Raw genomic sequence first — 56259 nt, 5'->3', positions numbered from 1 at the left:
TGGTGGAGTCCCGGACGGCGGCAGCGTGCGACAGAGCACGGGCCGCCGCGGCACGAGTCGCAGGCGGCACGTCCCGCTCGCGGCACAGGTCGCGACAGCCCGGAGCTCTTCTACTGGTGGCCAGCACGAACGCCCTCCACACGACGGCACGGCGCGAAGCCCTGCCGTGGGATCGTCTCGATTCCTGACCGGACCGCTGCTCCGACGAACGCCGGCGCCCAGAAGGGGCGCCGCTGCAGACGTTAAGGAGACAGACCTCTTGGAAGGTCCTGAAATCACATTCGCCGAAGCCGTTCTCGACAACGGCTCGTACGGCACCCGCACCGTCCGCTTCGAGACCGGCCGCCTCGCGCAGCAGGCTCAGGGCGCCGTCGCCGCCTACCTCGACGAGGACACCATGCTCCTCTCGGCCACGTCGGCCTCGAAGAACCCGAAGGACAACTTCGACTTCTTCCCGCTGACCGTCGACGTCGAGGAGCGCTCCTACGCCGCCGGCAAGATCCCCGGCTCGTTCTTCCGCCGCGAGGGCCGCCCCTCCACCGAGGCGATCCTGGTCTGCCGTCTGATCGACCGGCCGCTGCGCCCCTCGTTCGTCGAGGGCCTGCGCAACGAGGTCCAGATCGTCATCACGGTCCTCAGCATCGCGCCGGACGAGTTCTACGACGCCCTCGCGATCAACGCCGCGAGCGCGTCCACGCAGATCTCCGGCCTGCCGTTCTCCGGCCCGGTCGCCGGCGTCCGCCTGGCGCTCATGTCCGACGGCTCCGGCAACGACCAGTGGGTCGCCTTCCCCAAGGCCTCCCAGCTGGAGAACGCCGTCTTCGACCTCACCGTCGCGGGCCGCGTCGTCACCAACGAGGACGGCTCCTCGGACGTCGCCATCATGATGGTCGAGGCCGAGGCCACGGAGTCCTCCTGGAACCTCATCAAGGCGGGTGCGACCAAGCCCAGCGAGGACGTCGTCGCCGAGGGCCTCGAGGCCGCCAAGCCCTTCCTCCGCGCACTCGTCGAGGCGCAGGCGAAGCTCGCCGCCGAGACCGCGAAGCCGGTCAAGGACTACCCGGTGTTCCTGCCCTACGCGCAGGAGACCTACGACAACGTCGCCGAGCTCAGCTACGACGAGCTCGTCCGCGTGTACCAGATCGCCGACAAGGTCGAGCGGCAGGACGCCGACGACGCCCTCAAGGCGCGCGTCAAGGAGCAGATCGCCGAGCGCATCGCCTCGGGCCAGCTCTCGGCCGAGGCCTACAACCAGGTCGGAGCGGCGTACAAGTCCGTCACGAAGGTGGTCGTCCGCGGCCGCATCCTCCGCGACGGCGTGCGCATCGACGGACGCGGCCTGGCCGACATCCGCCCGCTCGACGCCGAGGTGCAGGTCATCCCGCGCGTCCACGGCTCGGCCATCTTCCAGCGCGGCGAGACCCAGATCCTGGGCGTCACCACGCTGAACATGCTCAAGATGGAGCAGCAGATCGACTCGCTGTCGCCCGTCACCAAGAAGCGGTACCTGCACCACTACAACTTCCCGCCCTACTCGACCGGTGAGACCGGCCGCGTCGGATCGCCGAAGCGTCGCGAGATCGGGCACGGCTTCCTCGCCGAGCGCGCCCTCGTGCCGGTGCTGCCGAGCCGCGAGGAGTTCCCCTACGCGATCCGCCAGGTCTCCGAGGCGCTGAGCTCCAACGGCTCGACCTCGATGGGCTCGGTCTGCGCGTCGACCCTGTCGCTCCTCAACGCCGGAGTGCCGCTGCGCGCCCCGGTCGCGGGCATCGCGATGGGCCTCGTGTCCGACGTCGTCGACGGCCAGACCCGCTACGCGGCGCTGACCGACATCCTGGGCGCCGAGGACGCGCTCGGCGACATGGACTTCAAGGTCGCCGGAACCGCCGAGTTCGTCACGGCCATCCAGCTCGACACCAAGCTCGACGGCATCCCGTCGTCGGTGCTCGACGCCGCGCTCAAGCAGGCCAAGGACGCCCGCACCACGATCCTCGCGGTGCTCACGGCGGCCATCGACCAGCCCGACGAGATGGCCCCGACCGCGCCCCGCGTGATCTCGGTGCAGATCCCCGTCGACAAGATCGGCGAGCTGATCGGCCCCAAGGGCAAGACGATCAACGCGATCCAGGACGAGACCGGCGCCGACATCTCCATCGAGGAGGACGGCACCGTCTACATCGGAGCCGTCGACGGTCCGTCGGCCGAGGCCGCGCGTGCGCAGGTCAACGCCATCGCGAACCCGACCAACCCCGAGGTCGGCGAGCAGTTCCTCGGAACCGTCGTCAAGCTCGCGACCTTCGGCGCGTTCGTCTCGCTCCTCCCCGGCAAGGACGGACTGCTGCACATCAGCGAGGTCCGCAAGCTCGCCGGCGGCAAGCGCGTCGAGAACGTCGAGGACGTCCTCGGAGTCGGCCAGAAGCTGCTCGTCCAGATCACCAAGATCGACGACCGCGGCAAGCTGTCCCTCGCGCCCGTCGTGGCCGAGGAGGCCGAGGTCGAGGCTCCCGCCGAGAGCTGATCCCTCCTGCACGACCGTGACGCCCGTCCCACTCCGGTGGGGCGGGCGTCCGTCGTCGGCGGGGGCATGGGGTACGGTGGCGGGACCGCGCCGCACCGCCCCGACCGGAGGACTCCGTGACCGACCCGACGCCCCTGGCCACCGAGCCGGAGACGCTGCTCCTCTCACGCACCCTGGGTCGGACCGGCCTCCCCGTGCATCCGCTCGCCCTCGACGGCTCCGTCTTCGGCTGGGCCGCCGGGATCGACGACACCACCGAGGTGCTCGACGCTTTCGGCCGTCTCGGCGGCACCCTGATCTCGACCGCGGACCACTACGCGACCGGTCGGAGCGAGTACATGATCGGCCGCTGGCTCGAGCAGAGCGGGCTGCGCGAGCGGATGCTGGTCGCGACGAAGGTCGGCCGGCACCCGGACGCGCCGGGCCTCGCCCCGGAGGACGTCCGCATCGCGGTCGAGGGGAGCCTCGAGCGGCTCGGCACCCGGATCGACCTGCTCTCGTTCGACAGCGAGGACCCCGGGATCCCCATCGCCGACAGCCTGGCGGCGGTCGCGCCGTTCCTGGCGGACGGCTCGGTCGGCGCCCTGGGCGCCGCGCACTTCAGCGGAGCCGCGATCACGGCGCTGCACGAGACGGCGACCGCGTTCGCGCTGCCGTCGCTCTCGGCCGTCGTGTCGGAGTACAGCCTGATGGAGCGCCGGACCTACGAGACCGACGTCGCGCCCGAGGTGGTGCGGCTCGAGCTCGGCACCCTCGCGCGGCTGCCCCTGGCGAGCGGCTACCTCACCGGCGCCCTGCGCAGCCGCACGGACGAGCCGGAGTCGGCCCTGTTCGAGGCGGGCCTGGACTACGTCGGCCGCCACGGCTCCCGCGTGCTCGCTGCCCTCGACGAGATCGCCGGGGCCCACGGCACGGAGCCCGGCGTGGTCGCGCTCGCCTGGGTGCTCTCGCACCAGGAGGTCTCGGCGGCGATCGTCCGGGCCCGGAACGCCGCGGAGCTCGAGTCGCTGTTCGCGGCGGCCGCGCTCCCACTGACCCGGAGCGACATCGCCCAGCTGGACCGCGTCTCCGCCTGAGGCTCTCGCCGGCTGGTCCGCCGCCGTCGGGCGCCGCGCCCCGCGCCGGGCTCGGAGCGGGGCGCGGCGAGGTTCAGCGGCGCAGGATGCGCGCCTCCCACGGGCCGAGCGTCGACCCGGTCGCACCGGCGACGTTGCCGAGGACCGTCTCGGCAGCCGCCCACTCCTCGAGCAGCGGCACCTCGAGCGGCTCACCGGACACGTTCCCGACGACGAGCAGCTCGCCCGGTCCGGTGCGCGTGAAGGCGAAGAGCGCGGGGTGCTCGGGCTCCAGCAGCGCGAAGCGGCCCAGCTGCACCGTCTCGTCGGCGTGCCGCAGCGCGATCAGCGCCCGGTAGTACTCGAAGACCGACCGCTCGGCGGCCCGATCGGCGGCGACGTTCACCTCGGCGGCGTTGGGGTTGACCGCGATCCACGGCTCGCCGGTCGTGAAGCCGGCCTGGAGGCTGTCGTCCCACTGCACCGGCGTGCGGGCGTTGTCGCGGCTCTGCGCGCGCAGCCCGGCGAGCACGGTCGCCGGGTCCTCGCCGCGCTCGCCGACGGCCTCGGCCCAGTAGTTCAGGGACTCGACGTCGCGGAAGTCCTCGATGCCGGCGAACGGGACGTTCGTCATCCCGATCTCGTCGCCCTGGTAGATGTACGGCGTGCCGCGCTGGAGGTGGAGGAGCGTCGCCCAGAGGGTCGCGGACTCGTAGCGGTGCGCGCCGTCGTCCCCGAAGCGCGAGACGAGACGCGGCTGGTCGTGGTTGCCGAGGTACAGGCTGTTCCAGCCGCGCTCGGCCAGGCCGTCCTGCCAGCGCGCGAGGTTGGCCTTCAAGGCGACCAGGTCCAGCGGCACCGGGTGGAACTTGTCGACTCCGTGGTCGATGCCGACGTGCTCGAACTGGAAGACCATGTCGAGCTCACGCCGCTCGGGATCGGTCACGAGCACCGCCTCCTCGAGGGTGACCCCGGGCATCTCGCCGACGGTGAGGAAGGAGCCCTCGCGGTGCGCGAACACGGCCTCGTGCATCTCGCGGAGGTACTCGTGGAGCCGCGGACCCACCCCTCCGACGATGCCCGCGCCGCCCTGCTCGCCGTCGACGGCTCCGACGTCCTTCGAGACGAGGTTGATCACGTCCATCCGGAAGCCGTCCACTCCGCGGTCGAGCCAGCGGTTCATCATCGCGTGCACCGCGTGCCGCACCTCGGGGTTCTCCCAGTTGAGGTCCGGCTGCTGCACCGCGAAGAGGTGGAGGAAGTACTCGTCCGTCGCCGGGTCGAGCGTCCAGGCAGGGCCGGAGAAGTAGGAGCGCCAGCCGTTCGGCTCGGCGACGTCGAGGCCGGCGCCGGCGGCCGCCTCGAGCTCGCGGCCGGGCTCGGCCGAGCGGCGCCCGCGGCGCCACCAGTACCAGTCGCGCTTCGGGTCCTCCTGCGAGGAGCGGGACTCGACGAACCAGGCGTGCTCGTCGCTCGTGTGGTTGACCACGAGGTCCATCACGATGCGGATGCCGCGCTCGTGGGCCTCCGCGAGGAGCAGGTCGAACTCCTCCAGCGTCCCGAACCGCGGGTCGATGTCCTCGTAGTCCGAGATGTCGTAGCCGTTGTCGTGCTGCGGCGACGGGTAGACCGGCGAGAGCCAGATCACGTCGACCCCCAGGTCGGCGAGGTGGTCGAGCTTCGAGCGGATGCCGCCCAGGTCGCCGATGCCGTCGCCGTTCGAGTCCGCGAACGAGCGCGGGTAGATCTGGTAGACGACGGCGCTCGTCCACCAGGGCGCGGACGTCTCCCGCTCGGGGGAGTCGGAGGTCGGGGCGGCGGTCTCGGAGGGGGTCGGGGCGGCGGAGTCCATGGTCGCGAATCTAGCCCGGACGGCCGACACGGAGGGGCCCGCCGCACCGCTCGCCGGCGCGAGTCGACCCCGCCGGCGGCGCCCGTGTAACGATCTGGTGAACCGTGCGCGACCCGGCGGAGTGGCGGCTCCGGCGCTCGGATACTCTCTCCCCTGGCGGGACCCGAGCCGCCGCAGGGAGAGTGGTGGCGTGCCCAGGGACAGGACCGGCGTCGTCGTGCGGGCTCCCCGTCACAGTGCCGTCCCGCTCCCGCCCGCGGCGTCCCGCGCAGCCTCCTCGAGCGGCGTCCTCGCCGAGACCGGCCCCGTCGAGCCGACCGCCGTCGCACCCTCGCACCGCCGGCCGATGGGCGACTCCGGCCACGACCTCTTCCCCTTCGTGCTCGACGCGGCGGCCCTCGGCCGCGACGACGGTGCCGCGCTGCTCGAGCGCTACGCGGCGTGGGGCGGCAACGGCGTCGTCGTCACCGACTCGAGCGTCGCGGAGGGCGTCGGCGGCTGGCCCGCCGGACACCGCGACCGGGACCGCTTCCTCCTGATCGGCCGCTTCGCCGCTCCGGTCGGCGCCCCCGCGACGCCACGTGCGCTGGTGGACCGTGTCGAGGGGGCGCTGCGCCGCCTCCGCACCGATCGCCTCGATGTGCTGGCGGTCCGCCCCGACGGGGCCGGACGCCTCGACGAGCTCCTCAGCGCTGTCGACGTGCTGCTGGCGCGCGGGCTGGTGCGGTCGGTGGTCGCCTCCGGATTCTCCCCGGAGGAGCTGTTCGAGGCGCGCGTCCTGGCCGCCCACGGGCTGCCCCGCCTCGCCGGCGCGGAGGTCCGCTGGAACCTGCTCGAGCGGCCCGGCTCGGAGGGCGACCTCGGCCTCGTCGCCGCCGGCCAGGGACTCGCCCTGCTCGCGACCGTCCCCCTCGCCCACGGGTTCCTCCGCGGCGCCGAGCGCACCCGCCGCGAGCTCGGCCGCCTGCCCGACGGGGCACTCGCCGCCGCCCACCTCGGGCGCCGCGGACGCCGGGTCCTCGCCGTCCTCGACGCGATCGGCGCCGAGCTCTCGGCCGTTCCCGCCGCCGTCGCCCTGGCCTGGCTGCTCGGCCGGCCGCGCCTGACCGCCGCGACGGTCGCCCCGCGCTCGCCCGCCGACGTGGACGCGCTGGTGCGCGCGGTCTCGCTCGAGCTCGACCCCGGACACCTGGCCGCGCTGGAGCGCGCGCGCCGCTGACCGCGCCCGTCCGCGACGCCCCAGGCACCTCTCCCGCCACGGCGCGACAGCCCGGCTCGGGCCGCCGTCGCGGTGGCCTAGGGTGGGCACGATGAACCACGGAGTCGCACTGCCCCTCGACCAGCCGGAGACGTCAGTCCGGGCCGCAGGCGGATCCACGGTCCGCCGCTCCGTCCTCCCGAGCGGTGTCCGCATCCTCAGCGAATCGGTGCCCGGCGCCCGCAGCGCCACGATCGGCTTCTGGGTCGCCGCGGGTTCGCGCGACGAGCGGCCCGGCCGCCCCGCGACCGCGGGCGAGCCCGCCGTGCCCTCCAACGTCGGCTCGACGCACTTCCTCGAGCACCTGCTGTTCAAGGGCACGCAGAAGCGGTCCGCCCTCGACATCGCCGTGTCCTTCGACTCCGTGGGCGGGGAGCACAACGCTCTCACCGCCAAGGAGTACACCTGCTACTACGCCAAGATCCAGGACCGCGACCTCCCGATGGCGGTCGAGGTGATCGCCGACATGGTGACCTCGAGCCTGATCGATCCGGACGAGTTCGAGACCGAGCGCGGGGTCATCCTCGAGGAGCTGGCGATGGCGGACGACGATCCGGCCGACGTGGCGGGCGAGAAGCTGTTCGAGGCCGTGTTCGGCGACCACCCAATGGGCCGCCCGATCGGGGGCACCGCCGCGACCATCGGCGAGGCCACCCGGGACGCGGTCTGGGCGCACTACCGCGCCGCCTACCGCCCGCGAGACGTGGTGATCACCGTCGCCGGCGCCGTCGACCACGAGGCGCTCGTCGCGCTGCTCCAGCGGGTCCTCGTCGCCGACGGCTGGGACCTCGGCACGGCGGCCCCGCCCGTCGAGCGGCGCGTCGGCGGCCGTGCGTCCTACACCCGCGGCAGCGCCCTGTCGGTGGTGCACCGCCCCACCGAGCAGGCGAACCTGCTGGTCGGCTTCCCCGGTCTCGCCGCGGGCGACGAGCGGCGGATGACGATGGGCGTCCTCAACTCGATCCTCGGCGGCGGCATGTCCTCGCGGCTGTTCCAGGAGGTACGCGAGAAGCGCGGCCTGGCCTACTCCGTCTACTCCTTCGCCCCGTCCTACTCGGACGCGGGCCTCTTCGGGCTCTACGCCGCGTGCACCCCGGCGAAGGCGGGGACGGTCGCCGAGCTCCTGCTCACCGAGTTCCACCGCCTCGCCGAGGACGGCGTCACCGACGACGAGCTCGCCCGCGCCCGCGGCCAGCTCTCGGGAGCGGCGGCGCTCGCGCTGGAGGACTCCGACACCCGGATGTCGCGCCTCGGACGCGCCGAGCTGACCTTCGGCGAGTTCGTCGACCTCGACGAGAGCCTGCGCCGACTCGCCCTCGTCGGCGCGGAGGACGTCCAGGCACTCGCGGCAGACTTGGCCCGGGGGCCGTCGTCGATCTCGGCCGTCGGCGCGGTCGACGAGTCGGCCTTCGCCGGGATCGCCGGGATCGAGAGCGCCTCCGCGATCTGATCCGATCGTCGAACGCCCGCTGACCGCGCACCGCCGCGCCGCACCAGGGAGGACCCCGTGTCCCACTACATCTACCTCGTCCGCCACGGCGAGCAGCAGGACGCCGAGCACGGCATGCCGGACGGCCCGCTCTCGGCCCGTGGCGAGCGCCAGGCGAGGCTCATCGCCGAGCGGCTCGGCGGAGTCCCCTTCACCGGAGCGTGGCACTCGCCGCTGCGCCGGGCCGAGGAGACGGCCGCGCGCTTCCAGACGCTCCTGCCGAGCCTGCCGCTCCAGCCGTCCTCGCTGCTGTTCGACTGCATCCCCTCGGGGCCGACCCCGGACATGCCCAAGGCTTTCGAGCCCTTCTTCGGCAGCGTCACCGCGGCCGAGATCGAGGCGGGGCACGCGCAGATGCAGGACGCGGTGGCCGAGTTCCTGGCGCCGTCGCGCGAGGACCGCCACGACCTCCTCATCACCCACAACTTCGTGATCGGCTGGTTCGTCCGCCACGTGTTCGACGCTCCCGACTGGCGGTGGCTGGGCCTCAACCAGGCCAACTGCGGACTGACGATCATCCGCGTCCGCTCCCGCAAGCCGCCGGTGCTCGTCGTGCACAACGACCTCTCGCACCTGCCCGTGGAGCTGCGCACCGGCCTGCCCGAGGCCCAGCCGTACTGAGCCGCGGGCTACGCTGAGTCGGTGACTACCTCCGTCGCCGTGGTCGGCGCGTCCGGCCGACTCGGCTCGTTCACCTGCTCGCTCATCGAGGCGTCGAGCGAGTTCTCGCTCGTCGCGCGGCTCGGCTCGCGGAGCGATCCCGCCGAGATGCTCGCGGCCGACGTCGTCGTCGACATGACCGTGCCGGCCGTCAGCCAGCAGATCGTCGACTTCGCCGTGGCCAACGGGAGGAAGGTGCTCGTCGGCACCTCCGGCTGGACGGGCGACCGGATCGCGGCCCTCCGGCGCAGCGTCGCCGAGCAGCCCGAGGCCGGCGTCGTGATCATCCCCAACTTCTCGCTGGGCTCGGTGCTCGCGACCGCGCTGGCCACCGTGGCCGCGCGCTTCTTCGACGCCGCCGAGATCGTCGAGACCCACGGCGCCCGCAAGGTCGACTCGCCCTCCGGGACCGCGGTCCGCACGGCCGAGCTGCTGCTGCGCGCCCGGGCCGAGCTCGGTCCGGTGCAGGCTCCGCACACCGACCAGCGGGCCCGCGGCCAGCAGGTCGCGAGTGTCCCGGTCCACAGCCTCCGCCTGCCCGGAGTGGAGGCGCGCCAGGAGGTCGTCTTCGGCGGCACCGGCGAGACGGTCACCATCCGGCACGACACCACCTCGCAGGCGTCTTACGAGCAGGGCGTCCTGCGTGCTCTCGACGCGGTCCGGACGACCTCGGGCGTGGTAGTGGGCCTCGACGCGCTGATCGACCTGCGCGCCGCCTTCGACGCCGCGCCTCTCGCCGAGCGGCCGGTCGACGAGCAGCCCGTCGTCGACCGGGCTCCGTCCGGCCAGGCCGCCGCAGCGACGAGCACCCCGTGAGGACCCGCGTCGGCGTCGTCCTGATGGCGGTCCTGCTCGCCCTCTACCTGTTCGTCTGCCTGCAGTACTCCGTCGTCGCCTTCGCCGCGGCGACGGTGCCCGGCATCGTGATGGGCGTCGGCCTGCTGATCCTCGGCGCCGTCGGCGTCTGGGGGCTCGTGCGCGAGCTGCTGTTCGGGCTCCGCGCCGAGAAGCTGGCCCGTCGGCTGGAGGGCGAGAACGCGCTGCCGCAGGAGGTCCTCGACTCGCGGGCCAGCGGGCGTCCGCTCCGGGAGGAGGCGGACGCGCTGTTCCCGCGGTACGCGGAGGAGGTCGACAAGCAGCCCGGGAGCTGGCGCGCCTGGTACCGCCTCGGCCTCGCCTACGACGCCAGCGGCGACCGCAAGCGCGCCCGAGGCGCCATCCGCCGGGCCATCGCGCTGGAGCACGAGGCTCCGGCCTGACCGCTCGGCCGCGACCCGAGCGCGGCTCTCCGGGCGAGAACCGCTCGGGCGCCCGGGATCAGGCGAGCACCCAATCCAGCGCCGCGCCGACCGTGCGGTGGCGGAACTCGAAGCCGTCGTCGAGCAGCCGCTGGGGGACCAGGCGCTGGCTCGAGAGCAGGAGCTCGTGCCCGGCGTCGCGCAGCGCGAGCTCGATGATCTTCTCGGGGACGGCCAGCTTGAACGGGCGGTGCAGCTGCTCGGCGAGGGTGCGCATCACGTCGTTCGCGGTCGCCGGCACCGGTCCGGCGAGGTTCACCGGGCCCGAGAGCGAGGACGTGAGCAGGTGGCGGATCGCCGCGGCCTCGTCGTAGAGGCTGATCCAGGGCCAGGCCTGATTGCCGCTGCCGAGGGGTCCGCTGAGACCGAGCTTCGTCAGGGGCAGGAGCGGCTTGAGCGCGCCGCCGTCGCCGAGGACGAGCCCGGTGCGAGCGGTGACCACCCGCGTGGCCTCGGGCGCGAGGTGGGCGGCCTTCTCCCAGCGGTCGACGACATCGGCGAGGAATCCGTCGCCACGCGAGGACTGCTCGGTGAGCTCCTCGCCCGGGCGGTCTCCGTAGTAGCCGACCGCGGAGGCGTTGATCAGCGTCGTCGGCGGGGTCGAGGACATCCGCATCGCGTCGGTGAGGGTCTGCGTGGACTGGATCCGCGAGTCGAGGATCTCCCGCTTGTAGGACGCGGTCCACGGCAGGCGGCTGATCGAGGCGCCGGAGAGGTTGATCACGGCGTCGACGCGGTCGAGCACGCTGAAGTCGAGCATGTGCGAGGTGGGCGCCCAGTGGAACTCGTCCGGGCTCGACGGCGCGTGGCGCACCAGGCGCAGGATCTCGTGCCCCTCGGCGCGCAGCTGGCGGGTCAGCTCGGAGCCGATCATCCCGCTGGCGCCCGAGATCAGGACGCGGAGCCGGGGAGCGGACGCGTCCGGCCGGGCCGACGGCAGCTCGGACGGCGTCGACACGTGCTCGCCCGGCGTGCGCGCGGCGCGCCGCGGCGAGCCGGAGTCCGTGGTCCCGTCGTGGTCGGAGTGCCGTGCGGATGAGTCGCTCATGGTGCCTCCCGGAGCCGGTCGCGGGCCGCCCGCGAAGCGGACCCAGCCTAGAGCCTCACGCCCGGGAGCCGGCCGAGCGCCCGACCAGGCCGGCCCGCGCGAGCACGAGGTAGAGCTCGCAGCCCAGGCAGAGGCCGAACACGGCGTTGAGGAAGGCGGCGAGGAAGGCGACGGCCGCGGCGACCGGAACCGATCCCGGGACGCCGGCGACGTGCAGGAGGACGCCGGCGCCGGTCACCACCAGGCCGATCAGCTGGGCGAAGCGCGGCGGGCGGGCGTCCTCCCACTCGCGCGGCGGTGCCAGGTGCGGCCGGACCACCCGGCGGAACAGCACCGCCCAGGGGCCGGAGCCGACGCCGCGCGCGGCCGACCAGGCGAAGAGGGCGGCGAGCGCGAGCAGCAGGAGGAAGCCGGGCTGGGAGAGCCGGCCGTCGAGGTCGGCCCGGGCCGCGGCCGCGAGCCCGAGGCCCACGGCCGTGAGGAGGAGTGCGGCGGTGACTCCGGCGGCGACCCTCGGGCCGCGGGGATCGACGGTGCCGGACGGGGGAGTGGCGCCGGTGGTGGAGGGGGAGCGGGTGCTCATCATGTCTCCTGGAGTCGGTCGAGCTCGATGGTCAGGGCGGCCCGGGTCGGAGCGCCGCCGACGCGGCTGCGCGGCACTCCGTCTCGATCGAGCAGGAGGAGCGTGGGCGTCTGCCGGACGCGGAAGCGCGCCGCGAGGTCGGGGCGGTGCGTCAGATCGACGTCGAGGTGCGCCAGCCCGGGCCGCTGCTGGGCGAGCTCCCCGAGCATCCGTCGCACTGCAGGGCACCGCGTGCAGACGTCGGTCGAGAACTGCACGACTGTGGCCCGGGTCCCGAGCACTGCGCCGGGGACGAGCTCGCCGGGGTCGATCGCGGGGTCCTGGCGCGAGGGGGCGCTCGCGACGCGCCCGGAGCGGGCCCGATGGACAGCCCCGAGGACGACGCCCAGCACGACGAGGCCGAGCAGTGCGGCGAGGATCGTCACGGGCTCCATCCGGGAAGCGTAGGTCGGCGCGGGCGCTGCGCGGACGACTGTTTCGGGATGTGACGACGGCCGCGGTCGGAGCGTGGTCTAGGTTCGATCCGTGACCGAACAGAGCAGCCTCAGCGCAGACCCGAGTAGTCCCGTCTTCCGCAGCGATGTCGTCGTCGAGCTGGTCCGCGCGAGCGCCCACGACTCCGACGTGCTGTTCGCGGCCCGCGTCTCGACCCAGGGCGAGAAGACGCTCGCCGAGGCGCTCGACGGCGAGGAGTCCGACGCCGAGCTGCAGCGCAAGCGCGACCGCGGCCTGATCAACTACCTCATGCGCGACCGCCACGGCTCGCCGTTCGAGCACAACTCGATGACCTTCTACGTGCAGGCGCCGATCTTCGTCTTCCGCGAGTTCATGCGGCACCGCATCGCCTCCTACAACGAGGAGTCGGGTCGCTACCGCGAGCTCCGTCCGGTCTTCTACGTGCCCGGCCCCCGGCGCAACCTCGTGCAGGTAGGCAAGCCCGGCGCCTACTCCTTCGAGCCCGGCACCGCGGAGCAGGCCGAGCTCGTCGCCGAGGAGACGCGCCGCGTCAGCACGCAGGCCTACGAGTCGTACCGGCGGATGCTCGGCGAGGGCGTCGCCCGCGAGGTCGCCCGGATCGTCCTTCCGCTGAACATCTACTCGTCGATGTACGTCACGCTCAACGCCCGCTCGCTGATGAACTTCCTCTCCCTGCGCACCAAGCGCGAGGACTCGACGTTCCCCTCCTTCCCGCAGCGCGAGATCGAGATGGCGGCCGAGCAGATGGAGACGCACTTCCAGGAGCTGATGCCCCTCACGGCCGCCGCCTTCACAGCGAACGGCCGCGTCGCCCCGTAGCCCGCCGCCCGGCGAGGACGAGCGGGCCGTCCCGCCCGATCGCCTGCTGCCGTCCGCGCGGGCGGCTCCGGGAAGCTCCTCCCGGCGGCGCGGCGGCGACCCGCTACCCTGGCAGCGTGTCAACTCCGGAGAATCCCTTCGGCCAGGTCCTGGTCGCCCTGGTCACCCCGTTCACCGCCGACGGCGAGGTCGACTGGCCCGGTGTCGAGAAGCACATCGACGACTGCATCGCAGCGGGCGCGGACGGCATCGTGGTCACCGGGACCACGGGTGAGACCAGCACCCTGACCGACCCGGAGAAGATCCGCCTCGTCGAGGTCGGCCGCTCGGTCGCCGGGGGCCGCGCGAAGATCATCACGGGAGGCGGCTCGAACGAGACCGCCCACGCCATGCAGCTCGCGCGTCAGAGCGAGAAGGCCGGCGCCGACGGCAACATGATCGTCACCCCGTACTACAACAAGCCCACGCAGGCGGGCGTGCTCACCCACTTCCGGATGATCGCGGATGCGACGGACCTGCCGGTCATCCTTTACGACATCCCCGGCCGCACCGGCGTGCCGATCCGCTACGAGACGATCCTGCGGGCGGCCAAGCACCCGAACATCCTGGCCGTGAAGGACGCGAAGGGCGATCTCTCCGAGGTCAGCCGCGTGCTCAACCAGACCGACCTGATGTACTTCTGCGGCGACGACGCGAACGTGCTCCCCGAGCTCGCCATCGGCGCCACGGGGCTCATCGGCGTCACCGCGAACATCGCCGCCGCGCCGTACCGCACGATCGTCGACGCGGTGAACGCGGGCGACCTCCACGCGGCCACCCGCGCGCACCAGCAGCTCGAGCCGCTCGTGCGCGCCGTGATGACGCACGTCCCCGGGACCGTCGCCGCGAAGTACATCCTGCACGGCCTCGGCCGCATCTCCTCGCCGCGCGTGCGGCTGCCCCTGGTCGGCCCGGAGGAGTCGGAGGCGGCGCTCATCGAGGACGAGCTCGGCCTGGTCCGCGACATCCCGGGCGTCGACTTCCGCAACTTCCGGCCCGACCGCAACGCCGCGGCCGGCGGCGCCCTCCCGAAGGTCGCCGGCACCACCCGCTGAGCCCGAGCGGCACGTCCCGAGAAAGCACCGCTGGAGAAGGAGGGCGCATGCCCGGTCCCGTGATCATCCCCGCCCCGCTCGCTCCGGGAACGCTCCGGATCATCCCCCTCGGCGGCCTCGGCGAGATCGGCCGCAACATGACCGTCTTCGAGATCGACGGCAGGCTCCTGGTCGTCGACTGCGGCGTGCTCTTCCCGGAGGAGGACCAGCCGGGCGTCGACCTGATCCTCCCGGACTTCACGCCCATCCGGGACAGGCTCGACGACATCGTCGGAGTGGTCCTCACCCACGGCCACGAGGACCACATCGGCGCCGTCCCCTACCTGCTCCGCCTGAAGCGCGACATCCCGCTGATCGGCTCCACCCTCACGCTCGCCCTCGTCGAGGCGAAGCTCAAGGAGCACCGGATCACGCCGTACACGCTCACGGTGAAGGAGGGCGACGTCGAGAACCTCGGGCCCTTCGAGCTCGAGTTCGTCGCCGTGAACCACTCGATCCCGGACGCGCTGGCCGTGTCGATCGTCACCGACGCGGGCTCGGTGCTGCACACCGGCGACTTCAAGATGGACCAGCTGCCGCTCGACGGCCGGATCACCGACCTGCGCGCCTTCGCCCGCCTCGGCGAGGAGGGAGTCGACCTGTTCATGGTCGACTCCACCAACGCCGACGTCCCCGGCTTCACGCCGAGCGAGCGCGACATCGGCCCGGTCATCGAGAGCGTCATGGCCAGGGCGACCCGCCGCGTCATCGTCGCGAGCTTCTCCAGCCACGTGCACCGGGTGCAGCAGGTGCTCGACGCGGCCCACGCCACGGGCCGCCGCGTGGCGCTGCTCGGCCGCTCCATGGTCCGCAACATGCGCATCGCCGCGGATCTCGGCTACCTGCACGTCCCTCCGGGAGTCCTGGTCGACATGAAGAAGTCGGGCGACGTCCCCGAGGACAGGATCGTCTACATGTCCACCGGGTCGCAGGGCGAGCCGATGGCCGTCCTCAGCCGGATGGCCAACCTCGATCACCAGATCGAGCCGGGGGAGGGCGACACCGTGATCCTCGCCTCCAGTCTCATCCCCGGCAACGAGAACGCGGTGTACCGGGTCATCAACGGGCTCACGCGGCTCGGAGCGACCGTCGTGCACAAGGGCAACGCGAAGGTGCACGTGTCCGGGCACGCCGCGGCCGGCGAGCTCCTCTACTGCTACAACATCCTCAAGCCGCTGAACGTGATGCCGGTGCACGGCGAGTACCGGCACCTGGTCGCGAACGCGCAGCTCGCGCGTGAGACCGGGATCGCGGAGGAGAACACGATCATCGCCGAGGACGGCACCGTGATCGACCTGCTCGACGGCAGGGCGACCGTCGTCGGACGGCTCGATCTGGGGTTCGTCTACGTCGACGGATCGTCGGTGGGCGAGATCACCGACGCCGACCTCAAGGACCGGCGGATCCTCGGCGAGGAGGGCTTCATCTCGATCATCGTGGTGGTCGAGGCGGGCACGGGGCGGATCGTCGTCGGCCCCGAGATCCACGCGAAGGGCTTCGCGGAGGACGACAGCGTCTTCGACGAGGTCAAGCCGCGGATCGCGGCCGCGCTCGAGGAGGCGGTGCGGAACGGGGCGAGCGATCAGCACGCGCTCTCGCAGGCCGTCCGTCGCGTCGTCGGCCGCTGGGTCAACACCTCCTACCGCCGCCGGCCCATGATCGTGCCGCTCGTCATCGAGGCCTGAGCCTCCCGGCCGGCGGCGGATCGGCGCCTGCCGTCGCGGCGCGGGTCACCGGCCCTGACGGGGGCGGCAGGTACGGTGGCCTCATGGCGACCAGTACCAAGACGACCTCGCGCGGGCGCGGCAGCGCGACTCCGCGCTCCGGCGCGCCGCGATCCGGCCGGGGCTCGGGCAAGGCGGCCGCCGAGACGAAGACGGTGGCCTTCGAGTCCGCCCCGCGCACCAACCCCGCCGTGCGGCTCTGGATGGCGCTGGCCCACCTCGCGGGCGGCGCAGCGCGCGCCCTCGGTCCCGAGCGGCTGGCGAAGGAGGAGCGCCGCGACGGCGTCCCCTTCCTGCTGCTGCTGCTGGCCGTCGCGGGCGCGGTCGTCGAGTGGTTCCTCGCGACCGACCCGGTCGCCCTGGTGCTCGACGCGTGGAGCTTCGGCGGCTTCTTCGGCCGGGTCGCCTACGTGCTGCCGGTCGTCCTTCTCCTCTTCTCCCTCTGGCTCTTCCGGCACCCCCGGTCCGTCGACGACAACGGGCGGATCGGCGTGGGCGTCATCACGCTGCTCGTCGCCTCCGCCGGCATCTGCCACGCGCACCTCGGCCTGCCGCAGCCCGGCCAGGGAATCGAGACCATGGCGGCAGCGGGAGGCGTCCTCGGCTGGCTGGTAGGCGCTCCGCTCGCGGCGATCGCCACCGTCCCCGGCGCGACCGTGCTGCTGTCGCTCGTGATCCTGCTGTCGCTGTTCATCATCACCAAGACGCCGCCGAACCGCATCGGCGCGCGCTCGCGGGAGCTCTACGGCTACCTCTTCGGCGCCCCCGTTCTCGACGACGAGGAGCGCGCCCGCCTCAAGGCCGAGCGGGCCGCCGCCAAGGCCGCGGCGAAGGCGGAGGCCGAGCAGGAGGAGGACGCGCAGCAGGACGGCGGAGAGCTGCCCTGGTGGCGGCGCACCGAGTCCGGGCGCGAGGACGAGCCGACCGTGCAGACCGAGCTCCCGATCGACTCCTTCACCGAGGTGCTCGAGGGCACCGCGCCCGCCCGCGGCCGCGCGAAGGGCTTCGACACCGCGCTCGAGGAGCGCGACGACGAGGCCCACCCGCCGACCCGCTCCTACGCCACCGAGGTGCTGGCGGAGGCCGAGACCGCCGAGGCCGCGCTCGCCCGCTTCGAGCAGACGGGCGCTCCCCGCGGCGCGACCGGAGTGGTCGACGACGACGCGACCGAGGTCATCCGGCTCGACCGCCTCGACGTGGCGCCCGCCGTCCCGATCCCGCCCGTCATCGAGACCGGCCCGATCGCGCCCCTCGCCGAGGAGGATCCGACTACCGGCTTCGACTCCTCGTTCGAGGACGACGCGCCGTACCGCCTCCCCTCGGCGGCCGCCCTCTCGACGGGCACGCCCTCCAAGGCGCGCTCGGCGGCCAACGACGAGATGGTCCGCGCCATCACCGAGGTGCTGCAGCAGTTCAACGTGGACGCGACGGTCACCGGCTTCTCCCGCGGCCCGACCGTCACCCGCTACGAGATCGAGCTCGGCCCCGGCGTCAAGGTCGAGCGCGTCACCGCGCTCAGCAAGAACCTCTCCTACGCCGTCGCCAGCAACGAGGTCCGGATCCTCTCCCCGATCCCGGGCAAGAGCGCGATCGGCGTCGAGATCCCCAACACGGACCGCGAGATCGTCTCGCTGGGCGACGTCCTCCGCTCGCCGGCCTCGACGACGTCCACGCACCCGATGACCATCGGCGTCGGCAAGGACGTCGAGGGCGGCTACGTCGTGGCGAACCTCGCCAAGATGCCGCACCTCCTGGTCGCCGGCTCCACCGGCTCCGGCAAGTCCAGCTTCGTCAACTCGATGATCACGAGCCTGCTCATGCGCGCGCGTCCGCAGGACGTGCGCATGGTCCTGATCGACCCCAAGCGCGTGGAGCTCACCATCTACGGCGGAGTGCCGCACCTGATCACTCCGATCATCACGAACCCCAAGAAGGCCGCCGAGGCGCTGCAGTGGGTCGTGAAGGAGATGGACATGCGCTACGACGACCTCGCGTCGTTCGGGTTCCGCCACATCGACGACTTCAACGCGGCCGTCCGCGCGGTCGAGATCAAGCTCCCCGCGGGCAGCAGCCGCGTCCTCAAGCCGTACCCGTACCTCCTCGTGGTGGTCGACGAGCTCGCCGACCTGATGATGGTCGCCCCGCGCGACGTCGAGGACTCGATCGTGCGCATCACCCAGCTCGCGCGCGCCTCGGGCATCCACCTCGTGCTGGCCACGCAGCGGCCGAGCGTCGACGTGGTGACCGGCCTCATCAAGGCGAACGTGCCCAGCCGCCTCGCCTTCGCGGTGACCAGCGTGACGGACTCGCGGGTCATCCTCGACCAGCCGGGAGCCGACAAGCTCATCGGGCAGGGCGACGGCCTCTTCCTCCCCATGGGCACCAACAAGCCGATGCGCGTCCAGGGCGCCTGGGTCCGCGAGGACGAGATCGCGAAGGTCGTCGAGCACGTCACCCGTCAGGCGCAGCCCGAGTACCGCCAGGACATCACCGTGCAGGCGCAGCGCAAGGAGATCGACTCCGACATCGGGGACGACCTCGAGCTGCTGGTCGCGGCGGCCGAGCTCGTCGTCAGCACGCAGTTCGGCTCGACCTCGATGCTGCAGCGCAAGCTCCGCGTCGGCTTCGCCAAGGCCGGCCGGCTGATGGACCTGCTCGAGTCGCGCGAGGTCGTCGGCCCCTCCGAGGGGTCGAAGGCTCGCGACGTGCTGGTCACCGCCGAGCAGCTGCCGGGCGTCCTCGCGCGGATGCGCGGCGAGGACCCGGGCGAGGGGCCGGCCGCGCCGTCCTCGGTCGCCCCGGACCCGTACGCGGATCCGCTGGCCGAGCCGACCGGGCCCGCCGCCACCGACTACCACGACGACGACGAGGGGTCCGGCGAGGACGCCTGGACGCTGACGGGACGCGAGTGACCGTCCCGGTCGCCCGCACTGCGAGGAACGGCGGAGCACGATGACGAACCCCACCGCACCGGCTCCGGCCGCGTCGGGCAACTGGAACCTGCCGAACGCGATCACGGTCCTCCGGATCCTGCTGGCGCCCGTCTTCTTCTGGCTCCTGCTGGCCGACGGGGGGCAGGACGGCGGGATCCGGATCGCCGCGGCGCTCCTCTTCATCGTCGCGATCGCCACGGACGGCATCGACGGGCACATCGCCCGGAGCCGGGGCCTCGTGACCGATCTCGGCAAGCTCCTGGATCCGATCGCCGACAAGGTGCTGACCGGTGCGGCGCTCGTCGGGCTCTCGATCCTCGCGGAGCTGCCGTGGTGGGTGACGATCGTCATCCTGGTGCGCGAGATCGGCATCACCGTCTTCCGGATGGCCGTGCTCTCGGACCGGGTGATCCCGGCGTCACGGGGCGGCAAGCTCAAGACGATCGTGCAGTCGATCGCGATCTCCCTCGCTCTGCTGCCGCTCTGGGCCGTCCTCGGCGAGTGGGTCCACTGGCTGAACGGGATCACGATGACGGCCGCGGTGGTGCTCACGGTCGCCACCGGGATCGACTACCTCGCCGACGCCGCCCGCCAGAGCCGGGCCGCCCGGTCGACGCGGTGACGGCCGCGCAGCTGATCGCCGAGCTCCGGCGGCGGGGTGTCGACCTCGCCGTCGCGGAGTCGCTCACCGGCGGCGCGCTCAGCTCCGCCCTCGTGGAGGTGCCCGGCGCCTCCGCCGTGTACCGCGGGGGAGTGGTGAGCTATGCCACCGACCTCAAGGACCGGCTCCTCGGGGTCGACGCGCGCGTCCTCGGCGAGCGGGGTCCCGTCGATCCCGGGGTTGCCGTGCAGATGGCGCGCGGAGCGTCCTCGCGGCTCGCAGCCGACGGGCGTCCGACGCTCGGCCTGGCGACGACGGGGGTCGCCGGTCCGGATCCGCAGGGGGATGCGGCCGTCGGCACCGTCTTCGTGGCGGCCGTCCTCGGCGAAGACGAGCTGGTCCGCGAGCACCGGTTCGACGGCGACCGCGCCGCGATCCGCGCCGCCTCGGTCGACGCGGCCCTCGCCCTCGGTGCGGAGCTGATCTCCCGCGGCGCATGAGGCGGATACCCAGCGAGGGCCCTCCGGGAATCGGAATGCGCCGCATTGCGGCCCGGTTACAACTGGTGTCGCTCACACGCAAAGTCCAGTCATCCGGTATTAGAGTCGACACCATACGAACCGGGTAGTGAACAGCTATCCGGTTCTCTCGTCCCAGCCCCCCGATCATCCGCTCCGGAATCTCCGGCGCTCGTGTTCGCGGTGCAGGTGCACGACATGCGGTTGACGTGGAGAAGGAGGGTCCAGTGGTTCTAGTTCGTCAGGAGATCGGCGATGTCCTCAGGGACTTTCGCCTGCAGAAAGGTCGTACGCTCCGTCAGGTGGCGAGCAAGGCGAGCGTTGCGCTCGGCTACCTGAGCGAGGTCGAACGCGGTCAGAAGGAGGCCTCCTCGGAGATCCTCGCCTCTGTCGCCGACGCCCTCGACACCCCCATCTCGGTGATCATGCGCGAGGTCGGCGATCGTCTCGCCGTCATCGAGGGCATCGACACCATCCCCGACACCATCCCGGCCGACATGGTCGCCGGCTTCGACGCGGACCTCGTCACGCAGTAGTCGGATTCCGTCCCCTCCACTCACCGCACCCGTTCCACGCGAAGGGCGCCCAGGCTCCGGCCGGGCGCCCTTCGGCGTTCCCGGGGAGTGCGGCCTCCGGGCAGCGGCTACCGTGGACGCATGCGCTTGAGCGAGTTCCGGCAGCTGGTGGACGACGAGTTCGGCGGCGCGTACGCCCGTGTCCTGGTCTCGGACCTCGTGCTGACCGAGCTCGGGGGCCGCACCGCCGAGCGCGCCCTCGCGGACGGAGCGGAGCCGCGCGAGGTCTGGCTCGCCCTCTGCCGCGCCAACGACGTCCCGGAGGCCCGCTGGCACGGCGTGGATGCGCGGAAGCGCCACCGCTGAAGCTCCCGTCGCCGAAGCCGTGTTCGACACGCCGAAGGCTCTTGCTCGAATCCGTGTTCGAACGGGTCTAGGCTCCTTCACAGAAGCAGGATCGGCCCCGTCTCCACGGAGTCGCTCTCGCTCGGCCCCGATGTCGGTGGTCGGGCGTACCGTCGGAGACACCTGAACGGACCTGCTTCACCGCCTTGTCGCAGCCGGCCGGCACTGTCACTCCGACAGCCGCCGGCATGTCGCGACAGCCTGTAGGCGACACCACCACGAACACGAGAGCGAGACGGCCATGCCCAGTTCCTCCGACCGCGAGAAGTCCCTCGAGACCGCACTCGCCCAGATCGACCGCCAGTTCGGCAAGGGCGCCGTCATGCGCCTCGGAAGCGACGACCGCGCTCCCGTCGAGGTGATCCAGACCGGTTCGATCGCGCTCGACGTCGCGCTCGGGATCGGCGGGCTCCCGCGTGGCCGCATCGTCGAGATCTACGGCCCCGAGTCCTCCGGAAAGACCACCCTCACGTTGCACGCGATCGCGAACGCGCAGCGCAACGGCGGCATCGCCGCCTTCATCGACGCGGAGCACGCGCTCGACCCCGAGTACGCCAAGAAGCTCGGCGTCGACATCGACTCCCTCCTCGTGTCGCAGCCCGACACCGGAGAGCAGGCGCTCGAGATCGCCGACATGCTCGTGCGCTCGGGCTCGATCGACCTCATCGTGATCGACTCCGTCGCGGCCCTCGTGCCGCGTGCCGAGATCGAGGGCGAGATGGGCGACTCCCACGTCGGCCTGCAGGCGCGCCTCATGTCCCAGGCGCTGCGCAAGCTGACCGGCGGACTGAACACCACGAACACCACGATGATCTTCATCAACCAGCTGCGCGAGAAGATCGGCGTCTTCTTCGGAAGCCCCGAGACCACGGCGGGCGGCAAGGCGCTCAAGTTCTACGCGTCGGTCCGCCTCGACATCCGCCGCATCGAGACGCTGAAGGACGGCACCGACGCGGTCGGCAACCGCACCCGCGTCAAGGTCGTGAAGAACAAGATGGCCCCGCCCTTCAAGCAGGCCGAGTTCGACATCCTCTACGGCGTCGGCATCTCCCGCGAGGGCAGCCTGATCGACTTCGGTGTCGAGCACGAGATCGTCCGCAAGTCGGGCGCCTGGTACACCTACGACGGCGACCAGCTCGGCCAGGGCAAGGAGAAGGCGCGCCAGTTCCTCATCGACAACCCCGATGTGGCCGCCGAGATCGAGAAGCGCATCCTGGTCAAGCTCGGCGTGATCGTCGACCCGAACGCGGCCGTCGAGGCCGCGCCGGTCGCGATCGAGACCAAGCAGCCCGTGCGCAAGGGCGCCTAGCCCGTGGCGGAGAAGGCCGCGGAGGGGGCGAAGGGCCGCCCCGTGGCCTTCCTGCCCTGGGTCGACCGGGGTGCGGCGGGCGACGAGGGCTGGGCTCCGGCGGCGCCGGACGCCGACGGGGCCGGGTCGCTTCCGGATCCGTCCGGAGCCGGAACGCCGCGTACCAGTGCTCCCGGGGCGGCCGCAGGCGAGTTGGAAGGCTCCGCCGTCGGGGGCGCCGCGTCTCCGGCCTCCGAGCGGATCGCCGAGCTCTCGGCTCATGTCGCCCGGCGCGCGCCGGCGTTCGTCGAGAACGCGGACGACGACGACGCGATCGAGATCCCGGAGGAGATCGATCCCGAGCAGGTCGCGGATCGGATCGTACGGGGGCTCTCCCGCAAGAGCCTCTCGGTCGCCGAGGTCGAGGCGCGCCTCTACACGGAGGGCGTCGCCGAGAAGGACGCCCTCGAGATCCTCGAGCGCTTCACGCGCTTCGGCTACCTCGACGACCTCCGCATGGCGGAGCAGCTGGTCGTCTCGCTCCGTGACCGCAAGAAGCTCGGCCGCTCCTCCATCCAGCAGGAGCTGCGCGCGCGGAAGATCGACCCCGAGGCGATCGCGTCAGCGCTCGACGAGCTGGACGGCGACGACGAGTACCGCACGGCGCTCGAGCTCGCGCGCAAGCGCCTGCCGAGCCTGCGCTCTCTCTCCGACGAGGTCGCCGAGCGCCGGCTCACGGGATTCCTCGCGCGCCGCGGCTACGCCGGCGGACTCGTGCAGCGCGTCGTCCGCGAGACGATCCGCAAGCCGGGGTCGAGCGTCCGCTTCCGCTGACACGGCGGGCCGGGAGCGGTCCGACCGGAGCGTAGAATCCCACACCATGAGCACGCTCGGTACCGCCCCGTCGCCCGTCGCCGAGACCCGGCCGAGGACCTACGAGGTCCGTACGTTCGGGTGCCAGATGAACGTGCACGACTCCGAGCGGCTGAGCGGTTCGCTCGAGGCGGCGGGCTACGTGTCCGCCGATGGAGCCGAGGCCGACGTCGTCGTGATCAACACCTGCGCGGTGCGCGAGAACGCCGACAACAAGCTCTACGGCAACCTCGGCCACCTCGCGTCGGTGAAGCGCCGACACGAGGGGATGCAGATCGCGGTCGGCGGCTGTCTCGCGCAGAAGGACAAGAACGTCATCCTCGACCGTGCCCCGTGGGTCGACGTGGTCTTCGGCACGCACAACATGGGCGCCCTCCCGAGCCTGCTCGAGCGCGCCCGCCACAACGACGAGGCGCAGCTCGAGATCCTCGAATCGCTCGATGTCTTCCCCTCCACGCTCCCCACGAAGCGCGACTCGACCTACAGCGGCTGGGTCTCGATCTCGGTCGGCTGCAACAACACCTGCACCTTCTGCATCGTCCCCTCGCTCCGAGGCAAGGAGAAGGACCGGCGCCCCGGCGACGTGCTCGCCGAGATCCAGGCGCTCGTGGACGACGGCGCGATCGAGGTCACCCTTCTCGGCCAGAACGTGAACTCCTACGGCGTCGAGTTCGGCGATCGCCAGGCGTTCTCGAAGCTGCTCCGCGCGGCGGGCACCATCGACGGGCTCGAGCGGATCCGCTTCACGAGCCCCCATCCCGCGGCCTTCACCGACGACGTGATCGACGCCATGGCCGAGACGCCGGCGGTGATGCCGCAGCTGCACATGCCGCTCCAGTCCGGCTCCGACCGCGTCCTCAAAGCGATGCGCCGCTCCTACCGCTCCGAGAAGTTCCTCGGGATCCTCGACCGGGTGCGTGATCGCATCCCGCACGCGGCAATCAGCACCGACATCATCGTGGGCTTCCCCGGCGAGACGGAGGCCGACTTCCAGGAGACCCTGCGGGTGGTCGAGGCGGCCCGCTTCGCCTCCGCCTTCACCTTCCAGTACTCCGTCCGGCCCGGCACCCCGGCCGCGACGCTGCCCGACCAGATCCCCAAGGCGGTCGTCCAGGAGCGTTACGAGCGGCTCGTCGCCCTGCAGGACGCGATCAGCGAGCACGAGAACTGCACCGTCGTCGGCCGAGAGGTCGAGGTCCTCGTCGCGACCGGCGAGGGCCGCCGCGACACGGAGACGCACCGGCTGAGCGGACGCGCCGAGGACAGCCGTCTGGTGCACTTCGACGTGCCCGAGGGCTCCGAGCAGCCGCGTCCCGGAGACGTGGTCTCCGTCCGGGTCACCCGTGCCGCCCCCTTCTACCTCCTGGCGGATTCGCCCGACGGCGCGCCGCTCCGCATCCGCCGCACCCGCGCGGGCGACGCCTGGGACCGGGCGCAGACCGAGTCCTGCGGAGTTCCGGCCGCCCCGGGCGCGAGCGGGGCGCCCCGGGTCTCGCTGGGCCTGCCGTCGCTGCGCGTGCGCGACGCCGGCACGCTGACGACGCCGATCTACGACGCCCTCGATGGCGAGCGCTGAGACCGGAGCCCCCGATACCGCGCCGGAGCTGATCGCGGTCGTCGGCGCGACCGGCACGGGCAAGTCCGACCTCTCGCTCGATCTCGCCGAGGCGATCCGGCAGGACGGCGGCGCCGCTGAGATCGTGAACGCCGACGCGATGCAGCTCTACCGCGGGATGGACATCGGCACCGCGAAGCTGCCCGCCGACGAGCGTCGGGGCGTCCCGCACCACCTGCTCGACGTCCTCGACGTGACGGAGGAGGCGTCGGTCGCCCGCTATCAGAGCGAGGCGCGGCGCGTGATCGAGAGCGTGCTGGCGCGCGGGGCGACGCCGATCCTCGTCGGGGGCTCCGGTCTGTACGTCTCCAGCGTCGTCTTCGAGTTCTCGTTCGCGGGCGCCGACCCGGCCGTCCGGCGCCGGCTCGAGGAGACCGCCGAGCGGGAGGGCCTGGGCGCCCTCGTCGAGCGGTTGCGCCGGATCGACGCCGGAGTGGCCGAGCGGATCGGTCCGCACAACGCCCGGCGCATCGTCCGCGCGCTCGAGATCGCGGAGCTCACCGGCGGGAGCACGCACAGCGCGCTGATGTCCGACGAGCCGGTTCCGTGGCGCCCCGCCTCCCTCCTGTTCCTCGAGGCTCCGCGGGAGGAGCTGGTGCAGCGCCTCGACCGGCGGGTGGAGCGGATGTGGGCGGCGGGAATGCTCGACGAGGTCGAGCGGCTCGTCCCCCTCGGCCTGGAGCTCGGAGTCACCGCGGGGCGGGCCATCGGGTACGCCCAGGCGCTCGCCCAGCGTGCCGGCGTCCTCCGCGAGGACGAGGCGATCGCGGCGACGCAGGCGCTCACGCGCCGCTACGCACGCCGGCAGAACAGCTGGTTCCGGCGCTACGCCGGCGCCCACCGGCTCCCGTACGACGCGCCGGACCTGGTGTCGCGGGCGCACGCCGCCGCCCAGGCCGCCTCTCCCGCTCCTCGCTAGGCTGTGCGCCATGACGATCGAGCTGCACTTCACCAAGGGCCAGGGCACCGGCAACGACTTCGTGCTCTTCAGCGACCCGGACGGTGAGGTCGACCTCTCGCCCGCGCAGATCGCGATGATCTGCGACCGCCACTTCGGCGTCGGCGCCGACGGCGTCATCCGTGCCGTCCGCTCCCGCGCGATCCCGGAGGGTGCCGCGGCCCTGGCCGAGGAGAGCGAGGCGGAGTGGTTCATGGACTACCGCAACGCCGACGGCTCGATCGCCGAGATGTGCGGCAACGGCATCCGCGTCTACGCCGCGTTCCTGCTCGCGGGCGGCCTGGCGACGCTCGAGCCCGGCGACACCCTCCCGATCGGCACCCGCGCCGGCGTCCGCGACGTGACCCGCAGTGGTGCCGGGTTCCAGGTCGACCTCGGCCGCTGGGAGCTGGCGGGCGGCGAGCCCCTGGTGCGGGCGAAGGAGCTCAAGGTCGCGCGCCCCGGTCTGGGGATCGACCTCGGCAATCCGCACGTGGTCGTCGCCCTCAGCAACGACGAGGAGCTCGACTCCGCCGACCTCTCCTACATCCCGCAGCTCGACCCGGAGCCCGAGGACGGCGCGAACGTCGAGTTCGTGGTACCCGGCGAGCCCCTGGTCCACGACGGCATCGGGCGGATCCGGATGCGCGTGCACGAGCGCGGCAGCGGCGAGACCCTGAGCTGCGGCACGGGTGCCGCAGCGGCGGCACTGGCGGTGCGCTACTGGGCGGGAGCCCGCGCTCCGCAGGCCTGGCGCGTGGAGGTCCCGGGCGGCACGCTCGGCGTGACGATGTTCGCGGCGGAGGAGGGCGAGCACGTCGGGCTCTCCGGCCCGGCCGACCTCGTCTTCACCGGGACGATCCGGATCGACTGAGGACCCGGTCAGGCCAGGCGGGTCGCCCGGAGCACGCGGAAGCCCTTCGCCGAGGAGACGCGCTCCACGTCGAGCCGCCCGGCGAACGCGGCGCCCAGCCAGGTCTGGAGCGAGTCTGAGCCGAGGTTGCGCTGCACGACGAGCCAGGCGTCCGCGCCCTCCTCGAGCCGCGGCAGCCAGCGCTCGAGCAGGAGGTGCAGCTCCTCCTTGCCGATGCGGATCGGCGGGTTCGACCACACCGTGCGGAAGCGGACGTCGTCGGGAACATCCTCGGGCAGCACGGCGTTGACATTGAGGACGCCGAGTTCCTCGCAGTTGCGACGGACCAGCTCGAGCGCCCGCTGGTTGACGTCGACCGCCCACACCCGGGCGTCGGGGGAGGCGAGGGCGAGCGCGAGGGCGATCGGGCCCCAGCCGCAGCCGAGGTCCAGCAGGTCCCCGTCAGCGGGGGCGTCTGGCACCGCGTCCAGCAGGACGCGTGTGCCGAGATCGACGTGACCGGGGCTGAACATCCCTCCTGCCGTCGTGACCTCGAGGTCGCGGCCGGCCAGGCGGGCCTGGATCCTGCGGGGCCGGAGGACGCCGTCGGGAGTACTCGAGAAGTAGTGCTCGGCGGCCATGAGAAGTGAACCTATCAAGACCTGAGGAGTTAGTGTTATCCGGATGACGGAAGACCTGAACGAGACCGACACGACCGAGGCCGTGGACGTCGTCTCGAGGGTCCTGGCGAACGCGCAGTCGCGTTCGGCAGGGTACTCGCGCTTCGTCGCGGGTGGAGCCCAGGCGCTGCAGAGCGCCGGCCACGAGGGCGAGAACAGCGACGGCGAGCAGTTCGACCGCGACGACCGGCAGGCGCTGCGACGCGTCGCCGGCCTCTCGACCGAGCTCGAGGACGTGACGGAGGTCGAGTACCGCCAGCTGCGCCTGGAGAACGTCGTGCTCATCGGCGTGTACTCGCAGAACTCTCTGGAGGACGCGGAGAACTCGCTGCACGAGCTCGCAGCGCTCGCGGAGACGGCGGGAGCGACGGTCCTCGACGGCCTGCTCCAGCGCCGCCCGCACCCCGATCCGAGCACCTACCTCGGCAAGGGCAAGGCCCAGGAGCTCGCGGGGCTCGTCGCGGCCCTCGGTGCGGACACGGTCGTCGCCGACACCGAGCTCGCACCGAGCCAGCGCCGCGCGCTGGAGGACGTGGTGAAGGTCAAGGTGATCGACCGCACCGCGGTGATCCTCGACATCTTCAGCCAGCACGCGAAGAGCCGCGAGGGCAAGGCGCAGGTCGAGCTCGCGCAGCTCGAGTACCTGCTCCCGCGACTGCGCGGCTGGGGCGAGTCGATGTCCCGCCAGGCCGGCGGTCAGGTGGGCGCGGGAGCCGGAATGGGCTCGCGCGGTCCGGGTGAGACGAAGATCGAGCTCGATCGTCGCCGCATCCACACCCGCATGGCGCGCCTGCGCAAGCAGATCACGGCGATGAAGCCCGCCCGCGAGGCCAAGCGCGCGAACCGCAAGCGCAACGCCGTCCCCTCGGTGGCGATCGCGGGGTACACGAACGCCGGCAAGTCGAGCCTGCTGAACCGGATGACGCACGCGGGCGTCCTCGTCGAGAACTCACTCTTCGCGACCCTCGACGCCACCGTCCGCAAGGCCCAGACGAAGGACGGGCGCCTCTACACGCTCGCCGACACGGTCGGCTTCGTGCGAGCGCTTCCGCACCAGCTCGTCGAGGCCTTCCGGTCGACGCTCGAGGAGGTCGCGGACTCCGATGTGATCGTCCACGTCGTGGACGCCTCCCACCCCGATCCGGCCGGGCAGATCGCCACCGTGCGCGACGTGATCGGCGAGGTGGGCGCCCGCAGCATCCCCGAGATCATCGCCTTCAACAAGGCCGATCTGGTGGACGAGGGCACGCGGCTGGTGCTGCGCGGTCTCGCTCCCGACGCGGTCTTCGTGTCGGCGCGCAGCGGCGAGGGCATCGACGAGCTGGAGGCGCGGATCGCCGAGATCCTGCCCGAGCCGGACGTCGAGATCGATCTGCTCGTGCCGTACGACCGGGGCGACGTGATCTCGCATCTGCACCGCAGCGGCCGGATCCTGTCGACGCAGTACGTCGAGGGCGGCACCCACGTGGTCGCCCTCGTGCACGCCGACCTGGCGGGCTCGCTCACCGACTTCGCGGTTCCGCGCGCGGCCGTCCAGGCCTGATCGCCACCACCCGAGCGCCTGTCTCCCCGTCCGGGCGGCGGGCGCTCGGCGCATCCGGGAGGGGGAGCGGCGTCCCGCATCATCGACCCGCTCCGGAGGTCGGAGGGTTCGGCGATCTCGTGTCGGCAGCTCTCCTCCGCCTTCCCGTGACCGCGACGGAGGGGCGCGCGCCCCGATCGCCCGTGCCCGTCGAATGCAGGAGGGGCCCGACCGGCTGCACGCCGGTCGGGCCCCTCCTGCACGCCCGGTGTCAGACCGAGCGGAGGACCGCCACGATCTTCCCGAGCACCTCTGCCTCGTCGCCGAGGATCGGCTCGAAGTTGGAGTTGCGGGGCAGCAGCCAGGTGTGGCCGTCGCGCTGGCGCAGCACCTTGACGGTGGCCTCGCCGTCGAGCATGGCCGCCACGATCTCGCCGTTCTCGGCGGTGCGCTGCGAGCGGACCACGACCCAGTCGCCGTCGCAGATCGCGGCGTCGATCATCGACTCGCCGACGACCTTGAGCATGAAGAGCTCGCCCTTGCCGACGAGCTGCCGGGGAAGCGGGAACACCTCGTCGATCTGCTGGTCGGCCATGATCGGCACGCCCGCCGCGATCCGGCCGACGAGGGGGACCATCGCCGCGTCGCCGACCGTCGCGGTCGACTCGAACGACCCGTCGTCCTCCGTCGAGCTGGGGACGTCGATGAGGATCTCGAGGGCGCGGGGCCGGTTCGGGTCACGGCGCAGGTAGCCGCTGAGCTCGAGCTGGTTGAGCTGGTGGGTGACGCTCGACAGCGAGGCGAGGCCGACCGCGTCGCCGATCTCGCGCATGCTCGGCGGGTAGCCGCGGCTCGACACCGAGCGCTGGATCGCGTCGAGGATCGCGAGCTGCTTGGCGCTCAGGCTCTTCCGGCGGCGGCCTGCGGCCGCCTTCGTCTTGGCGGCCGGGGTCCCGGCCCTCTGCGCGTCGCTCACGATGCTCCCTCTTCCCGGTGCGCACGCCGCGTGCGCGCCCGCCCGGTCGCGACCCGACAAGGAATGTCGGTGGTCGCTGCTCTACTACGACCAGGCTCTCGAAACTGTATCCGCCGGAACTCACGACCCGGAACATTCGTTCGAGTGTGTCGCGCGCGTGTCCGCCCGCGGATCAGCCGGACGGTCCCTTGACCGCTCCGTCGTTCGAAGATATGTTCGGTACAGGCGTTCGGGGCGGCCCTCCCGGCCGAGGGCCTCCCCGAATCCCTGTTGAAAGGAGCGATCCCATGACCGCACAGCTCACCTCCCGCCCGCTCCAGCGCTCGTCCGCGGCTCGGCCCGTCGAGGTACTGCCGTCCGCTCCCGAGCCGATGAACGCGTTCGGCGAAGCGCGGATCGTTCGCACCCGTCTGCGCCTCACGCGCCGCGGCCGCGCCGTGGTGGCCGCTCTGGGGGCCCTGCCGATCGTGGCGGGCGCCTTCGCCTTCGGGCTCAACGGCGGTGGAGCGGTCGCGTCGAGCGACGCCGCTGCGGTCGAGTTCCAGTACGTCACCGTTCACGCGGGCGAGTCGCTCTGGTCGCTCGCCGAGGAGCTCGCCCCGCAGGCGGACCCGCGCGACGTGGTCGACGACATCCTCTCCCTCAACCAGCTCTCGAGCGCGGGCGTCGAGCCCGGGCAGCGCCTCGCGGTCCCGGCCGAGTACGACACCGCTCGCTGAGCCGGGCTGCCCGGACGTCCGCGCCGGGTGCTTCGCTACCATTCCCTGGTGACGACTCTCGATGACCTACCCCTCCGCGACGACCTCCGAGGCAGGCACCCGTACGGTGCACCCCAGGCGGTCGTGCCCGTCGCCCTCAACGTCAACGAGAACACCCACCCGGTCCCGGACGACGTGATCGCCGACATCGTCGGGCGGGTCACGGAGGCGCTGCGCACCGTCAACCGGTACCCCGACCGCGAGTTCCGAGAGCTGCGCGACTCCCTCGCCGGCTACCTCGGTCACGGGCTCACCGCGGACGGCGTGTGGGCTGCGAACGGATCGAACGAGGTGCTCCAGCACGTCCTTCAGGCGTTCGGCGGTCCCGGGCGCTCGCTGCTGGGGTTCGCGCCCACCTATTCGATGTACTCGATCCTCGCGTCGGGGAGCGGAACGGAGTGGATCCCCGCTCCGCGCGAGGCGGAGTTCGAGATCGGAGCCGAGTACGCCGCGGAGCAGGTGCGCCGGGCCCGGCCCGACATCGTCTTCCTCTGCGCTCCGAACAACCCGACCGGGACGCCGCTCGACCTCGCCGTGATCGAGGCTGTCTACGACGCGACCGACGGCATCGTCGTCGTCGACGAGGCGTACGCCGAGTTCGCCGGCAGGGGCGCGCCCACCGCGCTGAGCCTCCTCCCCGGGCGACCGCGCCTGCTCGTGTCCCGCACCATGAGCAAGGCCTTCGCCTTCGCCGGTGTCCGCCTGGGCTACCTCGCCGCCGACCCCGCGGTGATCGACGCGCTCCGCCTCGTCCGCCTCCCGTACCACCTGTCGGCCCTCACCCAGGCCGCCGCGACCGCCGCCCTCGCTCACGCCGACGAGATGCTCGCCATGGTCGGCGAGATCATCGTGCAGCGCGACCGGATGATCGACGGACTGCGCGCCCTCGGCTACCGCCCGTACACGACCGGCAGCAACTTCGTCCTCTTCGGCGGCGTCGCGGATCCGGCCGCGATGTTCGAGGGCCTGCTCGCCCACGGCGTCCTCATCCGCGACGTCGGCATCCCGAACCACCTCCGTGTCAGCGCCGGCACCGAGGAGGAGACGACCGCGTTCCTCGAGGCGCTCGCCTCCCTCCCCGCACCGTCGGCCGACGCCACGGTGGCGCTCTCGCGCGAGTGAGCTCCGCCCGGGGGCGGCGACGCGGCGCGAATAGACTGGGAGGCATGACCTCCCCGAGCGCCGCACCCGGGCGCACCGCCTCCCTCAGCCGTGCCACCAGCGAGTCGAGCATCGAGCTCTCCCTCGACCTCGACGGCACGGGCGTCGCCGATCTCGAGACCGGCGTGCCCTTCTTCGACCACCTGCTGACGGCGTTCGCGAAGCACTCGCTCACGGACCTGCACGTCCGGGCCCGCGGCGACATCGAGATCGACATCCACCACACCGCGGAGGACATCGGCATCGTGCTCGGCACGGCCATCCGTCAGGCGCTCGGCGACAAGGCCGGGATCTCCCGCTTCGGCGACGCGCTCGTCCCCCTCGACGAGGCGCTCGTGCAGGCCGTCGTCGACATCTCGGGGCGCCCCTACCTCGTGCACACCGGCGAGCCGGAGGGCTTCGCGCTGCACCTGATCGGCGGCCACTTCACCGGGTCGATGGTGCGCCACGTCTTCGAGGCGATCGCGTTCAACGCCGGCCTCACCGTGCACGTCACGGTGCTCGGCGGCAGGGACCCGCACCACATCGCCGAAGCGGAGTTCAAGGCGTTCGCCCGCGCCTTCCGTCAGGCCAAGGCCCTCGACCCGCTCGTCCCCGGCGTGCCGTCGACGAAGGGCGCGCTGTGAGCTCGGCCCGCCCCTCCGTCGTGGTCTACGACTACGGCTCGGGGAACGTGCACTCCGCCGTCAAGGCGCTCGAGCTCGCCGGGGCCGACGTCGAGCTGACGGGGGACCGGCAGCGGGCGCTGGAGGCGGACGGCCTCCTCGTGCCCGGCGTCGGCGCCTTCGACGCCGTGATGTCGGCGCTGACCCGCGCCCGCGGCGGCGAGATCATCGAGAAGCGCCTCGCCGGCGGGCGCCCCGTCCTGGGCATCTGCGTCGGGATGCAGGTGCTCTTCGAGCGCGGCGTCGAGCGCGGGGTCGAGAGCGAGGGCCTGGGCGAGTGGCCGGGGACGGTGGACCTCCTCCCGGCCGAGGTCGTCCCGCACATGGGCTGGAACACCGTCTCCGCTCCCGAGGGCTCGGTGCTCTTCGACGGCATCGCCGAGGAGCGCTTCTACTTCGTGCACTCCTACGGCGCCCGCGAGTGGTCGCTCGATGTCATGCCCCCCTTCCCGCGTCCCGCGGTCACCTGGGCCGATCACGGAGGCCCCTTCATCGCCGCGGTCGAGAACGGGCCGCTCTCGGCCACGCAGTTCCACCCCGAGAAGTCGGGGGCCGCCGGGCTCCGGCTGCTGGCCAATTGGCTGGGCACCCTCCGCACGAACTAGGATCGGCCGGTGGTCGGCGCCTCCAGGGGCCGGCACCGGCTCCGAGACTGAGGATGACGATGAGCGAGTTCACCAAGGCCCCGGGCCTGGTCCTCCTGCCTGCGATCGACGTGGCGGGCGGCAGGGCCGTGCGGCTCACGCAGGGCGAGGCCGGGACCGAGACCAACTACGGCGACCCGATCGACGCCGCGGGCGACTGGGCCGACCAGGGCGCGGAGTGGATCCACCTCGTCGACCTCGACGCCGCCTTCGGCCGCGGCGACAACCACGGCATCATGAAGAAGGTCATCCGGCAGGTGAAGGGCGTCAACGTCGAGCTCTCCGGCGGGATCCGCGACGACCGCAGCCTCGAGTCCGCGCTGAGCGCCGGCGCGAAGCGCATCAACCTCGGCACCGCGGCGCTCGAGAACCCCGAGTGGGCCGCGAGCGTCATCGCGCAGTACGGCGACCAGATCGCCGTCGGGCTCGACGTCCGGGGCACCACGCTCGCCGCGCGCGGCTGGACCAAGGAGGGCGGCGACCTCTGGCAGGTCCTCGACCGCCTGGAGGAGGCCGGCTGCACCCGCTACGTCGTCACCGACGTCACGAAGGACGGCACGCTCAAGGGCCCGAACCTCGAGCTCCTCGAGCAGGTCATGGCCCGCACCCACCGCCCCGTGATCGCCTCGGGCGGCATCTCGAACCTCGACGACATCGCCGCTCTGCGCGACCTCGTGCCCCAGGGGCTCGAGGGCGCGATCGTCGGCAAGGCGCTGTACGCGGGCGCGTTCACGCTCGCGGAGGCCCTGGATGTCGCATCCGAGTGAGCCCCGCCCGCTCCCGGCGCATCTGACCGACTCGGCCGGCACCCCCTGGGCGGGCCGGCACTTCGAGCCGAGCGCAGCACCGGAGGACGACGGAAGCGCCCCTGAGCCGCTGGTCGCAGCGCTCGAGTCCTTCGCCCGCGGCACTCGCGGCCCGGAGGCCGTGGTCGACGCGATACGCACGTCCCGCCTGCTCATCCCGCTGGTCGCCCGCCTCGGCGAGGAGGCCGAGGGAGTCGGGGGACTCCGGGCGGACAAGACGCAGGAGCTCGCGATCGTCACGGTCGCCGGACCCGACGGCCGCACGGTGCTCCCCGTCTTCAGCGGCGTCGAGAGCATGCGCCGGTGGGACCCGGCCGCCCGTCCCGTCCCTGTCGACGGGCGCCGCGCGGCCCTGGCGGCCGTCGCGGAGGGCACCGAGGTGATGGTCCTCGATCCCGCGTCCGAGCGGGAGTTCGCGGTCCGGCGCCCGGCCCTCTGGGCGATCGCGGAGGGCGGCGCCTGGCGGCCGGCCCCCGCCGATGCGGAGGTGCTCCTGGCTCTGCGCGCGGCTGCGGAGGGGGAACGGGCGGTCGCCTCGCTCGAGGTGCGCGCGGGAGACCCGGAGCAGCGCCTCGCGGGCCCCGAGCTCGTGGTGGTCCTGAGCCTGCGCCCGGGGCTCGATCAGGACGCGCTCGGCGCCCTCGTCGCGCGCCTGGGGGAGCGGTGGGCGGCCGACGAGACCGTCGCGCGACGCGTCGACTCGATGACGCTGCAGCTCGCCGCCGCCCGCTGACTCCCGATCAGGTGACCGGGCCGGTCCACTTCTCGCCCGGGCCCTTGCCGATCGGGTCGGCGATCGGGGACGCCTCACGGAACGCGAGCTGGAGGGTGCGGAGGCCGTCGCGCAGGCTCCGGGCGTGCATGTCGCTGATGTCGGGCGCCCCGGCCGTGACCAGGCCCGCGAGCGCGTTGATGAGCTTGCGCGCCTCGTCGAGGTCGACCTGCGCTCCGGGCTCGTCGGCGAGCCCGCACTTGACGGCGGCCGCGCTCATCAGGTGCACGGCGGCGGTGGTGATGATCTCCACCGCCGGGACCTCCGCGATGTCGCGCGCGGCCTCCACGTCGGAGGCTCCGCCGTCCTCGCCGAATCGTCGCGTGTAGTCGTCGTCGTACTGGGCCATGGGTCCTTCGTTCGTCGTCCGTGGTGGAGGGGCGCGGCCGCCGGAGCAGAGGATCGAGGGGCGGCCGGATCCGGTCTGTCGGGCGGGCCGCCGGTCTGCTATGGTTGTCCGGGCTCCGAGGCATGTCCTCGGTTCGAAAGTGGAGATTCTCCCACCCGCGCTTGACCGCTTCACAAGGTTACCGGGTCAGAAGCACTCCGCCCCCGAGGGTCGTCAGACCACCGGAGGCAGGGCTGCGGCTCTCGAGGTCCGCCTCGGGAACCGCGTCACAGGGTGCGAGCGCCGTGCTGCAGGCACGACGTGGACGGGACGATCACCTCTCTCGGGTGCGCTGGAGAAGACTCCGGCAGCGCAGCTGCACTCACCGAGATCAGAGGAGAAACGCAATCAGCGATCCCCGTACCAACGACCGTATCCGCGTCCCCGAGGTCCGCCTCGTGGGTCCCGCAGGAGAACAGGTCGGCGTCGTCAAGATCGAGGTCGCCCTGCGACTCGCGCAGGACGCAGACCTGGACCTGGTCGAGGTCGCCCCCAACTCCAAGCCGCCCGTGGCCAAGATCATGGACTACGGGAAGTTCAAGTACGAGCAGGCTCAGAAGCTCAAGGAAGCCCGTCGCAACCAGGCGAACACGATCCTCAAGGAGGTCCGTTTCCGCCTGAAGATCGACAAGCACGACTACGAGACCAAGCGCAAGCGCGCCGAGGGCTTCCTGAAGGCCGGCGACAAGGTCAAGGCGATGATCCTCTTCCGCGGTCGCGAGCAGTCGCGTCCCGAGATGGGCGTCCGCCTACTCCAGCGCTTCGCGGAGGACGTGGCCGAGTTCGGCCAGGTCGAGTCCACCCCGACCATCGACGGTCGCAACATGGTGATGGTCATCGGCCCGCTGAAGAACAAGTCCGAGGCGAAGGCCGAGGCCAATGCGGTCCGCGCCGCTCGTCGCGAGGCCAACACCCCCGAGGACACGGCCGAGGCCGAGTCCGTCTAGTACTTCGCCGCCCCGGCCTCGGGGCCGGTGGACGCCCCGCTCGCGGGGCACCGGTTTCGCCCCGCCGAGCGCGGAGTGACGTTCACAAGGAGAGAACATGCCCAAGATGAAGACCCACTCGGGTGCCAAGAAGCGCTTCAAGGTGACCGGCTCCGGCAAGGTCATGAAGCAGCAGGCCGGCATGCGTCACAACCTGGAATCCAAGTCCAGCGTTCGCACGCGCCGCCTCAACCAGGACCAGGTCCTCGCCCCGCAGGACGCCAAGGTCGCCAAGAAGCTTCTCGGTCTGTAGCCCACCGCCGGCGCAGCCCGCTGCGCCGCGTGGTCGCTACTCAGCCGACACGGATCGATAGGAAGAAACAGCAATGGCAAGAGTGAAGAGGGCCGTCAACGCCCACAAGAAGCGTCGCGTCATCCTCGAGCGCGCCTCGGGCTACCGCGGCCAGCGGTCGCGCCTCTACCGCAAGGCGAAGGAGCAGGTCACCCACTCCCTCGTCTACTCGTACCGCGACCGCCGCGCCAAGAAGGGCGAGTTCCGTCGTCTCTGGATCCAGCGCATCAACGCCGCGTCCCGCGCGAACGGTCTGACCTACAACCGCTTCATCCAGGGCCTCGCCCTGGCCGGCGTCCAGGTCGACCGCCGCATCCTCGCGGACCTCGCGATCACCGAGCCGGCCACGTTCGCCTCGCTCGTCGCGACCGCGAAGAGCGCGCTGCCCGCCGACACCTCGGCGCCCAAGGCCGCAGCGTAGTCAGCACGGCTTCCCGGAGGGGGTCGCGACCGAGAGGTCGCGGCCCCCTCCGTCGTCGGCGGGCCCTCCCGCGCCGTGTCTGCGGGGGCGGCGATCACCGCGCCGATAGGCTCGCCGCATGCTCGACAACCCCCGCTCTCCCCGTGTCCGCTCCGTGGCGAAGCTCACCCGCCGCCCGGCCCGGCTCGAGACGGGGCTCTTCCTCCTCGAGGGCCCGCAGGCTCTCTCCGAGGCGCTGCAGTACCGCCCGGAGCTGATCGTCGAGTCGTTCGCGACTCCGACCGCTCTGGAGCGGCACCCCGAGATCGTCGCCGCCGCCGCCGAGGCGGAGGTGGAGATCGAGTACGTGACCGAGGACGTCCTCGACGCGATGGCCGACACCGTCACTCCGCAGGGCTTCGTCGCGGTCTGCCGTCAGTTCCCCACGTCGCTCAAGGACGTCGTCGCCTCCGAGCCGCGCCTCGTGGCGGTGCTCGAGGAGGTCCGCGATCCGGGCAATCTCGGCACGATCATCCGTGCCGCCGACGCCGCCGGCGCTGACGCGGTCGTGCTGTCCGGCCGCTCGGTCGACCTCTACAATCCCAAGGTCGTGCGCTCCACGACCGGCTCGCTCTTCCACCTCCCGGTCGCGGTCGGCGCCGACCTCGCCGACGTGCTGGGCCGGCTCCGCGGCGTGGGACTGCGCTCCGTCGCGGCCGACGTGAAGGGGGAGGACCTGCTTGACGTCCGCGCACGCGGGGACCTCGCCCAGCCGACCGTCTGGGTCTTCGGCAACGAGGCGCGCGGCCTCGAGGACGAGTCGCTCGCCCTCGTCGACGGCGTGGTCGCGGTGCCCATCTACGGGGCGGCGGAGTCGCTCAACCTCGCGACCGCGGCCTCCGTCTGCCTGTACGAGAGCGCCTTCGCGCTGCGTTCCTGAGAGGAACCGGGCCGAGGGTGCCGCGAACCTGGAGAACAGGGTGCGTTGTTACCCTTCGGTTAAGAATTCCCTCATGATTTGACCGGCCCATCCCCGTGTGCTTCTCTGACGGCATGGTCACAGCCCCGCAAGACGAGCGCGCCGCCGCTCCCGCCGGTGAACCCCTCGTCGTCCTCTCCGGGGTGCAGAAGCACTACGGCGACTTCCAGGCTCTGAAGGACATCGATCTGACGGTGCACCGGGGCGAGGTCGTCGTGGTCCTCGGTCCCTCCGGATCCGGCAAGTCGACGCTCTGCCGCACGGTCAACCGGCTCGAGACGATCTCGGGCGGCACCATCACCATCGACGGGCAGAAGCTCCCGGAGGAGGGCAAGGGCCTCGCCGCGCTCCGCGCCGACGTCGGGATGGTCTTCCAGTCGTTCAACCTCTTCGCGCACAAGACGATCCTCGAGAACGTCACCCTCGGCCCGATCAAGGTCCGCGGGCTCTCCCGCAAGGACGCGGAGGCGCAGGCTACGGCGCTGCTCGACCGGGTCGGCGTCGGCCACCAGGCCGCCAAGACCCCGGCCCAGCTCTCCGGCGGGCAGCAGCAGCGCGTCGCGATCGCGCGGGCGCTGGCGATGAAGCCCAAGGTAATGCTCTTCGACGAGCCGACCTCGGCGCTCGATCCCGAGATGATCAACGAGGTCCTGGACGTGATGGTCGGGCTCGCCAAGGACGGGATGACGATGATCGTCGTCACCCACGAGATGGGATTCGCCCGGAAGGCCGCCGACCGCGTCGTGTTCATGGCCGACGGCGAGATCCTCGAGGACACCGACCCGGAGTCGTTCTTCACCGCGCCCCGCACCGACCGGGCCAAGGACTTCCTCTCCAAGCTCATCACGCACTAGAAGCGCGATCAGCAGCCACCAGGCAGGTCGGACCCGTGACCCGGGAGCCGACCCGACATCGCCCGCTCCGGCGGGCCGAACCCCAGGAAGGACGATCATGCGCACCAGGCTCATGTTCATGACCGCGGGACTCGCAGCAGCGACCCTCGCCCTCGCAGGCTGCTCCGGCGACTCCGGAACCGCCGGCGGCGGCGCCGGTGGAGGCTCCGAGGGAGGGACCTCCGCGTACGAGGTCGCCTCCGACGTCACTCTCGAGGGCAGCCCGACCTTCGACGCGATGACCGCGGACGGCAAGGTCGTCATCGGCGTCAAGGAGGACCAGCCCGGGCTGGGCTACCTCGACGCGGCGACCGGCGAGCGCTCCGGCTTCGACATCGAGATCGCGAAGTGGACCGCGGCCTCGCTCGGCTTCGCGGCCGACGCCATCGAGTTCAAGGCGATCCCGTCGGCCAACCGCGAGGCGTCGATCGTGAACGGCGACATCGACTACTACGTCGGCACCTACTCGATCACCGACAAGCGCAAGGAGCAGGTCGGCTTCGCCGGACCCTACTTCGAGACCGGCCAGCAGCTGCTCGTCGCGGCCGACAACGACACGATCACCGGACCGGACGACCTCACCGCCGACACCACCGTGTGCTCGGCCACCGGCTCCACCCCGATCCAGAACATCCGCACCAACTACCCCGAGGTGAAGACCGAGGAGTTCGACACGTACTCGCAGTGCGTGGACGCCCTCTCCGACGGCACCGTCGACGCCGTCACCACCGACGGCGCGATCCTGATCGGCTACGCCGCTCAGAAGCCCGACGAGCTCAAGGTCGTCGGAGAGCCCTTCAGCACCGAGCTCTACGGCATCGGCCTGCCGAAGGACGACGACGCCCTGCGCCACTTCGTCAACGGCATGCTGACCGACGGCGGCGAGACCTGGAGCGCCATCTACGACGAGACGCTCGGCCAGTCCGGCACGACCGTCACCCAGCCGGCGGTGAACGACTACTAGGAGGCGCCCCGGGCGGCCCGACCGCCGCCCGGGGGTCCCCTCTCCTCGACCACCACCACCGCTCCGACAGAAGGGCCAGCCGCATGGATGTCCTGTTGAACAACCTCGACGTCTACGTCCCGGCCTTCGGCAACACCCTGATCCTCTTCAGCGTCTCGCTCGTGTTCGCCCTGCTGATCGGCACGGTGGTCGGCGCGATGCGCGTCTCGCCCGTCCCGATCGCCCGCGCGGTCGGCACGGTGTACGTGAACACCATCCGGAACACCCCGCTCACGCTGGTGATGTTCTTCTTCGCCTTCGGCTACCCCAAGCTCGACCTGCCGCAGGTGGACTACACGAACCTGGCGATCTGCGCCCTCAGCCTCTACACCGCGACCTACGTCGCGGAGGTGCTGCGGTCGGGCATCAACACCGTGCCGATCGGCCAGGCCGAGGCGGCCCGCGCGATCGGCCTCGACTTCGGCCTCACGATGACGCAGGTCGTCCTGCCCCAGGCCTTCCGCTCCGTGATCCCGCCGCTCATGAGCGTCCTGATCGCGCTGCTGAAGAACACCACCGTCGCCGCCGGCTTCTCGGTCGCGGAGGCGGGCACCATCGTCCGCGTGCTCAACGAGCGCGGCGAGAACAGCCTCATCGTCGTCCTCTGGGTGGCCCTGGTCTTCGTGGTCCTGGTCACCCTGCTCTCGCTCGTCCAACGTCAGCTCGAGAAGAAGTGGAGGGTCGCCCGATGAGCTCCGTCCTCTTCGACAACCCCGGCCCCCGGGCCGTCGTGCGCAACCGCGTCATCGGGGTCGTCGTCGTCCTGCTGATCGCGGCCTTCCTCGGCTTCGTGGTCTGGCGCTTCGCGGAGTCCGGCCAGTTCGACGCCTCCAAGTGGCGCGCGTTCGGCTACCCGCTGGTCTGGCAGAGCATCGGCGGCGCCCTCGGCCGCACGCTCGCGGCCTTCGCCACGGCGGGCGTCGCCAGCCTCGTCCTCGGCCTCCTCCTGGCGATCGGCCGGCTCTCGGACCGGCGCTGGATCAACGTCCCCGTCACGCTCTTCATCGAGCTGTTCCGGGCGATCCCCGTCCTGATCCTGATGATGCTGATGTACTACGGCCTGCCGTTCGCGGGCCTCAAGCTCAGCCCCTACCTCGCCGTCGTCATCGCCCTGACCCTCTACAACGGCTCCGTCTTCTCCGAGATCTTCCGCGCCGGCATCGAAGCCCTCCCGCGAGGACAGAAGGAGGCGGGCTACGCGATCGGCCTGCGCAAGTCCGGCGTGATGCGGCTCATCCTGTTCCCCCAGGCGATCCGCTCGATGCTGCCCGTGATCATCGCCCAGCTCGTCGTCGCCCTCAAGGACACGGCGCTCGGCTCGATCATCACCTACAACGAGCTGCTGTACTACGCGCGCTACCTGGGCAACCAGTCGAGCCTCGACAGCCCGATCATCCCGGCGGCGATCGTCATCGGAGCGATCTACATCGGCATCTGCCTCCTCCTCTCGGGGCTGGCGAAGTGGATCGAGATCCGCACCAAGAGCGGCGGACGCGGCGGCCGCACCATCGGCGGCCACCCCGCAGCCCGCGCGCAGACGGACACGCAGCTGATCGCTGTGCAGGACTGAATTGTGAGGATCGCCCGAGGGCGATCCTCACCGCGGTCGGCTTCCTGACGGGGTCGGGTTCCGCAGAGCGTCCTGCGTCCGGCTACGGAGAATCGCTGACACGCGATTCTCCTGTTCGCCTCGAGGGTCCGGCGATCGCTCAGAGCATCGAGCGGTGGTGCTCCGCTCCGGCGTCGTCGACGCGGAGGCGGTGGTGATCGGGGAGTCGCGATCGGTCCGGGCGTCTTCCCGTCCGGCGGCGCCCAGCTTCCTGCCGGTCGAGCAGCCTCCGACCCCGGCGTAGCGAGAACCCGCCCCTGCTGGTCGAGCAACGCCGGTGGCGGGGCTTCGAGAGCCGTCGGCGCAGACGGGGGCCTGGCCGCGGGCGAGCGCGACGAGCACCGCGCGCGGGCGGCGGGAGGGGGCGGAGGCCCTCGCCTACACTGGGGGATCGTGTCAGACAGCAACCCGATCACCGACGAGGCCGTCTTCGCGGCGGTCGCCGACGCCCTCGCCGCCATCGGCGCGGCGGGCGACTCCGCCGCTCTGAAGTCCGCCCGAGCCGCCCACCTCGGCGAGGGGTCCGCCCTCGCCCGCCTCAACGCGCAGATGCGCTCCGTCCCGCCTGAGCACAAGGCGGCGTCCGGCAAGCTCGTCGGCGGTGCCCGCAAGCAGGTGGGCGACGCCTACGCCGCCCGCGAGGCCGAGCTCGTCGAGGCCGAGGACGCGGCCGCGCTCGAGGCCGAGCGCGTGGACGTCACCGCCGGTGCCAGCTTCGTGCGCCGCGGCGCCCGCCACCCCCTCTCTCTGCTCCAGGAGTCGATCGCCGACGTGTTCGTCGGGATGGGCTGGGAGATCGCGGAGGGGCCGGAGCTCGAGAACGAGTGGTTCAACTTCGACGCCCTGAACTTCGACGAGGACCACCCGGCCCGCGCCATGCAGGACACCTTCTTCGTCGACCCCGTCGACTCGCACCTGGTGCTGCGAACGCACACCTCGCCGGTGCAGATCCGCTCGATGCTCGAGCGCCCGCTGCCGCTGTACGTGATCGCTCCGGGCCGGGTGTACCGCACCGACGAGCTCGACGCGACGCACACGCCCGTGTTCACGCAGTTCGAGGGCCTCGCCGTCGACCGCGGCCTGACCATGGCGCACCTGCGCGGCACCCTCGAGCACGTCGCGCGGATCCTCTTCGGCGACGACGCGCGCATCCGCCTGCGGCCGAACTACTTCCCCTTCACCGAGCCCAGCGCCGAGCTGGACGTCTGGCACCCGACCTTCGTCGGTGGTGCCCGCTGGATCGAGTGGGGCGGCTGCGGCATGGTCAATCCGAACGTGCTGCGCGCGGCCGGGATCGACCCGGAGGAGTACTCCGGGTTCGCCTTCGGCATGGGGATCGAGCGGACCCTGATGTTCCGCAACGACGTGAAGGACATGCGCGACATGGTCGAGGGCGACGTCCGCTTCAGCGAGCAGTACGGGATGGTGATCTGATGCGCATCCCGCTGAGCTGGCTGGGGGAGTACGTGGACCTCGAGCAGGACGTCACGACGGAGTCCGTGCACGCGGCCCTGGTGTCGGTCGGCCTGGAGGAGGAGGACGTCCACCGGTTCGAGGTGACCGGGCCCGTCGTCGTCGGCGAGGTGCTCGACCTCGCTCCGGAGCCGCAGAAGAACGGCAAGACCATCAACTGGTGCCACGTCCGCGTGGCCCCGGAGGGCGGGCGGGCCGCCGACGGCGGAGAGGACGTCCGCGGCATCGTCTGCGGAGCCCACAACTTCGCGGCCGGCGACAAGGTCGTCGTGTCCCTGCCGGGTGCGGTCCTGCCCGGGCCGTTCCCGATCTCCGCGCGGAAGACCTACGGGCACGTGTCCGACGGGATGATCGCCTCGAGCCGCGAGCTCGGCCTCGGGGACGACCACGAGGGCATCCTCCGCCTCGCCTCGCTCGGGCTCGACCCGGAGCCGGGCACGGACGCCGTCGCGCTCCTCGGTCTCGACGACGCCGCGGTCGAGGTCAACGTGACGCCCGACCGCGGCTACGCCTTCTCGATCCGCGGCATCGCCCGCGAGTACGCCCACGCCACCGGAGCCGCCTTCCGCGACCCCGCTCGGGCGCTCCCTCCGCACGAGCGCACGGAGACGGCCCCCGTCTTCCCCGTGTCCGTGGCCGACGAGGCGCCGATCCGCGGCCGTGTCGGCGCCTCCGTGTTCGTCACGCGCGTCGTCCGGGGCGTCGACGTCTCACGACCGACGCCGCCGTGGATGCTCGCGCGACTGCGACTGGCCGGCGTCCGCTCGATCTCGCTCGTCGTGGACATCACCAACTACGTGATGTTCGAGCTGGGCCAGCCGTTGCACGGCTACGATCTGGCGACCCTGCAGGGCGGCATCGTGGTGCGCCGCGCCGCACCGGGGGAGACCCTCGAGACGCTCGACGGCCAGACCCGGCGCCTGCACGCGGAGGACCTCGTCATCGCCGACGACGGCGGGGCGATCGGCCTCGCCGGAGTGATGGGGGGCGCGCGCACCGAGATCTCGGACGCCACGTCCGACGTCCTGCTCGAGGCGGCGAACTTCGACCCGGTCTCGATCGCCCGGACGGCTCGCCGGCACAAGCTGCCGAGCGAGGCGTCGCGGCGCTTCGAGCGCGGCGTCGACCCCGAGGTGGCCTCGGTCGCCGCGGCCCGCGCGGTGCAGCTGCTGGTGGAGCTCGCCGGCGGCACGGCGGACGAGCTCGGCTCGGTCCTGGCCGACCCGCGCACGGCGGAGCCGGTCGAGCTGCCGGACGGCTACGTCGCAGGCCTCATCGGGGTGGAGTACACCCCGGCGGAGATCCGCGGCGCGCTCGTCGAGATCGGCGCTTCCGTCGAGGCCGGCGGAGCGGGCCTGCTGGTGACTCCGCCGAGCTGGCGCCCGGACCTCGTCGACCGCGCCTCGCTCGCGGAGGAGGTCGCCCGCATCACCGGGTACGACCGCATCCCGGCGATCCTGCCCGTCGCGCCTCCCGGCCGCGGTCTGACCCCGGGCCAGAGGCTGCGCCGCACCCTCGCCCAGGCGCTCGCCGCCGCGGGTCTGACCGAGGTGCTCTCGTACCCGTTCCTCTCGCGCTCGATCAACGACCGGCTCGGCTCGGTCGACGGGGAGCCGCAGGAGCAGATCACGCTCGCGAACCCGCTCGACGCGACCGCGGGCCAGCTGCGGATCTCGCTGCTGCCGGGTCTCGTGCAGGTCGCGGCCCGCAACCGCTCGCGCGGCCTGACGGATCTCGCGGTCTACGAGCTCGGCTCCGTCTTCCTCCCGGCCGCCGGCGGCCCGTTCGGCTCCGGGGCGCTCCCTGCGGGCGGGGCGCGGCCGTCCGCGGAGGTCGAGGCCGAGCTGAACGCGGGCATCCCACCGCAGCCGCGGCACCTCGCGGCGCTGCTCACGGGTGCCGCCGTCGTGCGCCAGCCCGGTGTCGCCGGCCGTGACGTCGACTGGCGCGACGCCCTCGACGTGGTCCGCGAGGTCTCCGCGGCGACCGGCACCGAGCTGGTGCTGCGCCAGGGGGCCCACGCCGCGCTGCACCCGGGCCGCACCGCCGAGGTCGTTCTCGACGGCGCGGTCATCGGGCACGCGGGGGAGCTGCTCCCGGCGCTCGCCGAGGAGCTCGACCTGCCGCGCCGCGTCGCCGTGGTCGAGCTCGACCTGGAGCCGCTGCTCGCGCGGGCCGGGAGGGTCGTCGTGGCCCGCCCGGTGGGCGCGCTGCCCGCCGCGACCCAGGACCTCTCGCTCGTCGTGCCGGTCGGCACCGCGGCGGCTGACGTGCGTGCCGCCGTCGCCGAGGGGGCGGGCGAGCTGCTCGAGGCGATCCGCCTGGTCGACGACTACCGCGGCACCGGGCTCGCCGAGGGGACGAAGTCGCTGACCTTCGCGCTGCGCTTCCGCGCGCCGGACCGCACGCTCACCGCGGCCGAGGCGACGGCCGCGAAAGAGAACGGCGTGGCCGTGGCGGCGGAGCGCTTCGGCGCCCGACTCCGCGAGTGAGGCCGGGGGTCCCGTCCGGTTCGGCCGGGCGGGGCCCCGCACCCGCACCGGCTAGGCTCTCGGGCATGACTTTCTCCGTGGCGGTGGCCGGTGCGAGCGGCTACGCGGGCGGCGAGCTGCTGCGACTGCTCGCCGACCACCCCGAGTTCGAGGTGCGCACGGTGACGGCGCACGCCAACGCGGGTCAGCCCCTCGTCGCCGTGCACCCGCACCTCCGCTCGCTCCGCGACCTCGTCCTCGTCGACACGACGACCGGGAACCTCGCCGGGCACGACGTCGTCTTCCTCGCCCTCCCGCACGGGAAGTCGGGCGAGATCACCGCGACCCTCCCCGAGGACGTCCTCGTCGTCGACTGCGGCGCCGACCACCGGTTGACCGACCCGCAGGACTGGGCCGACTTCTACGGGGGCGACTTCGCCGGGGCCTGGCCCTACGGGCTCCCGGAGCTGCTGATCGGCGGCGGCGGACGCAAGCAGCGCGAGGCGCTCGCCGGAGTGCGGCGCATCGCCGTCCCCGGCTGCAACGTCACGGCGATCACGCTCGGCCTGGCCCCCGGCCTGCACGCCGGAGTGATCGAGTCGTCGGACCTCGTCGCGGTCCTCGCCGTCGGCCCCTCGGGTGCGGGCAAGAGCCTGCGGACCGACCTCCTCGCCAGCGAGCTCCTCGGCTCCGCGCACGCCTACGGCCTCGGCGGAGCGCACCGCCACAATCCCGAGATCCGGCAGAACCTCCTGCTCGCCGGAGCCGGATCCGTCTCGATCTCGTTCACCCCGGTCCTCGTGCCGATGTCCCGGGGCATCCTGGCGACCTCGACCGCGCGCCTCGCCCCCGGCGTCTCCGCGCAGGACGTGCGCGCCGCGTGGGAGACCGCCTACGGCGACGAGACCTTCGTCCAGCTGCTTCCGGAGGGCTCCTTCCCCCGGACGGCCGACGTGGTAGGGGCGAACACCGCTCTGATCGGACTCGCCGTGGACGAGCGGGCCCGCCGCGTCGTGGTCGTCTCGGCCATCGACAACCTCGTCAAGGGCACCGCGGGCGCAGCCGTCCAGTCCACCAACATCGCCCTGGGACTCCCGGAGTCCCTCGGCCTGAGCGTGAACGGAGTCGCGCCGTGAGCGTCACCGCAGCAGCAGGGTTCCGGGCGGCCGGAGTCGTCGCCGGGCTGAAGTCGACCGGAGCGCGCGACGTCGCGCTCGTGCAGAACCTCGGCCCGCTGCAGAGCGCCGCCGCGGTCTTCACGAGCAACCGCTGCAAGGCGAACCCCGTCCTCTGGAGCGAGCAGGTGATGCGCGACGGCGTCGTCTCGGCGATCGTCCTCAACTCCGGCGGCGCCAACTGCTACACGGGTGCTCAGGGCTTCCAGGTCACCCACCGCACCGCGGAGCTCGTGGGCGAGAGCCTCGAGGTGTCCGCCGGCGACGTGCTGGTGTGCTCCACCGGGCTGATCGGCGACCAGCTCGACCTCGCGAAGCTCACCACCGGCGTGACCGGCGCCTCCGCCGAGCTCGCCGGGGGACCCGAGGCGGGCGAGGCGGCCGCCCGCGCGATCATGACCACCGACACGGTCCCGAAGCAGGCGGTGGTCCGCTCCGAGCAGGGCTGGAGCATCGGCGGCATGGCCAAGGGCGCCGGGATGCTCGCGCCGGGTCTGGCGACGATGCTGGTCGTGATCACGACCGACGCGGCCCTCGAGTCCGCCGCTCTCGACACCGCCCTGCGTGCCGCGACCCGCGTCACCTTCGACCGCCTCGACTCGGACGGCTGCATGTCGACGAACGACACCGTCGCACTGCTCGCGAGCGGCGCCAGCGGCGTCGAGGCCGACGCCGACGAGTTCACCGCGGCCCTGACCGCGGTCTGCCGCGACCTCACCCTGCAGCTGCAGGCCGACGCGGAGGGCGCCGCCCACGACGTCGCGATCCGCGTGCTGAACGCCGCGACCGAGGACGAGGCCGTGGTCGTCGCCCGCGCCGTCTCCCGCAGCAACCTGTTCAAGGCCGCGATCTTCGGCAAGGATCCCAACTGGGGCCGCGTCCTCGCCGCCGTGGGCACGACCGATGCGCAGTTCGACCCGTACGGCATCGACGTCGCGATGAACGGGGTGCAGGTCTGCCTCGCGGGCGAGCCGCACGAGAGCCGCGACCTCGTCGACCTCGCCCCTCGGGAGGTCGCCGTCGACATCGACCTGCACGCCGGCGACGCGACGGCCACGATCTGGACCAACGACCTCACGCACGACTACGTGCACGAGAACTCCGCGTACTCGAGCTGAGGCGGCCATGAGCGACGACACCACTCTCTCGGCCGAGAGCCGCGCCGAGCGCGACGCCGCGCCCGGGAAGGCCGCGACGCTCATCGAGTCGCTGCCCTGGCTGCAGAGCTTCCACGGGCGCACGATGGTGATCAAGTTCGGCGGCAACGCGATGGTGTCGGAGGAGCTGCAGCGCTCCTTCGCCCAGGACATGGTCTACCTGCGCTACGCCGGGATCCGCCCCGTGGTCGTCCACGGCGGCGGGCCCCAGATCTCGCGGATGCTCGACCGGCTCGGGATCGAGAGCGAGTTCCGGGGCGGTTACCGGGTCACGAGCCCCGAGGCGATGGAGGTGGTGCGGATGGTGCTCACCGGCAGCATCAGCCGCGACATCGTCCGCCGGATCAACGAGCACGGCCCCCTCGCCGCCGGCATCTCCGGTGAGGACGCGGGCCTCTTCGTCGGCCGCCGCCGCGGTGTCGTGATCGACGGCGAGGAGCACGACCTCGGACTCGTCGGAGACGTGATCGCTGTGGACCCCGCCGCCGTCCTCGCTCAGCTCGAGGCCGGCCGGATCCCGGTCGTGTCCTCGATCGCCCCCGATTCGGACGACCCCACGCAATCGCTGAACGTCAACGCCGACGCCGCCGCCGCCGCGCTGGCCGTCGCGCTCGGCGCCGAGAAGCTCGTCGTCCTCACCGACGTGGCCGGCCTCTACTCCGACTGGCCCGACCGCGCGTCGCTCGTCTCGCACATCCGCTCGGACGACCTCGCGGCTCTGCTGCCCTCGCTCGAATCGGGCATGATCCCCAAGATGACCGCCTGCCTCGACGCCGTGCGCGGGGGAGTGCCCAAGGCCGCCATCATCGACGGCCGCATCCCGCACTCGATCCTGCTCGAGGTGTTCACCTCGGAGGGCATCGGCACCGAGGTCGTCGCCTCGCTCGACCCCCGCGACCGGGAGCGAATGTCGGGCCGCTGATCCTCAGCGGCCCCGGCTCCGAGCGCCCGTCCCGTCCGGGACGCGCGCACCGTCGGCCCTCGCGGCCGGACCGCTCCGATCGAAAGGCCACCATGTCCACCCCCACGACCGCGTCCCGCACCGGCTCGGCGCGCGACCGCTACTCCGCCGCGATGATGCAGACCTTCGCGCCGCCGCTCGCCGTGCTCGAGCGCGGCGAGGGCTGCCGGGTCTGGGACGTCGACGGGCGGGAGTACCTCGACTTCCTCGGCGGCATCGCCGTCAACTCGCTCGGCCATGCGCATCCCGTGTTCGTCGAGGCCGTGACGCGCCAGGCCGGTGCGCTCGCCCACGTCTCCAACTACTTCGCGACCGCCCCGCAGATCGAGCTCGCCGAGACCCTGCGCCGCCTCACCGGGGCCGGGGAGACGGGCCGCGTCTACTTCGCCAACTCGGGCACCGAGGCCAACGAGGCGGCCTTCAAGCTGGCGCGGCTGAACGCGGCCGGCGGCCGGCACCGCGTCCTGGCGCTGCAGAACGCGTTCCACGGGCGGACGATGGGCGCGCTCGCTCTGACCGGCAAGGCGGCCATGCGTGCGCCGTTCGAGCCGATGCCGGGAGGGGTCGAGCACCTCGAGGCGAGCATCGAGGCCCTCGAGGCGGCTCTCGACGAGTCCGTCGCCGCGCTGATCGTCGAGCCCATCCAGGGGGAGGCGGGCGTCATCCCGCTGCCGGCCGGCTACCTCGAGCGCGCGCGGGAGCTGACCCGCGAGCACGGCGCGCTGCTCATCGTCGACGAGATCCAGACCGGGGTCGGGCGGACCGGACGCTGGTTCGCCTACCAGGAGGCGGGAATCCTGCCCGACGCCGTCACCCTGGCCAAGGGGCTCGGCGGAGGCTTCCCCGTCGGAGCGCTGGTGACCTTCGGCGAGGCGTCCGACCTCCTGCAGAAGGGCCACCACGGCAGCACCTTCGGCGGCAATCCGCTCGCGACCGCCGTGGCCGGAGCCGTGCTCGCCGAGATCGAGCGCGCCGACCTTCTCGGCAACGCGCGGGAGCGCGGGGCGCAGATCGTCGACGCGCTGACCGCTCTCGACTCGCCCCTGATCGGAGGGGTCCGCGGCGCGGGCCTCCTCCTGGGCATCGCCCTGACCCGGCCGGTCGCCGCCGAGCTCGCCGCCGCCTGCCTCGACGCCGGCCTGATCGTGAACGCGGCGAACGACTCGAGCATCCGGCTCGCGCCTCCGCTCGTGGTGACCGCCGCCGACGTCGCCGAGTTCGCCGAGCGCTTCGGCCGCGCACTGCAGACCCTCTGACCCCGTACCTCCACCGAAAGCGACCAGCACCGTGACCCGCCACTTCCTCCGCGACGACGACATCACTCCCGCCGAGCAGGCCGAGATCCTCGACCTCGCCCTCGAGCTCAAGCGCGACCGCTTCTCCCGGAAGCCCCTCGCCGGGCCGCAGACCGTCGCCGTGATCTTCGACAAGTCCTCCACGCGCACCCGTGTCTCCTTCGCGGTCGGCATCGCCGATCTCGGCGGCAGCCCCCTGATCATCTCGACCGCGAGCAGCCAGCTCGGCGGCAAGGAGACCGCCTCCGACACGGCGCGGGTCCTGGAGCGCCAGGTCGCCGCCATCGTGTGGCGCACCTACGCGCAGTCGGGCCTGGAGGAGATGGCGCGCAGCACGCGCGTGCCGGTCGTCAACGCGCTCTCGGACGAGTTCCACCCGTGCCAGCTCCTCGCCGACCTGCTGACCATCCGCGAGCACCGCGGTCGCCTCGCGGGACTCACGCTCACGTTCTTCGGCGACGGAGCGAGCAACATGGCGCACTCGTACCTCCTGGCGGGGGCCACGGCCGGCATGCACGTCCGCATCGTCTCCCCGGAGTCGTACTCGCCGGACGCGGCGGTCCTGGCCGATGCGCAGCGCATCGCCGCGACCACCGGCGGATCGGCGATCACCACGACCGACCCCGACGAGGGCGCGGCCGGCTCCGACATCGTGATCACGGACACGTGGGTGTCGATGGGCAAGGAGGACGAGAAGGCGGCGCGCGTCGCGACCTTCGGCGCCTACCGGGTCGACGCCGCCACGATGGCCGCTGCCGCTCCCGACGCGCTGTTCCTGCACTGCCTGCCCGCGGACCGCGGCTACGAGGTGACCGCCGACGTGATCGACGGCCCGCAGAGCGTGATCTGGGACGAGGCGGAGAACCGCCTGCACGCGCAGAAGGCCCTGCTCGTGTGGCTCCTGGAGCGCGCCGGCACCGCCGACGCCGCTCAGTAGACTCGACAGCCGAACCCGAGGAGAACCATGACGGAACGACCCTCCGCCCGCGCGGGCGAGGCCGGAGCCCTGTGGGGCGGCCGCTTCGCCGGCGGCCCCTCGCCCGAGCTCGCCGCGCTCTCGAGGTCGACCCACTTCGACTGGCAGCTCGCCCCCTACGACCTCGCCGGCTCCCGCGCCCACGCCCGGGCGCTCGCCGGAGCGGGCTACCTCGACGACGCCGAGCTCACCGCGATGCTCGCGGCGCTCGACCGGCTCGAGGCTGCCGTCGCCGACGGGAGCTTCGCCGCCGACGAGTCGGACGAGGACGTGCACGGCGCCCTCGAGCGCGGCCTGATGCTCGAAGCCGGTCTCGAGCTCGGCGGCAAGCTCCGCGCGGGGCGCTCGCGCAACGACCAGATCGCCACCTTCGTCCGGATGTACCTCCGCGACCACGCGGCGCTCGTCTCGGAGCTGGTGGTGCAGCTCATCGACGCCCTCGCCGCGCAGGCGTCGGCGCACCCGACGGCGATCATGCCCGGGCGCACCCACCTCCAGCACGCTCAGCCCGTGCTCCTCGCGCACCATCTGCTCGCCCACGGCTGGGCGCTGCTGCGCGATCTGGAGCGCCTGCGGGACTGGGCCGTCCGGGCGGACGTCTCGCCCTACGGCTCGGGCGCCCTCGCCGGCTCGACCCTCGGCCTCGACGCCGAGGCGGTCGCCCGCGATCTCGGCTTCGCGTCGAGCGTGCCGAACTCGATCGACGGGACGGCCAGCCGCGACCTCGTCGCCGAGTTCGCCTTCGTCACCGCCATGATCGGGATCGACGTCTCGCGCATCGCGGAGGAGGTCATCCTCTGGAACACGCGGGAGTTCGCCTTCGTCACGCTCGACGACGGCTACTCGACCGGGTCCTCGATCATGCCGCAGAAGAAGAACCCCGACATCGCCGAGCTCGCCCGGGGGAAGTCCGGCCGGCTGATCGGCAACCTCACCGGGCTGCTCGCGACCCTCAAGGCGCTGCCGCTCGCCTACAACCGTGACCTGCAGGAGGACAAGGAGCCGGTCTTCGACTCGGTGACGACCCTCGAGGTCCTGCTGCCCGCGTTCAGCGGCATGATCGCGACCCTCACCTTCCACACCGACCGGATGGCGGAGCTCGCGCCCCAGGGCTTCTCCCTCGCGACCGACGTGGCCGAGTGGCTCGTGAAGAAGCACGTGCCCTTCCGGGACGCCCACGAGATCACCGGCGAGCTGGTCAAGCTGGCGGAGTCGCAGGGGAGGGGGCTCGAGGATCTCGACGACGCCGCGCTCGCCTCGGTGTCGCCGCTGCTCACGCCCGACGTGCGCTCCGTCCTCAGCATCGAGGGATCGGTGGCGAGCCGGGACGGTGTCGGCGGCACGGCTCCCGACCGCGTCTCGGAGCAGCTCGCCCGGCTGACCGAGCGCGTCCGGGTCGTGCGCGGATCCCTCCGGGGGGAGCGCCCGTGACCCTTCGAGGAGCGCCGGGCGACGACGGCCGTCCGCCGCTGCGCCCCTGGCAGCAGCGGACTCTGGTGCTCGTCGCCGCAGTCGTCATCGTCGCGGTGATCGTGATCACCCTCGTGTCGGGCCAGAGCTTCTTCTGAGCGCCGACCTCCCCGATCTCTCGCGCTCGGCCCTCGAGGTGGCACCGGAGCTGCTCGGCCGCGTCCTCCTGCACCGCACGCCGGAGGGCGTGGTCGGCGTCCGGCTGACCGAGGTCGAGGCGTACCTCGGAACCGGTGAGGATCCGGGCTCGCATGCGCACCGCGGACCGACACCCCGGACGGCTCCCATGTTCGGTCCGCCCGGGTCCGTGTACGCGTACTTCACCTACGGGATGCACACCTGTGTGAACATCGTCTGCTCCCCGGCGGGCACGGCGTCGGCGGTGCTGCTGCGCGCCGGCGAGGTCGTATCGGGGGAGGATCTCGCGATGATCCGGCGCGGACCCGTCCGCAGCCGGGATCTGGCCCGCGGACCCGCACGGCTGGCGAAGGCCCTCGGAGTCCGTCTCACCGAGTCGGGCGACCCGCTCGAGGCGGCGTTCGAGCTGCTGCCGGGGGAGAGGCCGTCCTCCGTGGCGGCGGGCCCGCGCACCGGAGTCTCGGGCCCGGGCGGCGGGGACGACTTCCCGTGGCGCTTCAGCATCCCGGGCGACCCCACCGTCTCGCCCTACCGGAGAGCAGTGCCCCGGCGGCGGCCCGGAGCTCAGCCCGCGAGGTAGAGCCGGGCGAGAACGCCGAGAGCCGCCGCCCAGGCGAGGCTCGCCAGCGTGCCGATGATGAACCGCTCGCGCGCTTCCGGGGAGGCGAGCTCGCTGAAGCGGCCGACGCCCTTGATCGCCACCACGACCGCGATCCCCTCGGGGAGACCGCTCATCAGCGCGCCGGCCGTCGCGATCCGCTCGAGGACCCCGATCGTCGTCCCCCCGCGCAGCACCTCGATCGGCTGGCCGATCGCCGAGGGCGCGCTCCCGGCGGCGGGGCGGGAGGTTCCGGCGACCATGATGCCGCCGTGGCTGCCGCTGCGGGAGTCGGCCGTCGCGAGCCGGAGGGTGAGCAGCACGACCGGCCCGCCGCCCGCGATCGCCAGCGCGAAGGCCAGCACCGCCACCAGGACGGAGTGGATCGGGGGCGCGGACGGTCCGGCGACCGCCGTGAGCAGGAAGGCGGCGGCCGCCGCCACGAGGGGGATCCAGGCGAGCTGCGGACGGCGAAGGCGCACGGCGAGCACCGCACCGGCGAGTCCGGCGAGCAGCACGAGCACCACGCCCGTCCACGAGGCGGACTGCAGCGCGGAGGCGAGGAGCAGGGCGGGGGATCCGGGGGGTGCCGTCATCGGGGTGTCCTCTCGTCGGTGGGGTCGAGCGTACGGTCGACCACTGTCAGCAGGCGCGCGAGCGCGTCACGGGCGGGAGCGTCGACCCGAGCACTCGCCGCGCGGACCCGGAGGCTGACCGCCTGCGGGCTGACGGCGAGGCGCTCGGCCGCATCCTTCTGGGAGAGGCCGCTCTCGAGCAGGTCGACGATCTGCCAGCCGGCCTCGGAGCGCGCGTCGCGCAGCAGGAGGAGCGGATCGATCAGCGCCTGGACGTCCGTCGGTGCCGGCGCCGCCGTTCCCGGTGCGTCCGGATCGAGGGAGAAGCGCGTCGGCCGGCCCTTCGCCGCCTCGACCGCCCGGCGCGCCGCGAAGTACGCCTCCCCGGTCGCCGCTCTCGTGGTCGCGGGGAGTGGCCGGTCGACGGGGCCGATCCCGAGGCCGATGCTCCAGTGGCCGGTCCGGTGCAGCTCGAGCACGAGCGCGACGACGGCATCGGCCCGGTCGAGCACGCACTGGAACTCGTCGCCCGCCGTCCGCTCCGGGGGCAGGACGAACGTCGCCCGACCGTCGTCGATCAGGCTCGCGATCGCCTGATCGACGCGGTCGTGGTCGTGCCTGCTGTCGCGCTGATCCGCGGTGATGACGAACATCGGACCTCCTCGATCAAGTATCGGCACTTGATCGCCCGGGATCAAGCCTGTGCGCTTGACTCCCGGATACCGGCTCCTTCCCGCCGCGGTAGCCTGGTCGGGTGATCGACCAGCACCTCCCCGGGTCCGCGACGAGCCCGCAGCTCGACCCCGCCTTCGACACCGTGTGGGACGAGCTGGTCTGGCGAGGCTCGGTGCACGTGTCGACCGATGCGGGAGCGTTGCGCGAGCTGCTGTCGGGGGAGCCGATCACCTACTACTGCGGGTTCGACCCGACCGCGCCCAGCCTCCACCTCGGGAACCTGGTGCAGCTGATCGTCATGCGCCGGCTCCAGCTGGCCGGGCATCGGCCGCTCGGGCTCGTCGGCGGCTCGACCGGGCTGATCGGGGATCCGCGTCCGACGGCCGAGCGGACGCTGAACTCGCGCGAGACGGTGACGGCGTGGGTCGAGCGCCTCCAGGCGCAGGTGTCCCGGTTCGTTCCCTCGGGCGGCGACAACGGGCTGCGCCTGGTCAACAACCTCGACTGGACCGCTCCGCTGTCGGCGATCGACTTCCTGCGGGAGATCGGGAAGCACTTCCGCGTGGGGACGATGCTCAAGAAGGACGCGGTCAGCGCCCGCCTCAACTCCGACGCGGGGATCAGCTACACCGAGTTCAGCTACCAGATCCTGCAGGGTCTCGACTACCTGGAGCTCTACCGACAGTACGGGTGCGTCCTGCAAACCGGCGGCAGCGACCAGTGGGGCAACCTGACGAGCGGGACCGACCTGATCCACCGCACGGAGGGCGTGTCGGTCCACGCGATCGGCACACCGCTGGTGATGAACTCCGACGGCACCAAGTTCGGCAAGAGCGAGGGCAACGCCGTCTGGCTCGACTCCGAGCTCACCAGCCCGTACGCGTTCTACCAGTTCTGGGTCAACACGGACGACCGCGACGTCGCCGACCGCCTGCGGATCTTCACCTTCCTGCCGCGCACGGAGATCGAGCGCCTGGAGAAGGCCGCCGCCGACGAGCCGTTCCGCCGGGAGGCGCAGCGCGCGCTCGCCTGGGAGGTCACGTCGCTGGTGCACGGAGCGGAGGCGACGCGGTCGGTGATCGACGCCTCGGCCGCGCTCTTCGGCAAGGGCTCGCTCGAGGGGATCGACCCGGTCATCCTCCGTGGCGCGCTCGAGGCGGTGCCCTCGATGGAGGCGACACCGGAGACGCCGGCGCTGCAGGCGTTCGTCGAGACCGGACTCGTCGCCAGCACGGGGGAGGCGCGGCGGGCTCTCGCCCAGGGCGGGCTCTCGGTGAACAACACCGCCCTCCCGTCCGAGACCGTCACGCTCGGCGAGCTCCCGTTGATCGACGGGATCGCCGTCCTCCGTCGCGGCAAGAAGAGCTTCGCCGGGGCCTTCGTCCGCTGACCGCGTGCCCGCTGTCCTCGAGCGGACGCGGGCGATGACGGCGTCGGCGGTCTCATCAGCTCGGTGTCCGGTAGCCGGTAGCCGGTAGCCGGTAGCCGGTAGCCGGTGTCCGGTGTCGGGTACCGAGTCGGACACTCAGCGACGCAGAGCCCTTGAATCGCGACACGCCCGGGACGCAGGCGATTTGCCGCTCGGCCGAGGCCCGACGTAATGTAACTCCTCGTCACCCCAAAGGAGCGGCAAGCGGGAGTCAGGCGCAGAGCGTCGAGACCAGCTGGCCCACCTCAAGCGGGGACCATCCCCTCGTTCCCAGGCCTGTTAGAGATTCGTCTCTTGAAGACTGCGGGATCGCGAGCGTAAGATGCAAAGCCTCCACGGGACACGGTCCCGGCTTCGTTGCAAGGCCTCACGGCCGAGCCCGGTGCAGCGGTGCGGTCCTCGATCGTGCAGCGAACACCACGGAGAAGCCGGACTTGACACGGCCTGCGGATGTGCTAAGTTAGTCGAGTTGCCACGGAGGCGATCGGGACTTCGGTTCTGACAAGCCTAACCGGTCTCGGCAAGCAAGACAAATCGAGTGGCTCACGCCCTCGTACATTAATCTTCGATCACTTTCGTTGTGAAGCACCGTTCTGGTGTGGAGGCGGGATGTGTCCGATTCTTGAGAACTCAACAGCGTGCACTATGTTCAATGCCAATTTTATACCCCGGCCTTGATCTTCGGATCGGGTTGGGATTCCTTTGGAAATTGATGTCAGCTTCCGGCTTCCGGGTCGGAGAGATGTCTTATTTGCTAGAGGTCAAACTTGACTCTCCTTCCCTTCGGGGTTGGGGGTCGTAATTTTTTTACGGAGAGTTTGATCCTGGCTCAGGACGAACGCTGGCGGCGTGCTTAACACATGCAAGTCGAACGATGAAG

General features: G+C 72.1%; 55 protein-coding genes and 1 rRNA gene. 47 read left to right on the top strand and 9 right to left on the bottom strand.

The window, feature by feature from the left end; genetic code table 11:
- Positions 1-259: 259 nt before the first annotated feature.
- Complete coding sequence (locus C5D04_RS03430) at positions 260-2518, top strand: polyribonucleotide nucleotidyltransferase (protein WP_104224806.1); 2259 nt, start codon at positions 260-262, stop codon at positions 2516-2518.
- A gap of 116 nt (positions 2519-2634) precedes the next feature.
- On the top strand, positions 2635-3594 hold the full coding sequence (locus C5D04_RS03425) for an aldo/keto reductase (RefSeq protein WP_104295173.1): 960 nt from the start codon (positions 2635-2637) through the stop codon (positions 3592-3594).
- Positions 3595-3667: 73 nt separating this feature from the next.
- Here C5D04_RS03425 and C5D04_RS03420 read toward each other — a convergent pair whose 3' ends face one another.
- Positions 3668-5425, bottom strand: a complete 1758-nt coding sequence (locus C5D04_RS03420; RefSeq protein WP_104255563.1) for an alpha-glucosidase — start codon at positions 5423-5425, stop codon at positions 3668-3670.
- Positions 5426-5615: 190 nt separating this feature from the next.
- Between C5D04_RS03420 and C5D04_RS03415 the strand changes: the two genes are divergently transcribed.
- The 5 genes from C5D04_RS03415 to C5D04_RS03395 all read left to right on the top strand — a co-directional run bounded on the left by C5D04_RS03415 (position 5616) and on the right by C5D04_RS03395 (position 10091).
- Entirely contained in the window at positions 5616-6644 is a 1029-nt protein-coding gene (locus C5D04_RS03415; protein ID WP_146078453.1) for an aldo/keto reductase, read from the top strand.
- Between the two features lie 91 nt (positions 6645-6735).
- Positions 6736-8133, top strand: a complete 1398-nt coding sequence (locus C5D04_RS03410; RefSeq protein WP_104295211.1) for a pitrilysin family protein — start codon at positions 6736-6738, stop codon at positions 8131-8133.
- A gap of 57 nt (positions 8134-8190) precedes the next feature.
- Positions 8191-8793 (top strand): histidine phosphatase family protein, encoded by a 603-nt coding sequence (locus C5D04_RS03405; RefSeq protein ID WP_104224462.1) that lies wholly within the window; start codon positions 8191-8193, stop codon positions 8791-8793.
- Between the two features lie 21 nt (positions 8794-8814).
- Complete coding sequence (dapB, locus tag C5D04_RS03400; RefSeq protein ID WP_104295172.1) at positions 8815-9648, top strand: 4-hydroxy-tetrahydrodipicolinate reductase; 834 nt, start codon at positions 8815-8817, stop codon at positions 9646-9648.
- Entirely contained in the window at positions 9645-10091 is a 447-nt protein-coding gene (locus tag C5D04_RS03395; protein ID WP_104295171.1) for a tetratricopeptide repeat protein, read from the top strand. Before dapB ends, C5D04_RS03395 begins: the two co-directional genes overlap by 4 nt.
- 58 nt (positions 10092-10149) lie before the next feature.
- Here C5D04_RS03395 and C5D04_RS03390 read toward each other — a convergent pair whose 3' ends face one another.
- The 3 genes from C5D04_RS03390 to C5D04_RS03380 are packed head-to-tail and all read right to left on the bottom strand — an operon-like array spanning position 10150 to position 12195.
- Positions 10150-11178, bottom strand: coding sequence for a TIGR01777 family oxidoreductase (locus tag C5D04_RS03390; RefSeq protein ID WP_104295170.1), 1029 nt, complete (start codon positions 11176-11178; stop codon positions 10150-10152).
- A 55-nt stretch (positions 11179-11233) separates the two neighbouring features.
- Entirely contained in the window at positions 11234-11761 is a 528-nt protein-coding gene (locus tag C5D04_RS03385; RefSeq protein ID WP_104233265.1) for a DUF4395 domain-containing protein, read from the bottom strand.
- On the bottom strand, positions 11761-12195 hold the full coding sequence (locus tag C5D04_RS03380) for a thioredoxin family protein (RefSeq protein WP_104233266.1): 435 nt from the start codon (positions 12193-12195) through the stop codon (positions 11761-11763). The genes C5D04_RS03385 and C5D04_RS03380 overlap by 1 nt, the downstream gene beginning before the upstream one ends.
- Positions 12196-12286: 91 nt before the next feature.
- Here C5D04_RS03380 and thyX point away from each other — a divergent pair, with 91 nt between their 5' ends.
- The 13 genes from thyX (at position 12287) to dapF (ending at position 26473) form a co-directional block, all read left to right on the top strand.
- Positions 12287-13057, top strand: coding sequence for an FAD-dependent thymidylate synthase (thyX, locus tag C5D04_RS03375; RefSeq protein WP_104226301.1), 771 nt, complete (start codon positions 12287-12289; stop codon positions 13055-13057).
- Positions 13058-13173: 116 nt separating this feature from the next.
- Positions 13174-14151 (top strand): 4-hydroxy-tetrahydrodipicolinate synthase, encoded by a 978-nt coding sequence (dapA, locus tag C5D04_RS03370; RefSeq protein ID WP_104224469.1) that lies wholly within the window; start codon positions 13174-13176, stop codon positions 14149-14151.
- Positions 14152-14198: 47 nt separating this feature from the next.
- The gene (locus C5D04_RS03365) at positions 14199-15875 is read left to right on the top strand and encodes a ribonuclease J (protein ID WP_104224470.1); all 1677 of its coding nucleotides are present in this window, start codon (positions 14199-14201) and stop codon (positions 15873-15875) included.
- Positions 15876-15958: 83 nt separating this feature from the next.
- A complete protein-coding gene (locus tag C5D04_RS03360; RefSeq protein WP_104347236.1) occupies positions 15959-18826 on the top strand; it encodes a DNA translocase FtsK in 2868 nt (955 codons plus the stop codon).
- A 40-nt stretch (positions 18827-18866) separates the two neighbouring features.
- The gene (gene pgsA, locus C5D04_RS03355; protein WP_104347235.1) at positions 18867-19469 is read left to right on the top strand and encodes a CDP-diacylglycerol--glycerol-3-phosphate 3-phosphatidyltransferase; all 603 of its coding nucleotides are present in this window, start codon (positions 18867-18869) and stop codon (positions 19467-19469) included.
- On the top strand, positions 19466-19948 hold the full coding sequence (locus C5D04_RS03350; protein WP_104224473.1) for a CinA family protein: 483 nt from the start codon (positions 19466-19468) through the stop codon (positions 19946-19948). Before pgsA ends, C5D04_RS03350 begins: the two co-directional genes overlap by 4 nt.
- Positions 19949-20193: 245 nt before the next feature.
- On the top strand, positions 20194-20502 hold the full coding sequence (locus C5D04_RS03345) for a helix-turn-helix domain-containing protein (RefSeq protein WP_068207524.1): 309 nt from the start codon (positions 20194-20196) through the stop codon (positions 20500-20502).
- Between the two features lie 120 nt (positions 20503-20622).
- Positions 20623-20847: a DUF3046 domain-containing protein gene (locus tag C5D04_RS03340; protein ID WP_104295167.1), complete on the top strand. Its 225-nt coding sequence runs from the start codon at positions 20623-20625 to the stop codon at positions 20845-20847.
- Positions 20848-21127: 280 nt separating this feature from the next.
- Complete coding sequence (recA, locus tag C5D04_RS03335; RefSeq protein ID WP_104224475.1) at positions 21128-22195, top strand: recombinase RecA; 1068 nt, start codon at positions 21128-21130, stop codon at positions 22193-22195.
- 42 nt (positions 22196-22237) lie between these two features.
- On the top strand, positions 22238-23008 hold the full coding sequence (locus C5D04_RS03330; protein WP_181137664.1) for a regulatory protein RecX: 771 nt from the start codon (positions 22238-22240) through the stop codon (positions 23006-23008).
- Positions 23009-23054: 46 nt separating this feature from the next.
- A complete protein-coding gene (gene miaB / locus C5D04_RS03325) occupies positions 23055-24623 on the top strand; it encodes a tRNA (N6-isopentenyl adenosine(37)-C2)-methylthiotransferase MiaB (protein WP_104347233.1) in 1569 nt (522 codons plus the stop codon).
- Positions 24610-25581: a tRNA (adenosine(37)-N6)-dimethylallyltransferase MiaA gene (gene miaA / locus C5D04_RS03320; RefSeq protein WP_104347232.1), complete on the top strand. Its 972-nt coding sequence runs from the start codon at positions 24610-24612 to the stop codon at positions 25579-25581. Before miaB ends, miaA begins: the two co-directional genes overlap by 14 nt.
- 10 nt (positions 25582-25591) lie before the next feature.
- Positions 25592-26473, top strand: coding sequence for a diaminopimelate epimerase (gene dapF / locus C5D04_RS03315; RefSeq protein ID WP_104313480.1), 882 nt, complete (start codon positions 25592-25594; stop codon positions 26471-26473).
- Positions 26474-26481: 8 nt separating this feature from the next.
- Here the strand turns inward: dapF and C5D04_RS03310 are convergent, their stop codons facing one another.
- A complete protein-coding gene (locus tag C5D04_RS03310) occupies positions 26482-27093 on the bottom strand; it encodes a class I SAM-dependent methyltransferase (RefSeq protein ID WP_104347231.1) in 612 nt (203 codons plus the stop codon).
- A gap of 43 nt (positions 27094-27136) precedes the next feature.
- On the opposite strand from C5D04_RS03310, the gene hflX reads away from it, so the two are divergent.
- A complete protein-coding gene (hflX, locus tag C5D04_RS03305) occupies positions 27137-28675 on the top strand; it encodes a GTPase HflX (RefSeq protein ID WP_104347230.1) in 1539 nt (512 codons plus the stop codon).
- 250 nt (positions 28676-28925) lie between these two features.
- Here hflX and lexA read toward each other — a convergent pair whose 3' ends face one another.
- Complete coding sequence (gene lexA, locus C5D04_RS03300; protein WP_104224482.1) at positions 28926-29630, bottom strand: transcriptional repressor LexA; 705 nt, start codon at positions 29628-29630, stop codon at positions 28926-28928.
- Positions 29631-29917: 287 nt separating this feature from the next.
- Between lexA and C5D04_RS03295 the strand changes: the two genes are divergently transcribed.
- Genes C5D04_RS03295 through C5D04_RS03270 form a run of 6 tightly spaced genes read left to right on the top strand, consistent with a single transcriptional unit; the run spans position 29918 to position 34397 of the window.
- A complete protein-coding gene (locus C5D04_RS03295) occupies positions 29918-30349 on the top strand; it encodes a LysM peptidoglycan-binding domain-containing protein (protein WP_308470901.1) in 432 nt (143 codons plus the stop codon).
- A 48-nt stretch (positions 30350-30397) separates the two neighbouring features.
- Entirely contained in the window at positions 30398-31510 is a 1113-nt protein-coding gene (locus C5D04_RS03290; RefSeq protein WP_181137663.1) for a histidinol-phosphate transaminase, read from the top strand.
- Between the two features lie 44 nt (positions 31511-31554).
- Positions 31555-32175, top strand: coding sequence for an imidazoleglycerol-phosphate dehydratase HisB (gene hisB, locus C5D04_RS03285; RefSeq protein ID WP_104347229.1), 621 nt, complete (start codon positions 31555-31557; stop codon positions 32173-32175).
- The gene (gene hisH, locus C5D04_RS03280) at positions 32172-32819 is read left to right on the top strand and encodes an imidazole glycerol phosphate synthase subunit HisH (RefSeq protein WP_104224485.1); all 648 of its coding nucleotides are present in this window, start codon (positions 32172-32174) and stop codon (positions 32817-32819) included. Before hisB ends, hisH begins: the two co-directional genes overlap by 4 nt.
- A gap of 59 nt (positions 32820-32878) precedes the next feature.
- A complete protein-coding gene (gene priA / locus C5D04_RS03275; RefSeq protein WP_104224506.1) occupies positions 32879-33625 on the top strand; it encodes a bifunctional 1-(5-phosphoribosyl)-5-((5-phosphoribosylamino)methylideneamino)imidazole-4-carboxamide isomerase/phosphoribosylanthranilate isomerase PriA in 747 nt (248 codons plus the stop codon).
- Positions 33609-34397: an SseB family protein gene (locus tag C5D04_RS03270; protein ID WP_104347228.1), complete on the top strand. Its 789-nt coding sequence runs from the start codon at positions 33609-33611 to the stop codon at positions 34395-34397. Before priA ends, C5D04_RS03270 begins: the two co-directional genes overlap by 17 nt.
- Before the next feature lie 7 nt (positions 34398-34404).
- On the opposite strand, the gene C5D04_RS03265 is transcribed toward C5D04_RS03270, so the two are convergent.
- Positions 34405-34785, bottom strand: coding sequence for a DUF1844 domain-containing protein (locus C5D04_RS03265; RefSeq protein ID WP_104313470.1), 381 nt, complete (start codon positions 34783-34785; stop codon positions 34405-34407).
- 437 nt (positions 34786-35222) lie between these two features.
- Between C5D04_RS03265 and infC the strand changes: the two genes are divergently transcribed.
- The 18 genes from infC to C5D04_RS03180 all read left to right on the top strand — a co-directional run bounded on the left by infC (position 35223) and on the right by C5D04_RS03180 (position 52682).
- Positions 35223-35771, top strand: coding sequence for a translation initiation factor IF-3 (gene infC / locus C5D04_RS03260; RefSeq protein WP_374952931.1), 549 nt, complete (start codon positions 35223-35225; stop codon positions 35769-35771).
- A 97-nt stretch (positions 35772-35868) separates the two neighbouring features.
- Entirely contained in the window at positions 35869-36063 is a 195-nt protein-coding gene (gene rpmI / locus C5D04_RS03255) for a 50S ribosomal protein L35 (RefSeq protein ID WP_055793295.1), read from the top strand.
- Positions 36064-36136: 73 nt separating this feature from the next.
- Positions 36137-36523: a 50S ribosomal protein L20 gene (rplT, locus tag C5D04_RS03250; RefSeq protein ID WP_104224487.1), complete on the top strand. Its 387-nt coding sequence runs from the start codon at positions 36137-36139 to the stop codon at positions 36521-36523.
- Positions 36524-36641: 118 nt separating this feature from the next.
- Positions 36642-37442: an RNA methyltransferase gene (locus C5D04_RS03245; protein ID WP_104224488.1), complete on the top strand. Its 801-nt coding sequence runs from the start codon at positions 36642-36644 to the stop codon at positions 37440-37442.
- A gap of 113 nt (positions 37443-37555) precedes the next feature.
- Entirely contained in the window at positions 37556-38335 is a 780-nt protein-coding gene (locus C5D04_RS03240) for an amino acid ABC transporter ATP-binding protein (protein WP_104224489.1), read from the top strand.
- A 97-nt stretch (positions 38336-38432) separates the two neighbouring features.
- Complete coding sequence (locus C5D04_RS03235) at positions 38433-39338, top strand: glutamate ABC transporter substrate-binding protein (RefSeq protein WP_159913628.1); 906 nt, start codon at positions 38433-38435, stop codon at positions 39336-39338.
- Positions 39339-39421: 83 nt separating this feature from the next.
- Positions 39422-40069 carry an amino acid ABC transporter permease gene (locus C5D04_RS03230; RefSeq protein ID WP_104224491.1) on the top strand — a complete coding sequence of 216 codons (648 nt, stop codon included), beginning with the start codon at positions 39422-39424 and terminating at the stop codon, positions 40067-40069.
- On the top strand, positions 40066-40947 hold the full coding sequence (locus tag C5D04_RS03225; protein ID WP_104224492.1) for an amino acid ABC transporter permease: 882 nt from the start codon (positions 40066-40068) through the stop codon (positions 40945-40947). The genes C5D04_RS03230 and C5D04_RS03225 overlap by 4 nt, the downstream gene beginning before the upstream one ends.
- 432 nt (positions 40948-41379) lie before the next feature.
- Positions 41380-42420, top strand: coding sequence for a phenylalanine--tRNA ligase subunit alpha (gene pheS / locus C5D04_RS03220; RefSeq protein ID WP_104292054.1), 1041 nt, complete (start codon positions 41380-41382; stop codon positions 42418-42420).
- Positions 42420-44951 (top strand): phenylalanine--tRNA ligase subunit beta, encoded by a 2532-nt coding sequence (gene pheT, locus C5D04_RS03215; RefSeq protein WP_104292055.1) that lies wholly within the window; start codon positions 42420-42422, stop codon positions 44949-44951. The genes pheS and pheT overlap by 1 nt, the downstream gene beginning before the upstream one ends.
- A gap of 65 nt (positions 44952-45016) precedes the next feature.
- Positions 45017-46066, top strand: a complete 1050-nt coding sequence (argC, locus tag C5D04_RS03210) for an N-acetyl-gamma-glutamyl-phosphate reductase (RefSeq protein ID WP_104347227.1) — start codon at positions 45017-45019, stop codon at positions 46064-46066.
- On the top strand, positions 46063-47223 hold the full coding sequence (gene argJ, locus C5D04_RS03205; protein WP_104292057.1) for a bifunctional glutamate N-acetyltransferase/amino-acid acetyltransferase ArgJ: 1161 nt from the start codon (positions 46063-46065) through the stop codon (positions 47221-47223). The genes argC and argJ overlap by 4 nt, the downstream gene beginning before the upstream one ends.
- 7 nt (positions 47224-47230) lie before the next feature.
- Positions 47231-48184: an acetylglutamate kinase gene (argB, locus tag C5D04_RS03200; protein WP_104292058.1), complete on the top strand. Its 954-nt coding sequence runs from the start codon at positions 47231-47233 to the stop codon at positions 48182-48184.
- 92 nt (positions 48185-48276) lie between these two features.
- Positions 48277-49479, top strand: coding sequence for an acetylornithine transaminase (locus C5D04_RS03195; protein WP_104267106.1), 1203 nt, complete (start codon positions 48277-48279; stop codon positions 49477-49479).
- Positions 49480-49510: 31 nt separating this feature from the next.
- Positions 49511-50455, top strand: coding sequence for an ornithine carbamoyltransferase (argF, locus tag C5D04_RS03190; RefSeq protein WP_104226319.1), 945 nt, complete (start codon positions 49511-49513; stop codon positions 50453-50455).
- 27 nt (positions 50456-50482) lie between these two features.
- The gene (gene argH, locus C5D04_RS03185) at positions 50483-51925 is read left to right on the top strand and encodes an argininosuccinate lyase (RefSeq protein WP_104292060.1); all 1443 of its coding nucleotides are present in this window, start codon (positions 50483-50485) and stop codon (positions 51923-51925) included.
- The gene (locus C5D04_RS18110) at positions 51922-52062 is read left to right on the top strand and encodes a hypothetical protein (RefSeq protein ID WP_160034127.1); all 141 of its coding nucleotides are present in this window, start codon (positions 51922-51924) and stop codon (positions 52060-52062) included. The genes argH and C5D04_RS18110 overlap by 4 nt, the downstream gene beginning before the upstream one ends.
- Positions 52059-52682 (top strand): DNA-3-methyladenine glycosylase, encoded by a 624-nt coding sequence (locus C5D04_RS03180; RefSeq protein ID WP_104255579.1) that lies wholly within the window; start codon positions 52059-52061, stop codon positions 52680-52682. The genes C5D04_RS18110 and C5D04_RS03180 overlap by 4 nt, the downstream gene beginning before the upstream one ends.
- Here the strand turns inward: C5D04_RS03180 and C5D04_RS03175 are convergent.
- A complete protein-coding gene (locus C5D04_RS03175; protein ID WP_258059401.1) occupies positions 52667-53296 on the bottom strand; it encodes a hypothetical protein in 630 nt (209 codons plus the stop codon). The genes C5D04_RS03180 and C5D04_RS03175 overlap by 16 nt on opposite strands.
- Entirely contained in the window at positions 53293-53928 is a 636-nt protein-coding gene (locus C5D04_RS03170; protein WP_104292062.1) for a DNA-binding protein, read from the bottom strand. The genes C5D04_RS03175 and C5D04_RS03170 overlap by 4 nt, the downstream gene beginning before the upstream one ends.
- A gap of 101 nt (positions 53929-54029) precedes the next feature.
- Between C5D04_RS03170 and tyrS the strand changes: the two genes are divergently transcribed.
- Together tyrS and C5D04_RS03160 are read left to right on the top strand one after the other, a co-directional pair.
- Complete coding sequence (gene tyrS / locus C5D04_RS03165) at positions 54030-55340, top strand: tyrosine--tRNA ligase (RefSeq protein ID WP_104292063.1); 1311 nt, start codon at positions 54030-54032, stop codon at positions 55338-55340.
- A gap of 845 nt (positions 55341-56185) precedes the next feature.
- A 16S ribosomal RNA gene (locus tag C5D04_RS03160) occupies positions 56186-56259 on the top strand; the annotation flags it as partial.

The sequence above is a fragment of the Rathayibacter sp. AY1D2 genome (assembly GCF_002932695.1).
Classification (GTDB): domain Bacteria; phylum Actinomycetota; class Actinomycetes; order Actinomycetales; family Microbacteriaceae; genus Rathayibacter.
The sequence above is the reverse complement of the archived record's forward strand: the minus strand, read 5'-3'. Positions and strand labels throughout refer to the sequence as shown.

What these genes read in the sequence shown, in the direction of transcription:
- C5D04_RS03420 (WP_104255563.1), bottom strand. Translation starts at nt 5,425, where the DNA reads ATGGACTCCGCCGCCCCGACCCCCTCCGAGACCGCCGCCCCGACCTCC.
- C5D04_RS03410 (WP_104295211.1), top strand. Translation starts at nt 6,736, where the DNA reads ATGAACCACGGAGTCGCACTGCCCCTCGACCAGCCGGAGACGTCAGTC.
- C5D04_RS03390 (WP_104295170.1), bottom strand. Translation starts at nt 11,178, where the DNA reads ATGAGCGACTCATCCGCACGGCACTCCGACCACGACGGGACCACGGAC.
- C5D04_RS03385 (WP_104233265.1), bottom strand. Translation starts at nt 11,761, where the DNA reads ATGAGCACCCGCTCCCCCTCCACCACCGGCGCCACTCCCCCGTCCGGC.
- C5D04_RS03380 (WP_104233266.1), bottom strand. Translation starts at nt 12,195, where the DNA reads ATGGAGCCCGTGACGATCCTCGCCGCACTGCTCGGCCTCGTCGTGCTG.
- C5D04_RS03365 (WP_104224470.1), top strand. Translation starts at nt 14,199, where the DNA reads ATGCCCGGTCCCGTGATCATCCCCGCCCCGCTCGCTCCGGGAACGCTC.
- C5D04_RS03360 (WP_104347236.1), top strand. Translation starts at nt 15,959, where the DNA reads ATGGCGACCAGTACCAAGACGACCTCGCGCGGGCGCGGCAGCGCGACT.
- pgsA (WP_104347235.1), top strand. Translation starts at nt 18,867, where the DNA reads ATGACGAACCCCACCGCACCGGCTCCGGCCGCGTCGGGCAACTGGAAC.
- C5D04_RS03340 (WP_104295167.1), top strand. Translation starts at nt 20,623, where the DNA reads ATGCGCTTGAGCGAGTTCCGGCAGCTGGTGGACGACGAGTTCGGCGGC.
- recA (WP_104224475.1), top strand. Translation starts at nt 21,128, where the DNA reads ATGCCCAGTTCCTCCGACCGCGAGAAGTCCCTCGAGACCGCACTCGCC.
- miaB (WP_104347233.1), top strand. Translation starts at nt 23,055, where the DNA reads ATGAGCACGCTCGGTACCGCCCCGTCGCCCGTCGCCGAGACCCGGCCG.
- miaA (WP_104347232.1), top strand. Translation starts at nt 24,610, where the DNA reads ATGGCGAGCGCTGAGACCGGAGCCCCCGATACCGCGCCGGAGCTGATC.
- dapF (WP_104313480.1), top strand. Translation starts at nt 25,592, where the DNA reads ATGACGATCGAGCTGCACTTCACCAAGGGCCAGGGCACCGGCAACGAC.
- C5D04_RS03310 (WP_104347231.1), bottom strand. Translation starts at nt 27,093, where the DNA reads ATGGCCGCCGAGCACTACTTCTCGAGTACTCCCGACGGCGTCCTCCGG.
- hflX (WP_104347230.1), top strand. Translation starts at nt 27,137, where the DNA reads ATGACGGAAGACCTGAACGAGACCGACACGACCGAGGCCGTGGACGTC.
- C5D04_RS03295 (WP_308470901.1), top strand. Translation starts at nt 29,918, where the DNA reads ATGACCGCACAGCTCACCTCCCGCCCGCTCCAGCGCTCGTCCGCGGCT.
- hisB (WP_104347229.1), top strand. Translation starts at nt 31,555, where the DNA reads ATGACCTCCCCGAGCGCCGCACCCGGGCGCACCGCCTCCCTCAGCCGT.
- priA (WP_104224506.1), top strand. Translation starts at nt 32,879, where the DNA reads ATGAGCGAGTTCACCAAGGCCCCGGGCCTGGTCCTCCTGCCTGCGATC.
- C5D04_RS03270 (WP_104347228.1), top strand. Translation starts at nt 33,609, where the DNA reads ATGTCGCATCCGAGTGAGCCCCGCCCGCTCCCGGCGCATCTGACCGAC.
- C5D04_RS03265 (WP_104313470.1), bottom strand. Translation starts at nt 34,785, where the DNA reads ATGGCCCAGTACGACGACGACTACACGCGACGATTCGGCGAGGACGGC.
- rpmI (WP_055793295.1), top strand. Translation starts at nt 35,869, where the DNA reads ATGCCCAAGATGAAGACCCACTCGGGTGCCAAGAAGCGCTTCAAGGTG.
- rplT (WP_104224487.1), top strand. Translation starts at nt 36,137, where the DNA reads ATGGCAAGAGTGAAGAGGGCCGTCAACGCCCACAAGAAGCGTCGCGTC.
- C5D04_RS03245 (WP_104224488.1), top strand. Translation starts at nt 36,642, where the DNA reads ATGCTCGACAACCCCCGCTCTCCCCGTGTCCGCTCCGTGGCGAAGCTC.
- C5D04_RS03240 (WP_104224489.1), top strand. Translation starts at nt 37,556, where the DNA reads ATGGTCACAGCCCCGCAAGACGAGCGCGCCGCCGCTCCCGCCGGTGAA.
- C5D04_RS03235 (WP_159913628.1), top strand. Translation starts at nt 38,433, where the DNA reads ATGCGCACCAGGCTCATGTTCATGACCGCGGGACTCGCAGCAGCGACC.
- C5D04_RS03230 (WP_104224491.1), top strand. Translation starts at nt 39,422, where the DNA reads ATGGATGTCCTGTTGAACAACCTCGACGTCTACGTCCCGGCCTTCGGC.
- C5D04_RS03225 (WP_104224492.1), top strand. Translation starts at nt 40,066, where the DNA reads ATGAGCTCCGTCCTCTTCGACAACCCCGGCCCCCGGGCCGTCGTGCGC.
- pheT (WP_104292055.1), top strand. Translation starts at nt 42,420, where the DNA reads ATGCGCATCCCGCTGAGCTGGCTGGGGGAGTACGTGGACCTCGAGCAG.
- argC (WP_104347227.1), top strand. Translation starts at nt 45,017, where the DNA reads ATGACTTTCTCCGTGGCGGTGGCCGGTGCGAGCGGCTACGCGGGCGGC.
- argB (WP_104292058.1), top strand. Translation starts at nt 47,231, where the DNA reads ATGAGCGACGACACCACTCTCTCGGCCGAGAGCCGCGCCGAGCGCGAC.
- C5D04_RS03195 (WP_104267106.1), top strand. Translation starts at nt 48,277, where the DNA reads ATGTCCACCCCCACGACCGCGTCCCGCACCGGCTCGGCGCGCGACCGC.
- argH (WP_104292060.1), top strand. Translation starts at nt 50,483, where the DNA reads ATGACGGAACGACCCTCCGCCCGCGCGGGCGAGGCCGGAGCCCTGTGG.
- C5D04_RS03175 (WP_258059401.1), bottom strand. Translation starts at nt 53,296, where the DNA reads ATGACGGCACCCCCCGGATCCCCCGCCCTGCTCCTCGCCTCCGCGCTG.
- C5D04_RS03170 (WP_104292062.1), bottom strand. Translation starts at nt 53,928, where the DNA reads ATGTTCGTCATCACCGCGGATCAGCGCGACAGCAGGCACGACCACGAC.